This is a genomic window from Pseudomonas sp. (genome assembly GCF_050739655.1).
GTDB lineage: Bacteria > Pseudomonadota > Gammaproteobacteria > Pseudomonadales > Pseudomonadaceae > Aquipseudomonas.
Genome location: NZ_JBOIBY010000586.1, coordinates 1 through 57,671, shown reverse-complemented (window position 1 = coordinate 57,671; position 57,671 = coordinate 1). Strand labels below are relative to the sequence as shown.

The 57,671-nt window shown below is 55.8% G+C and carries 45 protein-coding genes, 2 tRNA genes and 1 pseudogene (1 of these 48 running past the window's edge); 35 read left to right on the top strand and 13 right to left on the bottom strand.

The window, feature by feature from the left end; translation table 11 throughout:
* The 13 genes from ACRESJ_RS28085 to ACRESJ_RS28025 all read left to right on the top strand — a co-directional run.
* A protein-coding gene (locus tag ACRESJ_RS28085; RefSeq protein WP_431760782.1) for an acetyl-CoA C-acyltransferase crosses the window boundary here: on the top strand, nucleotides 1-380 show its final stretch. It extends 829 nt beyond the left edge of the window; the window shows 380 of its 1,209 coding nt (coding positions 830-1,209); its start codon lies off the left edge, out of view; its stop codon occupies nucleotides 378-380.
* Between the two features lie 64 nt (nucleotides 381-444).
* Nucleotides 445-1,671, top strand: coding sequence for a helix-turn-helix transcriptional regulator (locus tag ACRESJ_RS28080; RefSeq protein ID WP_431760781.1), 1,227 nt, complete (start codon nucleotides 445-447; stop codon nucleotides 1,669-1,671).
* Nucleotides 1,672-1,776: 105 nt separating this feature from the next.
* The gene (locus ACRESJ_RS28075; protein WP_431760780.1) at nucleotides 1,777-3,153 is read left to right on the top strand and encodes a DUF1329 domain-containing protein; all 1,377 of its coding nucleotides are present in this window, start codon (nucleotides 1,777-1,779) and stop codon (nucleotides 3,151-3,153) included.
* Nucleotides 3,154-3,345: 192 nt separating this feature from the next.
* Nucleotides 3,346-4,386, top strand: coding sequence for a Rieske 2Fe-2S domain-containing protein (locus ACRESJ_RS28070; RefSeq protein WP_431760779.1), 1,041 nt, complete (start codon nucleotides 3,346-3,348; stop codon nucleotides 4,384-4,386).
* A 456-nt stretch (nucleotides 4,387-4,842) separates the two neighbouring features.
* Entirely contained in the window at nucleotides 4,843-5,382 is a 540-nt protein-coding gene (locus ACRESJ_RS28065; RefSeq protein WP_431760778.1) for a hypothetical protein, read from the top strand.
* A 281-nt stretch (nucleotides 5,383-5,663) separates the two neighbouring features.
* Nucleotides 5,664-6,593: a pca operon transcription factor PcaQ gene (pcaQ, locus tag ACRESJ_RS28060; protein ID WP_431760777.1), complete on the top strand. Its 930-nt coding sequence runs from the start codon at nucleotides 5,664-5,666 to the stop codon at nucleotides 6,591-6,593.
* 128 nt (nucleotides 6,594-6,721) lie between these two features.
* The gene (gene pcaH, locus ACRESJ_RS28055; RefSeq protein WP_431760776.1) at nucleotides 6,722-7,441 is read left to right on the top strand and encodes a protocatechuate 3,4-dioxygenase subunit beta; all 720 of its coding nucleotides are present in this window, start codon (nucleotides 6,722-6,724) and stop codon (nucleotides 7,439-7,441) included.
* Between the two features lie 12 nt (nucleotides 7,442-7,453).
* Nucleotides 7,454-8,056 carry a protocatechuate 3,4-dioxygenase subunit alpha gene (gene pcaG, locus ACRESJ_RS28050; RefSeq protein WP_431760775.1) on the top strand — a complete coding sequence of 201 codons (603 nt, stop codon included), beginning with the start codon at nucleotides 7,454-7,456 and terminating at the stop codon, nucleotides 8,054-8,056.
* 275 nt (nucleotides 8,057-8,331) lie between these two features.
* Nucleotides 8,332-9,036, top strand: a complete 705-nt coding sequence (locus ACRESJ_RS28045; protein ID WP_431760774.1) for a hypothetical protein — start codon at nucleotides 8,332-8,334, stop codon at nucleotides 9,034-9,036.
* Between the two features lie 194 nt (nucleotides 9,037-9,230).
* Nucleotides 9,231-10,070 (top strand): DUF6502 family protein, encoded by an 840-nt coding sequence (locus ACRESJ_RS28040; protein ID WP_431760773.1) that lies wholly within the window; start codon nucleotides 9,231-9,233, stop codon nucleotides 10,068-10,070.
* Entirely contained in the window at nucleotides 10,067-11,821 is a 1,755-nt protein-coding gene (locus tag ACRESJ_RS28035; RefSeq protein ID WP_431760772.1) for a DUF5666 domain-containing protein, read from the top strand. Before ACRESJ_RS28040 ends, ACRESJ_RS28035 begins: the two co-directional genes overlap by 4 nt.
* Before the next feature lie 90 nt (nucleotides 11,822-11,911).
* Nucleotides 11,912-12,661, top strand: coding sequence for a hypothetical protein (locus tag ACRESJ_RS28030; protein ID WP_431760771.1), 750 nt, complete (start codon nucleotides 11,912-11,914; stop codon nucleotides 12,659-12,661).
* A gap of 102 nt (nucleotides 12,662-12,763) precedes the next feature.
* Nucleotides 12,764-12,839 (top strand) — tRNA-Phe (locus tag ACRESJ_RS28025).
* A 662-nt stretch (nucleotides 12,840-13,501) separates the two neighbouring features.
* Here ACRESJ_RS28025 and ACRESJ_RS28020 read toward each other — a convergent pair.
* Complete coding sequence (locus ACRESJ_RS28020) at nucleotides 13,502-14,932, bottom strand: IS1182 family transposase (RefSeq protein WP_431760770.1); 1,431 nt, start codon at nucleotides 14,930-14,932, stop codon at nucleotides 13,502-13,504.
* A gap of 267 nt (nucleotides 14,933-15,199) precedes the next feature.
* A complete protein-coding gene (locus ACRESJ_RS28015) occupies nucleotides 15,200-16,816 on the bottom strand; it encodes an arylsulfatase (protein ID WP_431760769.1) in 1,617 nt (538 codons plus the stop codon).
* Nucleotides 16,817-17,132: 316 nt separating this feature from the next.
* On the opposite strand from ACRESJ_RS28015, the gene ACRESJ_RS28010 reads away from it, so the two are divergent.
* Complete coding sequence (locus ACRESJ_RS28010; protein WP_431760768.1) at nucleotides 17,133-17,753, top strand: tyrosine-type recombinase/integrase; 621 nt, start codon at nucleotides 17,133-17,135, stop codon at nucleotides 17,751-17,753.
* 232 nt (nucleotides 17,754-17,985) lie between these two features.
* Here the strand turns inward: ACRESJ_RS28010 and ACRESJ_RS28005 are convergent, their stop codons facing one another.
* Together ACRESJ_RS28005 and ACRESJ_RS28000 are read right to left on the bottom strand one after the other, a co-directional pair.
* Nucleotides 17,986-19,158 (bottom strand): DUF2252 domain-containing protein, encoded by a 1,173-nt coding sequence (locus tag ACRESJ_RS28005; protein WP_431760767.1) that lies wholly within the window; start codon nucleotides 19,156-19,158, stop codon nucleotides 17,986-17,988.
* Nucleotides 19,159-19,986: 828 nt separating this feature from the next.
* Entirely contained in the window at nucleotides 19,987-21,051 is a 1,065-nt protein-coding gene (locus ACRESJ_RS28000; RefSeq protein WP_431760766.1) for a DNA translocase FtsK, read from the bottom strand.
* 372 nt (nucleotides 21,052-21,423) lie between these two features.
* Between ACRESJ_RS28000 and ACRESJ_RS27995 the strand changes: the two genes are divergently transcribed.
* The 5 genes from ACRESJ_RS27995 to ACRESJ_RS27975 all read left to right on the top strand — a co-directional run bounded on the left by ACRESJ_RS27995 (nucleotide 21,424) and on the right by ACRESJ_RS27975 (nucleotide 26,105).
* Nucleotides 21,424-22,413, top strand: coding sequence for a phospholipase D family protein (locus tag ACRESJ_RS27995; protein ID WP_431760765.1), 990 nt, complete (start codon nucleotides 21,424-21,426; stop codon nucleotides 22,411-22,413).
* A gap of 1,035 nt (nucleotides 22,414-23,448) precedes the next feature.
* Complete coding sequence (locus tag ACRESJ_RS27990; RefSeq protein WP_431760764.1) at nucleotides 23,449-24,003, top strand: hypothetical protein; 555 nt, start codon at nucleotides 23,449-23,451, stop codon at nucleotides 24,001-24,003.
* Nucleotides 23,981-24,349 carry a hypothetical protein gene (locus ACRESJ_RS27985; RefSeq protein WP_431760763.1) on the top strand — a complete coding sequence of 123 codons (369 nt, stop codon included), beginning with the start codon at nucleotides 23,981-23,983 and terminating at the stop codon, nucleotides 24,347-24,349. The genes ACRESJ_RS27990 and ACRESJ_RS27985 overlap by 23 nt, the downstream gene beginning before the upstream one ends.
* A 170-nt stretch (nucleotides 24,350-24,519) precedes the next feature.
* Nucleotides 24,520-25,674 carry a tyrosine-type recombinase/integrase gene (locus ACRESJ_RS27980; RefSeq protein ID WP_431760762.1) on the top strand — a complete coding sequence of 385 codons (1,155 nt, stop codon included), beginning with the start codon at nucleotides 24,520-24,522 and terminating at the stop codon, nucleotides 25,672-25,674.
* Nucleotides 25,675-25,754: 80 nt separating this feature from the next.
* Nucleotides 25,755-26,105 carry a hypothetical protein gene (locus tag ACRESJ_RS27975; RefSeq protein ID WP_431760761.1) on the top strand — a complete coding sequence of 117 codons (351 nt, stop codon included), beginning with the start codon at nucleotides 25,755-25,757 and terminating at the stop codon, nucleotides 26,103-26,105.
* A 298-nt stretch (nucleotides 26,106-26,403) separates the two neighbouring features.
* On the opposite strand, the gene ACRESJ_RS27970 is transcribed toward ACRESJ_RS27975, so the two are convergent.
* Together ACRESJ_RS27970 and ACRESJ_RS27965 are read right to left on the bottom strand one after the other, a co-directional pair.
* On the bottom strand, nucleotides 26,404-28,593 hold the full coding sequence (locus ACRESJ_RS27970; RefSeq protein WP_431760760.1) for a DUF927 domain-containing protein: 2,190 nt from the start codon (nucleotides 28,591-28,593) through the stop codon (nucleotides 26,404-26,406).
* The gene (locus ACRESJ_RS27965) at nucleotides 28,590-29,696 is read right to left on the bottom strand and encodes a tyrosine-type recombinase/integrase (protein WP_431760759.1); all 1,107 of its coding nucleotides are present in this window, start codon (nucleotides 29,694-29,696) and stop codon (nucleotides 28,590-28,592) included. Before ACRESJ_RS27965 ends, ACRESJ_RS27970 begins: the two co-directional genes overlap by 4 nt.
* Before the next feature lie 646 nt (nucleotides 29,697-30,342).
* Here ACRESJ_RS27965 and ACRESJ_RS27960 point away from each other — a divergent pair.
* The 5 genes from ACRESJ_RS27960 (at nucleotide 30,343) to ACRESJ_RS27940 (ending at nucleotide 35,248) form a co-directional block, all read left to right on the top strand.
* A complete protein-coding gene (locus ACRESJ_RS27960; protein WP_431760758.1) occupies nucleotides 30,343-30,903 on the top strand; it encodes a lecithin retinol acyltransferase family protein in 561 nt (186 codons plus the stop codon).
* 133 nt (nucleotides 30,904-31,036) lie between these two features.
* Nucleotides 31,037-32,035, top strand: a complete 999-nt coding sequence (locus ACRESJ_RS27955; RefSeq protein WP_431760757.1) for a hypothetical protein — start codon at nucleotides 31,037-31,039, stop codon at nucleotides 32,033-32,035.
* 103 nt (nucleotides 32,036-32,138) lie between these two features.
* A complete protein-coding gene (locus ACRESJ_RS27950; RefSeq protein WP_431760756.1) occupies nucleotides 32,139-32,870 on the top strand; it encodes a hypothetical protein in 732 nt (243 codons plus the stop codon).
* Nucleotides 32,871-33,255: 385 nt separating this feature from the next.
* A tRNA-OTHER gene (locus ACRESJ_RS27945) sits at nucleotides 33,256-33,349 on the top strand.
* Between the two features lie 351 nt (nucleotides 33,350-33,700).
* On the top strand, nucleotides 33,701-35,248 hold the full coding sequence (locus ACRESJ_RS27940) for a transglycosylase SLT domain-containing protein (protein WP_431760755.1): 1,548 nt from the start codon (nucleotides 33,701-33,703) through the stop codon (nucleotides 35,246-35,248).
* A 19-nt stretch (nucleotides 35,249-35,267) separates the two neighbouring features.
* Here ACRESJ_RS27940 and ACRESJ_RS27935 read toward each other — a convergent pair whose 3' ends face one another.
* Entirely contained in the window at nucleotides 35,268-36,146 is an 879-nt protein-coding gene (locus ACRESJ_RS27935) for a LysR substrate-binding domain-containing protein (protein WP_431760754.1), read from the bottom strand.
* A 155-nt stretch (nucleotides 36,147-36,301) separates the two neighbouring features.
* On the opposite strand from ACRESJ_RS27935, the gene ACRESJ_RS27930 reads away from it, so the two are divergent.
* Together ACRESJ_RS27930 and ACRESJ_RS27925 are read left to right on the top strand one after the other, a co-directional pair.
* A complete protein-coding gene (locus tag ACRESJ_RS27930; RefSeq protein WP_402812499.1) occupies nucleotides 36,302-36,727 on the top strand; it encodes a VOC family protein in 426 nt (141 codons plus the stop codon).
* Between the two features lie 113 nt (nucleotides 36,728-36,840).
* Nucleotides 36,841-38,097 (top strand): cation:dicarboxylate symporter family transporter, encoded by a 1,257-nt coding sequence (locus ACRESJ_RS27925; RefSeq protein ID WP_431760753.1) that lies wholly within the window; start codon nucleotides 36,841-36,843, stop codon nucleotides 38,095-38,097.
* Between the two features lie 328 nt (nucleotides 38,098-38,425).
* Here the strand turns inward: ACRESJ_RS27925 and ACRESJ_RS27920 are convergent, their stop codons facing one another.
* A complete protein-coding gene (locus ACRESJ_RS27920; protein WP_431760752.1) occupies nucleotides 38,426-39,355 on the bottom strand; it encodes a LysR family transcriptional regulator in 930 nt (309 codons plus the stop codon).
* A gap of 129 nt (nucleotides 39,356-39,484) precedes the next feature.
* Here ACRESJ_RS27920 and ACRESJ_RS27915 point away from each other — a divergent pair, with 129 nt between their 5' ends.
* The 7 genes and pseudogenes from ACRESJ_RS27915 to ACRESJ_RS27885 all read left to right on the top strand — a co-directional run bounded on the left by ACRESJ_RS27915 (nucleotide 39,485) and on the right by ACRESJ_RS27885 (nucleotide 47,764).
* Nucleotides 39,485-40,810 (top strand): MFS transporter, encoded by a 1,326-nt coding sequence (locus tag ACRESJ_RS27915; RefSeq protein ID WP_431760751.1) that lies wholly within the window; start codon nucleotides 39,485-39,487, stop codon nucleotides 40,808-40,810.
* Between the two features lie 51 nt (nucleotides 40,811-40,861).
* Nucleotides 40,862-41,611, top strand: coding sequence for a creatininase family protein (locus ACRESJ_RS27910; protein ID WP_431760750.1), 750 nt, complete (start codon nucleotides 40,862-40,864; stop codon nucleotides 41,609-41,611).
* 796 nt (nucleotides 41,612-42,407) lie between these two features.
* Nucleotides 42,408-42,818, top strand: a pseudogene (locus ACRESJ_RS27905) (OprD family outer membrane porin); the annotation flags it as partial.
* A gap of 168 nt (nucleotides 42,819-42,986) precedes the next feature.
* Nucleotides 42,987-44,342 (top strand): spinster family MFS transporter, encoded by a 1,356-nt coding sequence (locus ACRESJ_RS27900; RefSeq protein WP_431760749.1) that lies wholly within the window; start codon nucleotides 42,987-42,989, stop codon nucleotides 44,340-44,342.
* A gap of 247 nt (nucleotides 44,343-44,589) precedes the next feature.
* Nucleotides 44,590-45,564 (top strand): AraC family transcriptional regulator, encoded by a 975-nt coding sequence (locus tag ACRESJ_RS27895; protein ID WP_431760748.1) that lies wholly within the window; start codon nucleotides 44,590-44,592, stop codon nucleotides 45,562-45,564.
* A 95-nt stretch (nucleotides 45,565-45,659) separates the two neighbouring features.
* Entirely contained in the window at nucleotides 45,660-46,766 is a 1,107-nt protein-coding gene (locus ACRESJ_RS27890; protein ID WP_431760747.1) for an NAD/NADP octopine/nopaline dehydrogenase family protein, read from the top strand.
* Nucleotides 46,766-47,764, top strand: coding sequence for a 3-hydroxybutyryl-CoA dehydrogenase (locus tag ACRESJ_RS27885; RefSeq protein ID WP_431760746.1), 999 nt, complete (start codon nucleotides 46,766-46,768; stop codon nucleotides 47,762-47,764). Before ACRESJ_RS27890 ends, ACRESJ_RS27885 begins: the two co-directional genes overlap by 1 nt.
* 97 nt (nucleotides 47,765-47,861) lie before the next feature.
* On the opposite strand, the gene ACRESJ_RS27880 is transcribed toward ACRESJ_RS27885, so the two are convergent.
* From ACRESJ_RS27880 to ACRESJ_RS27870, 3 genes are all read right to left on the bottom strand, one after another.
* Entirely contained in the window at nucleotides 47,862-49,433 is a 1,572-nt protein-coding gene (locus ACRESJ_RS27880) for a M48 family metalloprotease (protein ID WP_431760784.1), read from the bottom strand.
* Nucleotides 49,434-49,444: 11 nt separating this feature from the next.
* Nucleotides 49,445-49,714, bottom strand: a complete 270-nt coding sequence (locus ACRESJ_RS27875) for a hypothetical protein (RefSeq protein WP_431760745.1) — start codon at nucleotides 49,712-49,714, stop codon at nucleotides 49,445-49,447.
* A gap of 125 nt (nucleotides 49,715-49,839) precedes the next feature.
* On the bottom strand, nucleotides 49,840-51,210 hold the full coding sequence (locus ACRESJ_RS27870; RefSeq protein WP_431760744.1) for a CHASE2 domain-containing protein: 1,371 nt from the start codon (nucleotides 51,208-51,210) through the stop codon (nucleotides 49,840-49,842).
* A 65-nt stretch (nucleotides 51,211-51,275) separates the two neighbouring features.
* Between ACRESJ_RS27870 and ACRESJ_RS27865 the strand changes: the two genes are divergently transcribed.
* Together ACRESJ_RS27865 and ACRESJ_RS27860 are read left to right on the top strand one after the other, a co-directional pair.
* Entirely contained in the window at nucleotides 51,276-51,428 is a 153-nt protein-coding gene (locus ACRESJ_RS27865) for a hypothetical protein (RefSeq protein WP_431760743.1), read from the top strand.
* Nucleotides 51,429-51,599: 171 nt separating this feature from the next.
* Complete coding sequence (locus tag ACRESJ_RS27860) at nucleotides 51,600-55,490, top strand: dermonecrotic toxin domain-containing protein (RefSeq protein WP_431760742.1); 3,891 nt, start codon at nucleotides 51,600-51,602, stop codon at nucleotides 55,488-55,490.
* 54 nt (nucleotides 55,491-55,544) lie between these two features.
* Here ACRESJ_RS27860 and ACRESJ_RS27855 read toward each other — a convergent pair whose 3' ends face one another.
* Both ACRESJ_RS27855 and ACRESJ_RS27850 read right to left on the bottom strand, forming a co-directional pair.
* The gene (locus tag ACRESJ_RS27855) at nucleotides 55,545-56,039 is read right to left on the bottom strand and encodes a DUF934 domain-containing protein (RefSeq protein WP_431760741.1); all 495 of its coding nucleotides are present in this window, start codon (nucleotides 56,037-56,039) and stop codon (nucleotides 55,545-55,547) included.
* A partial coding sequence (locus ACRESJ_RS27850) for a nitrite/sulfite reductase (RefSeq protein WP_431760740.1) occupies nucleotides 56,023-57,671 on the bottom strand: 1,649 nt, incomplete at its 5' end. The genes ACRESJ_RS27855 and ACRESJ_RS27850, both read right to left, overlap by 17 nt.

Here is a 57,671-nt window from a genome sequence, read left to right as displayed (position 1 = left end):
GTGGCCTGACGCCACTGGGCATTTACCGTGGTATTGCGGTGGGTGGTTGTGCGCCGGAAGAAATGGGCATCGGGCCGGTGATTGCCATTCCCAAACTGCTCAAGCGCTTCGGCCTGAGTGTGGCGGACATCGGTTTGTGGGAGATCAACGAAGCCTTCGCCAGCCAGGTGTTGCATTGCCGCGATGCGCTCCACATCCCCGCCGAGCGCCTGAACGTCAATGGCGGCGCGATTTCCATCGGTCATCCGTTCGGGATGTCCGGCGCGCGGATGGTCGGCCACGCCTTGCTGGAAGGACGGCGGCGCGGTGTGCGCTATGTGGTGATCGCCATGTGCATCGGCGGTGGCATGGGTGCCGCCGGTCTGTTCGAGCTGCCGTGAGGCATCGCTGTTTCAACTGAAACCATGAGGGCCTGACGGTCAGGCCCTCTGCCGGGGAATGGTTATGCAAAGTGGTCTGCCCAATGCAGAAGTCCTGGCGCAAATGGGCCTGGAACTGGCCGAATACGAACGAATCATCGGCAACATCTACGACTCGGCGATGGACACCCGTTGCCTGAACGATTCATTGCGTGAGGTGCGGGCCTTGTTCAAGGCCAATTTCGTGACCTTGATCCTGCGCGTCCAGGATGAACCGCTGCTCTCGCCGATGATCGTCGCCGGGGACGTCGAACTGGGGGAGGGCGGGATCAATCATTACGCCTATTACGCCAAATCCTCCCTGTTCGAGCGACTGAGTACCGACACGGTGTTCACCATCGACGAACTGATGAGCGATGCCGAATGGGCCAGCTCAGCGTTTTACCTGCTGTATTGCGAACCCTACGGTTGCTATCACATGCTCGGTGCCGATATCCGCATGCCGGATGGCGGTACGGTGCGCTTTCGGATCAATCGACCCAAGGAACAGCCGCGTTTCAGCGATGCCGAGCGGGCCATGTGTGCGATGTTGTTGCCGCACTTGCGCCGGGCCTTGCACATGCATTCGTTGCTCGATCGTAGCGAGTCGCTGGGCAGTCTGTATTCGCAGACGATCAACCGCCTGGCGGTGGCGACCATCGTGCTCGATGAGAACGGCACGGTGGTGCAACTTAATCCCGTGGCCCGGGAGATTCTCGATAGCCAGGACGGCCTCAAGGTTGTCGGTGGTCGATTGGAGGCGACTTATCCGAGCGACAATCGCGAGTTGTCGCGCCTGGTGCGCAACGCCTTTCAACGTGCCAGAGAGGGTGCCAGACAGGGTGCCAGACAGGGTGCCGGCAAAGGCGTGCAAATGGCCGAGGCGACTTCGATTTCCCGGCCTTCAGGGCAGGTCAGCCTTGGGGTGGTGGTGGAGTTGATTCCATCCCGGGAACTGCTCGAAGGCACTGGCAAGCCCACGGTGGTGGTGTATGTGCGCGATGCGGTGGGCAAGTCACTGGTGAGTGCGGTGCTGACCTCGCAACTGTACAACCTGACCCCGGCGGAAACCGCACTGGCGCTGGAACTGGCGAACGGCCTGTCGCTGGAGGAAGCCTCGGAGACGCTGAACATCCGCCGCAATACTGCACGGGCACACCTGCGTTCGATTTTTTCCAAAACCGGCGTGCGACGCCAGACCGAGCTGGTGCGCATCATGCTCAACAGTGTGGTGGCCCTGGGCGCGCCGCAACCTTCAGCGTCCCGGCTGTGACCCACCCTTGCACGAAAATGCGTTAGTCCGTGCGGACGATGCTGGCGGTCTCCTGGCCTGTCGATACTGGGCAACCCATGTCGAACCTCGAAAAGGAGAATAAAAATGATCGGCAGTTTTCAGAACCGTGGCCGGGTCTTGGCGATATTGCTGGGAGGCAGTCTCATCGGCACGACCCACGCTGCACCGGAGGACGTCGAGCGCCTGGGCAAGGACCTGACGTGTGTGGGAGCGCAAAAGGCTGGTAATGCCGACGGCAGCATCCCGGCGTTCAGCGGTAAATGGCTGGGCGTACCGCCCCACGTTGATTTCAAGGGCACTGGCAACCATCCCGTGGATCCGTATCCCGACGAAAAGCCGCTGTTCGTGATTACCGCGCAGAACATGGCGCAATACGGCGACTACCTGTCCGACGGGCAAAAGGCGCTGTTCAAGTTGTACCCAGGCACCTACAAGATGCCGATCTATCCCACTCATCGTGATTTCCGCTTCAACGATGCGGTGTGCCAAGCCACTCGCGAGAACGCCAGCATCGCGCGTCTGGTGGATGACGGCGAAGGCGTCGTGGGCAAAACCGGTGGCACAGCCTTCCCGGTTCCCCGTAGCGGTCTGGAGCTGCTGAAAAATGCCTCGACCTTCACCTTGCGCGCCTGGACCGAGGAGTACGTCTCCGACAACGCCTATGTGCTCAAGGACGGCAACATCAACTGGGGGCGCGTGCATTCACGCAACCTGGCGCCGGGGCTGGAGCCGGGCAAGATTGGCGAGACCACCGGCAACTCGTCGTTCTACCTCAACGAGACCTTGTTGCCGCAACGGGACAAAGGCGAGATCAACACCGGCACGGAGTTCTGGAACGACAAGACCGAACCGCGCCAGTCCTGGCGTTACGATCCCGGCACCCGGCGCGTGCGGCAGTCGCCGGGGTATGGCTTCGACATGTCATTCCCTGGCAGTGGCGGCTCGATCACCGTAGACGAGGTGCGTTTGTTCAACGGTTCGGGGCAACGCTATGACTGGAAGATCGTCGGCAAGCGCGAGATGTACATCCCCTACGACACCTATCGCCTGCACGCGGCCAATCTCAAGTACGCCGACCTGTTGACCCCGGGTCACATCAACCCCGATGCCTTGCGCTTTGAGCGCCATCGGGTCTGGGAACTGGAAGGCACCCTCAAGCCGGGCTACCGCCACCTCTATGGCAAGCGCAAGTTGTACATCGACGAGGACACCTGGTTCCCCATGCTCGCCGACAACTACGACAACCGGGGCGAGCTGTGGCGCACCTCGATGCTCAACTTTTTCTACGCCTATGAAACCCAGCGACCGCAGGCCGGTGTAGGCCTGTACTACGACCTCAATGCCGGCAGCTACCTGGCGTTCAACCTGATCAACGAGCAGCGCAACGGCTACCAGTTGAACAAGCCCGGTTTCAGCCCCCGCGACTTTGGCCCGGAGGCCGCTCGCCGCTTCGGCCAGTGACCGTAGTGCTGTGACCGTAGTGCAGGGCGCCCGTTTTCAAGCGGGCGCCCGCTGAGAGTTGATCGCATTTGACCTAGTCCAATTGAAGGATGTCGGCCTTGCGCGGCTGCTCAATCATGTTTGCCATGGGATCACCCTTTATTTTCTGGGGGCATTGCTTACCCCGACGTCTGCAACCGAGGAACAATAACAATGACGAAACTCGCTGAAATCAGCATCGAGAACGCCCAGCGTACCCACCGTTACGCGCGCGGCTGGCATTGCCTGGGCAACGCCAGTGATTACCGTGACGGCAAGCCACACACCCTGGAAGTGTTCGGCACCCGTCTGGTGGCCTTTGCCGACAGCCAGGGCACCATCAGCGTTCTGGATGCCTATTGCCCGCACATGGGTGCAGACCTGTCCCAAGGCACCATCGAGAACGACAAACTGGTGTGCCCGTTTCACCACTGGAAATACGACACCGGTGGCAAATGTGTGGAGATCCCATACTGCAAACGCATTCCGCCCAAAGCCAAGACCCGCAGCTGGTTGACCTGCGTGGAAAACAACCTGCTGTTCGTCTGGAACAACCCCGAAGGCCGTCCGCCGAAAGAGGGCGTGATCATTCCGCACCTGCCGGAGATGGATGATCCGGAGTGGATTCATGACTGGAACATCGACACCATGCATATCGAAACCAACCCACGGGAGTTGGTCGATAACCTGGTGGACGCCCAGCACTTCGGGCCGGTGCACGGCACGCCGACCAAGTATTTCGCCAACGTCTTCGAAGGCCACATCGGTCATCAGATTTTCCATGGCGACTCCGAGCGCCTGGGCGGCGACCTGATCGCGCCATCGGCCTACTACGGTCCCGCCACGCACTTCACTCACATCAGCTCGATGTTCGGCGATGTGCGCATCCACGCGATTTTGCTCAACAGTCACGTCCCGGTGACACCGAACAGCTTCGACCTGCGCTTTGGTTGCATGGTCAAGCGGATACCGGGTTGGACAGAAGAGCAGAACCAGGAAGTGGCGAAGGCCTATGTCATGGGTAACCGCGACTCGTTCTACCAGGACGTGGTGATCTGGAAGCACAAAATCCGCATCGACAAGCCGGTGCTGGCCGAAACAGACGGCCCGGTCTATCAGTTGCGCGAGTGGTACGAGCAGTTCTTCACCGACGAGGATCAGGTGCCGGCGAGCATGGCCGAGCGTCGCGAATTCATCACGGTCGACGAGCGCTGATTGGCGGTAAACCTCTTCAAGCGGCCTGACGCTTGAAGAGGGCTCGATGGGAAGCAGACGCTTGCCTGCGACTGCGCAGGGGCGTTCCAAAGATCATGAGAGCACTCATAATGAAAATAAAAAATCATGTTGCCTATTATGTTCCGCTGTCGATTCTGGTCCTGATAGTTGCCTCGTTGCTGGCAGCACCGCCCGAACCTCGAAACGACAGGCTGTGCAAGCAATATACGAACTGCATCACCGCCATTCCCAGTTTCAGTGGCTGGCCGGTATTACGATAAGGGCAGTTGCTCGCTGCCCAAAAATATAAATCCCGCCGAGCAAAGTGGACGCCGGGATTTTTTACATTGCAGTGCTTTGGCCGATAACCGCACATCAACGACTTCGTGCGACTAATACCGGCCATTCTGATGAGAGGGGGGGGAAAGCAACGCACCTCAAATCAGGAGATCTGTGATGAACAGAACGTCTTGGCTGGCGATAGTCGTAGCCGTAGGGGCTATTTCAGGTTGTGTGAGCCGATCCGAGATTGTCGATGTCCCCCTTCAAGCGACCCCGCAAAACGCAGAGCATATCGCTCGAGCCACCTTAAGCCCGGTGGGCAACCAAACCAGTATCTGGCTCACCCTCGGTGGTGTCCCGCACGACCTGGCCCTCTCCAGCCGCATTGACACGGCTATTTATGCCGGCACCTGCCAGAAGCTGGCGGCGCAACCGGCCTACAAGACCCATCAGGCCAATAGCGTCGACTACCCATCCCTGGCCCCGCGTACCCAGTACTGGGCCCAGGCACCGGTGGCGCTGAGCGACTTGACCAAGGGCGGCTATGCCTTGCTCATCAGCACCAGCCCGGCAGACGGCAGCCGGCCGCTGTTTTGCGGCAATATCGCCGCTGGCTCGGGAGGCACCACCTGTAGGAGCGAGCTTGCTCGCGAGAAACGTCAGGGCTACGCGGGTATTCAGACATCCCGCGTCATCGTTGGCGACCATCGCTAGCAGGCTAGCTCCCACAGATTTGTGGCGTACACAGTTTTCATGTTCGCCACCAACCCCTGTGGGAGCGGGCTTGCCCGCGAAGACGTCGGCCCATTCACTATCAATACGTCAGACCCAACGTTTGATTTTCGTGATTCCTGCTGCTCGCGACCCGTTACAATCGGGCAATTAGCAATCACTCACTGTGTGAATAGCGCCGTTGAAGTGAAAAATGAACAGCGCAACAATGTCGCCCCTCATCCAACACCCGGCACACCATTCCACGAAGTCAGAGCACCCAATTGAACATCGACACCCGCATCAAATTCCGTCATCTGGTGTGTTTTCTCGAGGTGGCGCGCCAGGGCAGCCTGGCACGTGCGGCCGACAAGTTGGCGATCAGCCAACCTGCGCTTTCCAAGACCCTGAAGGAGCTGGAGACCCTGCTGGAAGCCACCCTGTTCGAGCGTAGTAAAAAAGGGTCGACACTGACCGAGGCCGGCACCGCCTTTATGCGCTATGCCGGGCCGTGCGTGCAGTCGCTGCGCGAAGGGGTTAACAGTTTGCGCTCCGGTGGACATGAGCCGATCACCGTGCAGCTCGGTGTGCTGTCCACCGTCGAAAGTCTGCTGGTGCCTGAAGTCGTGCGTCGCTTGCACGAGCGCCACCCCGCTTTGGTGGTCAGTGTCATGACCGGCCCCAGTGCCTATTTACTCTCGCAACTGCGGGTCGGCGAATTGGACCTGGTGGTGGGTCGAATGACCGATAGCGCCTTGATTTCCGGGCTGACGTTCGAACATCTCTACAGCGAGTCCATGACTCTGGTGGTACGTGCAGGCCATCCGGTTCTCAGCGATCCACTGGGGCATAAAAATCTCGAAGACTATCCGCTGGTATTGCCGTCGGCGGGAACGACGATCCGCAAGTTCGCCGACAGCTTGTTCGTGCAACACGGGATAACGCCTTCACGCCAACGCCTGGAAACGCTGTCGGTGGCCATGAGCCGGCGTTACGTGCAATGCAGTGAGGCTATCTGGGTTGCGCCCCTCGACGCTGTCCGGCAGGACTTGAGGCAAGGTGAATTGCTGGAGTTGAATCTGGGAATGCGTGAACCAGGCGGTTCGGTGGGGCTATGCAGCAACCCTGCGTTGCCGCTGACACCCGCGGTGCAGTGGTGTGTGAAGGCCTTGCGCGAGATCGGGCAGGAATATCGCGAAGGACAATATCCATAACCATTTGGATATGGATTGGGTGTTTTTTTTCAATTTTGGATGGACCCGCATCAGTGGAAACTGGGGGCCAAGAGTCGCTGTCCGTGCAGCGGCTGCCCCCGTCCAACCATAAGAACAGGAAAAACGACATGTCTGATGCGCACGATAGCCGCTTCGTCATTCGTGACCGTAACTGGCATCCCAAAGCCCTGACCCCTGACTACAAGACGTCGATTTTGCGTTCACCGCGTCAGGCGCTGGTGAGCATCCCGCAATCGGTGTCCGAAAGCAGCGGTCCGGACTTTTCTCATCTGAAGATGGGGCGGTACGACAACGACCTGTTGTTGAATTTCAACAATGGCGGCCTGCCCATCGGCGAGCGCATCATCGTCGCCGGCCGCGTTTGCGATCAATACGGCAAGCCGATTCCCCACACCCTGGTGGAAATGTGGCAAGCCAATGCCGGTGGCCGTTATCGCCATAAAAAGGACAGCTACCTGGCGCCGCTTGACCCGAACTTCGGCGGTGTTGGCCGTGCGCTGACCGACCGCGATGGCAACTACAGTTTCCGCACCGTCAAACCCGGTCCTTACCCATGGCGCAACGGCCCCAACGACTGGCGACCGGCTCATATCCACGTCTCCATCAGCGGCCCGTCCATTGCGACGCGGTTGATTACCCAGCTGTATTTCGAAGGTGATCCGCTTATCCCGATGTGCCCGATCGTCAAGTCGATTGCCAATCCGGACGCGGTGCAGAGCCTGATCGCCAGGCTTGATATGAGCATGGCCAATCCTATGGATTGCCTGGCTTATCGCTTTGATATCGTCCTGCGCGGCCAGCGCAAGACTCACTTCGAAAACTGCTGAGGAGGCCTGCGCATGCCCGTTCAACTTCTGCCTGAAACCCCATCGCAAACGGCCGGCCCTTATGTGCACATCGGCCTGGCGCTGGAAGCTGCCGGCAACCCGAAACGTGAGCAGGAAATCTGGAGCGAGATGGCCAAACCTGGCGCGCCAGGCGAGCATATTCTGTTGCTGGGCCACGTTTATGACGGTAATGGACACTTGATCCGCGACGCGTTTCTGGAGCTCTGGCAGGCTAATCACGATGGCGTCTATGACACCGGTTACGACCTGGAAAAACCGTTCAACAGTTTTGGCCGTACCGCCACCACCGATACCGGTGAATGGACGATCAACACCGTAAAGCCCGGCATCGTGAACAACGCCGCGGGCGTTCCGATGGCGGCCCACGTCAACGTGGCGCTGTTTGCCCGGGGCATCAACATCCACTTGCACACCCGTCTGTACTTTGACGACGAACCGCAAGCCAATGCCGTGGACCCCGTCCTGAATCTCATCGAGCAACCCCACCGGCGTGAATCCCTGATTGCCCGGCGCTGCACGGTTGAAGGGAAGTTGGCCTATCGGTTCGATATTCATCTTCAAGGTGAATCGGAAACGGTGTTCTTCGACTTCTGACAGCGTTGCCTTGTAAGCCCTACCTAACCGGGGTCAGACCACCATTTATTCCAAATGTGGTCTGACCCCGGTTTTTTTTGACCCCGATCTTTCCCTTCTTGCGATTTCTTCACGACCAACCATTGGTCGACTTTTCCGTACGCCGCTTGAACCTCTGTGAAAAGAGGTCTATTAATTTCGTGTGGGAAAAAATCCCACGCACAGAATTCCAGAAAAAGTTCTAACGATTAACACTCGATTTGGCGTTTCTCGCGGTAATGACCAGGAGACGGAAAATGCAAATTCATAAGTTGTTCAAAAGGGCTCTATTGGCGATGGCCATTGGTGGCGTGCTGTCGGCGTCCATCGTTTTGATTCCCGATTCGATTTCTCATGGCTCCAGTGCTTACGCCAAAGAAGGTGGCGGCCATGGCGGTGGAGGCGGCGGTGGCGGTGGCGGTGGCCACGGTGGAAACGGAGGCGGCAGCGGCGGCGGTGGCCATGGTGGTAATGGAGGCGGTGGCGGCGGAAACGGTGGTGGCGGTAGCGGCGGCGGTGGACACGGTGGAAACGGCGGCGGAAGCGGAGGTGGAGGCGGTCATGGTGGAAACGGCGGCGGCAGTGGAGGTGGCAGCGGCGGCAGTGGCGGCGGCGGGCATTCTGGCGACGGTGGTGGTCATAGTGGCAGCAGCCATGGCGATGCGGGCTCGAGCCACAGCGGGAATTCGAATTCCGGGCGCAGCAGCAACCATGCTGAGGCTGGGGATGATCATGGCAATCACGTGGGTGGCGAGCCTGGCGATGATCATGGCAATCATGTCGGTGGCGAGCCCGGAGACGATCATGGCAATCATGTTGGCGGCGAGCCTGGCGACGACCATGGCAATCACGTTGGTGGTGAGCCTGGCGATGATCGTGGCAACCATGTGGGTGGCGAACCGGGCGATGACCGCGGCGTTCACGTCGGCGGCGAACCAGGGGATGACAACAGCAGGAGCTGAATCACGCTGACGGGATCTCATACAAAACCATGGGGGGCGGGTTTTGTATGAGGCGTGGGCCCAGCCCATCACAGCCCCACTCCACGCGATTGCAGTGAGCGCTTAGAGCTATCCCTGAATAAAGTGGTTACCAACTCGTATGGGATTTTTTCCCGCGCCGTTATACTGGGGTTATCTGTTCAGGAATGCGCTCAATGCAATCGCCCACCTTACCTCCTTCCCTGTTAAGAGCCCTGCGGCGGGTCATGCGCCCTCTGGTGCGCCTGATGCTGCGCAAAGGGATCACCTATACGGTGTTCGCTGATTTGCTCAAGGAGGTGTTCGTCGATGTGGCTGACCGGGAGTTTCGCCTGGACGACAAGGTCCCGAGCGACAGTCGCATCAGCCTGCTTACGGGGGTTCATCGCAAGGATGTTCGGCGACTGCGCAACGAGAGCGACACCTCGTTCTCGGCGCTGCCGGAAAACATTACCTTAGGCGCACAGTTGGTCAACGCCTGGACCCGCTGTGGGCCTTTTTGTACCGATGCCGGTCAGGCATTACCTTTGCCGCGTCTGGCCAGTGCGGGAGGGGACTGCTCTTTCGACGCCCTGGTGGCGAAGGTCAGTACAGACATCCGCGCGCGGGTGGTGCTCGACGAATGGTTGCGCCTGGGCGTCGTGCGGCTCGACGACCAGGACTGCGTGCACCTTGAAACCCAGGCGTTCGTGCCACAGAAGGGCTTCGACGAAAAAGCCGCGTACCTGGGCCACAACCTGCACGATCATGCCAGTGCAGCGGTGCATAACCTGAGCGGGGAAGGTCAGCCTTTCTTCGAACGCAGCGTGCACTACGATGCCCTGACCGTTGCCAGCGTCGATACTTTGCGCGAGGCCGTGACGAAGGAGGGGATGCAAACCCTGCTCAGTTTCAACCGGCTGGCAGCAGACCTCGACACCCCTGATTTGCCTGCCGAGCAACAACAGCGCATCACGATCGGACTTTATTTCTACACTGAGCCCACCGATCCCGATTCGCCGAAGACGTCCCCATGATTTCTCTCAAGCGTTGCTTCAGTGTCTTCACTCTTGTCCTGGGTCTTGGACTGAACCTGGTGCCTGCGGCATGGGTGCAGGCAGCACCGGCCTGTGTCAGTCGCGATGAAATGGGCATGGCGGGCGCTTCGGACTTGCAGTTTCCGGGCGGCATGGGCGGAACCGGGGCAAAGGCTGGCGGTGTGGGCGGTACAGGCATCCAAAGTGAAAACGGGGGCGTGGGTGGCACCGGTGCGCCGCTGCAACAGCGTCCGGGCGGTACCGGCGGTACGGGCGCGGTGGCTGACGGCGTGGATGGCACCCACATCGATCGCAGCCGCGGTGGCGTGGGCGGCACGGGCGCACCGATCCTGCGTCCGGGAGGTACTGGCGGCACAGGTATCGTCGGCACCATCACAGGCTTCGCCTCGATCTGCGTCAATGGCATGGAAGTGCACTTCGGCAAAGACGTGCCGGTAAGTGAAAACGGCGCATCCTCCAGCAGCGCTAACCTGGCGATAGGGCAGGTTGTCGCGGTGCAAGCGTTCGCCACCAAGCGAGGCCTGCAAGCCGGGCGTATCTCGATCCTGAACGTCTATGAAGGGCCGCTGACGGCATTGCCTAATGCGTCGGCACCACTGCGGGTCATGGGGCAACCCGTGCGCCTTGCCGCGGGGGCGCGGGTCGCTGAAGGGCTACGTCCGGGGGATCCGGTCAAAGTCAGTGGTCTGCGCGATGCCAACGGTGAAGTCGTGGCCAGCCGCATCGAACGGGCGCCGGGCCTCAAGGAAGCCAGCGCCATTGGCTCGGTCGATCGTACCGGCACCCTCCAGGGGTTGAAACTGGGGACTCGTGTGGCACCGGCGCAAGAAGTGCTGGTGCGTGGCCAGTGGTCCGGTCGTCAGTTGGAAGTCGCCCAAAGCCGTCCAGACCCGAGCCTGCCTTTTGCCGGTGGCGTGCATGAGGCCGTGATCGAAGGCCTGGTGCAGAGGCGACAGGATCGACACCTGGTGGTCGCAGGTTTCAATGTGACACTGGGGCGCGACACCGTATTTGTAGGCGAACAGTCCTCCAGGGTGGGATTGGATCAGCGCGTTCGGGTGAACGGGGTGTTCATGGGTACCCGTGACGTTCGGGCGACCCGTGTCGAGTTCCAGAACGAACGCCCCGATACCTCGGGCAGGGGCCATTCCGGGCGAGACAACCGCACGGATGCCGATACTGATCGCAGTGCCGATGATTCAGGCAGCTCCAACAGCAGCGGTCACGGAGGGCACGATGCAAGCCTGCGCAGTGACGGCAGTGACGGCAGTGAAGGCATCAGCGATGGGAGCCACGGGGGCGATCGTAGCGACAGCGGAAAATCCGAGACGGTGGACAGGTCTGGAAAATCCGAGTCAGTGGATAAATCCGGAAAGTCAGAACGCGTCGAGAAAGTGGAGCAACCCGAGAATGAGGACCATAGCGGACGGTCCGAGAAGGTCGAGAGGGTCGAAAAAGTAGAGAAGGTTGAAAAAGTAGAAAAGGTCGAGAAGGTGGAGCGACCCGAGAAGGTCGAGAAAGTCGAGAAGGTGGAACGACCCGAGAAGGTCGAGAAAGTCGAGAAGGTGGAGCGACCCGAGAAGGTCGAGAAAGTCGAAAAGGTGGAGCGACCTGAAAAGGTAGAAAAAGTCGAATTGCCCGAAAAAGTGGAAAAGGTCGAAAAGCCTGAGAAGGTGGAAAAGGTAGAGAAAGTCGAAAAAGTAGACCTCCCGGATCGATCTGGCCGCTAAATCACCCGATGCGGCCATTCTACAACCGGTAAATAAGCAACTAGGCTGGGTAAGTTCGATCACACTTCTCAACGGGACCTTGAGGTGCAGATGAGACCCATGCTTTCCCTTCTTGCCAGCCTGTTGGCAAGCTTCACCGTGCCGGCCCTGGCCGATACTTTCAGCACAGCCATCGGTATGGATTATTCAAGCGGTGACTATGGTACGGGCACCACGTCGGAGATCTGGTATGTCCCCGTGGTCGCAAAGTATGAAACCGGTCCCATGACGTACAAGGTCACCGTACCCTGGTTGCGCATCACCAATCCCGAAGTCGGCCCGAACGGTGACCCGTTGCCCGGCGGTTGCAGGGACGTCGAAAGCGGCCTGGGCGATACGGTCACCAGCGTCGATTATGCGTTGCTCGATGGCAGTGAGGGCGGTCTGTTGCTGGACTTGATCGGCAAGGTCAAGTTCCCCACTGCAGATGAAGATCAATGCCTGGGCACCGGCGAAGTCGACTATAGCGCTCAAGTCGATATCGCCAAGGCCTTCGGCTCGGTGACCGGTTTCGCGACCCTGGGCTGGAAAAAGTTCGGCGACCCACCCGACAGTAATTTCGACGACCCGGTGTTTGCCAGCCTCGGCTTCGCCATTCCCGTGGCCCCACGTACTTCAGCAGGTGCTTCCTACGACTGGAGGCAGAAAGTTGTCTCCACCGGTTCACAAATTCAGGAGTTCACCCTGTTCCTCACCCATAGGCTCAATCATGAGTGGAAGGTCCAACTGTACGCAGTCAAAGGCTTCACTGACGCAAGCCCCGATGCAGAGGGCGGGCTGATGCTTTTTCACACGTTCTAACGGTGATGGCGCCAAACGTACTCGTAAGTATAGATATCCATTGATTTTTTTTGATTTCGAGCTTGACGCCTCAGCAGCAAAGAACGTTTAATGCGCCCCGTTGCCCAGATAGCTCAGTCGGTAGAGCAGGGGATTGAAAATCCCCGTGTCGGCGGTTCGATTCCGTCTCTGGGCACCAAAATACCGAGAAACCCCAAGAAACAATGTGTCCTTGGGGTTTTTTATTGCCTGCGATTTTATGATCGCTGGACCATTTCTGGACCAAGGCGCTTCGGCAGTGTGATTGAAAGGCGTCCAACGGACTTTCGGCACCGGACCCAAAACTGAATAGTTTTAATCTAATTTAAATTGTCAGCTTGAGAGCCTCCCTCAGACAATCTGAGACGTCGGCAATACAGTCCGCCCCAGCGCAGCCCTTTCGTTCCCCCTGGCACGCCACAGAGCCCCTGAGCACTCTCGACCGCCTTTCACTCCAGACGCTTACAAGTCACGCGGTATGCGCGGCACGCATAAACCAGCCTCTTGAGTCGAACAGTAGGACTAAATACTGGACCTCCGATGCAACTGGGTAATTGCACGGACTTGCCCACCCATTTGCATTCAACTAATCAGTCATTTGCATCGGCTTTGACCAGTACCCTTCGTGGCCCTGACCGGCAGAGATCGGCCCAGAGCGTGTAAAAACACTTTGGATGCAGAGGATTGGGTAATCGGTGGTTTTTCGCTGCGCTGGAAGTCTCCAGGGGCCTCATCCAAGCCAAATCAATGTTGCTGTATTGATATCGGGACTTGTGCCAGCGGGTACCTGCTAAATGCGGTTGTCGCACCGCTCAAAAGGCTTCAGGCCTTCATTGCCGCCATCAAGGCATCACTGCCCAACAGCCGTAGCACGCGTTTGAAGTTGTAGGCGAGCACATGCAGGCTCATCTCCGTGCTCACCCGGGTAAGGGTTCTGGTGAGGAAATGCGTGGCCCCCGTCCAGGACTTCAGTGTGCCGAAGGGATGCTCCACTGTTTGGCGGCGGATCCGCATCATTTCTGGTGCTTGATCAAGACGACTCTGCATCGCCTCGACGACCGACTCATGTTCCCAACGGCTAACTCGCCGCTCAGAGCTGGGTGTGCAACGTTCCTTCAAGGCGCAATTGCGGCAGTTCGAACTCCAGTAGCGATGTAGTTTTAACCCCTTCTCGACGCTTGCGTAACGCCAGATCAAGCTTTGCCCGGCTGGGCATCGGTATTCATTCGTTGAGGTGTCATAGATGAAATCACCTTTGCCGAATCGACCAGCCGCTGTCGCTCCCGACGTCAGTATCTTGGGCACGAAAACGGTAATTCCAGCTTCATGGCACGCCAGTATTTCTTCGCCTTTGAAATACCCTCTGTCTGCGACTACCGACAGTTCTTCGACACCCATGGCCTCTCGTGCGTGCTTTGCCATCGAACTCAGTTGGTCTCGATCAACGCCATCATTCGTCACCTCGTGCGCCACGATCAGGTGGTGCTTCGCATCAACTGCAGTCTGGACGTTGTAGCCGACCATTCCTGTTCCGCGCGTCTTCATCGAGCGAGCATCAGGATCGGTTAGGGAGATCTGTTTATCCGGCGTTTCGTTTAGCTGTACCTCGATTTGCTTGAGCTCCTGCATCTTGGCTTTCAAGGCCGAGATCTTGTCATGGAGGCGTTCGGCTTTGGCCTGAGCTACGGAAGGTTCCTGACGGTCTGCGGTATCAAGTGCTGTCAGATAGCGATTGATACTGGACTCAATGTCCTCCATTCGCCGTCGAAGTTTGGCGCTGGTGAAGTTCCGGTCTCGATTGTTCACCGCCTTGAACTTGCTGCCGTCGATGGCAACGAGCGCTTCGGAAAACAACCCCAGTTGTTGGCACAGCACCACAAATTGGCGGCACACACCGCGGATGGCCTTGCCGTTGTCTTTGCGGAAATTGGCGATGGTTTTGAAGTCCGGCATCAAGCAACCAGTCAGCCACATCAACTCGATGTTGCGCTGGGCTTCTCGCTCCAGGCGTCGGCTTGATTGAATGCGGTTGAGATAGCCGTAGATGTAGATCTTCAACAGGATCGCGGGGTGGTAAGCAGGCCGCCCAGTATCGGCGGGAATGACGCCTTCAAAACCCAGCTTGACCAGGTCGAGTTCGTCGACAAAGACGTCGACTACGCGCACCGGATTGGTATCGCTGACGTAGTCGTCAAGGCTTTCGGGAAGCAACGTGCCTTGACCTCGGTGTTCACCTTGAATAAAGCGCTTCATGGGCAATCCCAGCGATGTAATCCTTAGAAATCATAGCAAGGGTTCGCGGAGGCGTTTTTACACACTCTGGGCCAATTTCAGCCATTGCTGACCCGCAACTTCACGCCCTGCGGAATTCAGTCAACCTCAATCGAGACTCCTCTGGAGCGGTGAACCACGCTTCCTCAAGGCATTCAACTAGGCGGTTTCAACGCTCAACCCTGCGCCATTGGACAATGGCGATATGAATACGGGTGGCGAACACCGACCACCCGTTTACCCGACTGCTTACTTGGCCATCTCCGCCCGGGCCGCAGCGATCTTGGCTTTTACCGAATCGAGGTTGAAGCTCGCGCCTTTTTGCATCGGCGGGAACTCGATAGCGGTTTCCGCCAGCTTGGCGACTTGCTGCTGGACGAACACGAAGCGCCAGAACTGGTACTTGAACCAGTCGAAATACTGCTGCGAACCTTGCGCGGCCTGATTCTCCGGCCAACCCATACGTTCGAAGGGGTCGAGGCGCAGGTTGGTCAGGATCGGTACGTCGACCGCCACCTTGGCGCCCATCCAGCCGCCTGGCTGGTCAACAAAGCGATATTTGTAGTCGCCTATTCGCACCGCACCCAGCGCACTCTCGCCAAAATAGAAAATTTCATTACGGGTCGACGGCCCCTTGCCCGTGATCATCGGTGTCTGGTCGTAGCCGTCAAGATGCACCTTGTAGGTTCGGTCGCCCAGTTGTTTGCCTTTGAGCAGTTCCTGAGTGATGTTCGGGTTACCGGCCGCCGCGACCAGGGTCGGGAACCAGTCCATACCGGACATGATGCCGTTGGCAATCTGATTGGCCGGTACCTTGCCAGGCCAACGAATGATCGCCGGAACCCGGAATCCACCTTCCATGATGGTGCCTTTGCCCATGGCGAACGGCGTGGTGCCGCCATCCGGCCAAGTGAAGTTTTCCGCGCCATTGTCAGTGGTGAAAATGACAATGGTGTTGTCATCCATGCCGTCTTTTTTCAGCTTGGCCATGACGTCACCGACGATATCATCGAGCTGTGCCATGCCGGCTTCCTGTTCCGACCAGCCATTTTGCGAGTTGCGCATGGCTTCGTACTTGTCAGACAGGTGCGTGACGATGTGCATGCGGGTCGGGTTCAGCCAGAGGAAGAACGGTTTGTTGTCCTGCTTGGCCTTGTCGACGAAGGCAAAGGCTTTGTCGCGAATCTCGTCGTCGACTGTTTTCATCCGTTCCGGATAGAGCGTGCCGGCGTCTTCGATTTTCTGTTTGCCGACCTTACCCCAGCGCGGCATGACCGTGGTGTCATCGGTGGTGGTCGCCCAACTGTGGACCATATTGCGCGGGCCAACGGTGGCAAGAAGCTCCTGCGGATAGTTGGGGTGCGCCGGGTCTTCCATGGCGTCGAGGTGATAGAGGTAGCCGAAGAATTCGTCGAACCCGTGCACGGTGGGCAAGAATTCGTTGAGATCTCCCAGGTGATTCTTGCCGAACTGGCCCGTGGAATAGCCCATGGATTTCAGCGCTGTAGCGATGGTCACGGCTTCGGCGGGAATACCTATGGGAGAACCGGCCTGCCCAACAGTGGTCATCCCGGTACGGATCGGCAGTTCGCCGGTGATGAAGTTGGCCCGCCCGGCGGTACAACTGGCCTCGGCGTAGTAGTCGGTAAAACGCATGCCTTCAGCCGCGAGCTGGTCGAGGTTGGGTGTTCGACCGGCCATCATGCCCTGGTTGTAGACACCGATGTTGGACCAGCCAATATCGTCACCCATGATGACTACAATGTTAGGGGCTGTTTTGTCGGCGGCTTGAGAGAGGCCGGGGAAAACCACTGCAGACAACAGTATTGATACAGCGAACGCCGTTGATAACTTTGTCCGGTTCATGTTGAGCTCCTGCGTACTTGCGTGAGTACCCTGAGACGAGCCCCCGACCGTCCTTAAAAATTGGATCCCCCGCGAAGAGCGTAGGTACGAATTGCTAATTATCCAGTATTTAGTTTCTCGACTGTAAGCTGTTGTTTCATGGGCTTTACAGCTGGACTGTCAGATCGATGGTGGCACCTCATCCACCCAAGGTCCGCGTATCTAGGTAAAGATAAATCGTCTTCTCGCATCATCGAGCGTCTTCAATGGGTCGAATAGCGACTCTACGCATTGCGATTGATCCACCCTTGTCCTCCCTCAACCTGGAGGACAAGCCATGAACACTATTGCTTTACGTCGCCATCAGCCTTGGAACAAGGGAAAGCTTGTAGGGCAGAAAGCCCCGCTCCGAGTCAGAGACATCTGGGCCATTCGAATCAGGCTTCAGCTTGCGGAGAAGACACGGGATCTGGCTCTCTTCAACTTGGCCATCGATAGCAAACTGCGTGCCTGTGACTTAACCAAGCTACGAGTGCGAGACATTGCGCATGGGGAGCATGTTTCGTCACGGGCCATCGTGATGCAGCAGAAAACTCAGCATCCAGTGCAGTTTGAAATCACTGAGCAAACTCGAACGGTTCTGGAGGCTTGGATGCATCAAGCTCACCTCCGCAGCGAGGATTTCTTGTTCCCTAGCCGTTTGCACGACTCAGACCATCTCTACACAAGACAGTACGCTCGAATAGTTAAAGCGTGGGTGACCGCCATCGGCCTTGACCCAACCATGTACGGTACTCACACGCTACGGCGAACCAAGGCATCGTTGATCTATCGCAGGACCAAAAATTTGAGAGCAGTACAACTCTTGCTTGGTCATACGAAGCTCGAAAGCACTGTCAGGTACTTGGGCATCGAGGTGGACGATGCTCTAGAAATGGCCGAGCAGACAGAAGTCTAATCATCCACTGCGACGGTCTGGGCCAGATCGTCGCTTTCCGACCCATAACTGCCGGACATTTCGGTCTAAAAAGTCAGGTGGATTCACAATCCATTGCGGGCAGTCTGGCTTTTCTATACACCAGGGCCGATTCAATGCGAACGAAATTGATCATTGCTGCACTTAGCCTCCTTGCCGCTACTGGGGCGTGGCAGAGTCTAGTAAGGCAAAGCAATGCGATGGATCGGCCTCATCACTCTTCTTCTCTGAGTGCATTGATCCGCCCTGATTTTTCTGCAGTTATCAGCGCGGCATGATCTTTCGCATTTTGATTGGCATAGGCGATGGAAAATTTGCCAATGGCCTGGTCGAAGGAGTCCAGCTTACCTAGGTAGCCACTGATGATCGCCGCATCCCCGGATTTGGCATGGGCGCGGGCGAGGGTATGACCACACCACTCTGCGTACATCTTCATCCGTGCGGCGGAAATGCCTTCGATAGGCGCTGACATTTTCATGTCTCGCAACTGGCGCACAAAGAAATGACGGCCATTTTGCCCACGTGTCCAGCCCAGAAAGATGTCGCTGGAGGACTGCATCAGTCGCTGCCCAGTGACAACACGCTGCCCCTGGTTCTCATAGTCGCTCTTGCCTGCATAGGGCGCCAATACCGAAGGACAGGCTTCTTTGAATTGCAGGAGCAAGGGGTGGTTTTCCGCGGAAAAGAACAGACCAACGAAACAATAGGTTCCCACGCTCCCGATCCCGACAGCTTTGACGGCAATGTCTTCGAGACGGTAACGATCGAAGAGAACGCGCCGTTCATGGGGCAGCGACAAGCGATAATCGTGCAATGCGATACGGACTCGCTGATTGAAGCCCTTTTCATACACATGAAAAAGCAAGGGTGGTTGATCGATCAGTCGCCGCCGCCCGCCAACTTCGCTGCTGATCTTGGGATAGAGGTAGTCACCGAGACGCATCCTGGCCTTTGCGATCACTTGCTCGCGAATTTTCTTGATTTCAGCATTGGGCGCCATGTCGATGATCGATTGGCCATCCAAGCGGTCATACCAGACATCCAGTGGGCCCATTTTCGAGAATTTGCGCAGGCTCTGGCGGTAAGCACAGACGCATTTGACTGCAATGCTCCGTGCCTCTTTATCGTTGAGTCGGTTATCGCGTGCGGCCACGGCAAAACTGATCGCTAGGCGTTTGACATCCCATTCCCAGGGGGCCGGGAGCGTTTCGTCGAAATCGTTGATGTCAAAAATCAGATTGCGCTCAGGTGTCGCGAACAACCCGAAGTTCATCAGGTGGCAATCCCCGCAGGCTTGCACGTGAATGCCAGTGGTTGGGGTCGTGGCCAGGTCATGCGCCATCAAACCCGCAGAACCACGTAAAAAAGTGAATGGACTGCGCAGCATGCGCCCGTAGCGCAACGGCACCAGGTTGGGCAGTCGGTAGCGATTGGACTCTTCAAGGAGTTTGATAGGGTCGCGGTGTTTGCTTGGTGGTCTCCATTCGGCGTGAACCGAATGTGGCAGACGTTCGCGTAATTGCTCACCTGCGAACAGACGCTCCTTGCGCGAGAGAAAAATCGACTCGTCACCGGTGTCGTCCGATGGCTTTGCCAAGCTGCCGACAGGCTTGCTTTTGCGGGGGGCCATGTCCACTCCTTTGCTCAACGAAGTCTGACTCCCTCAGGCACAGGATCTGGTAATGCGACTGTTCCATCAGCCCCCGGGGCGCGCGTGCACTAGCATCCAGGAAAGAGTCGAAGTTGTTTTTGAAGCGTAGCAGCTCCGATCCTGGATGCTGTATTGCCAGTATTGAATGGGCGCTGGATTCGGAGAACTATCCGAATGACTGTGTTCGACTTGAGCTTACCCGCGAAAGCTTCACCGCGGTCAGCCCGATTTATTGCGCAACCGGGATTGCGTCAAAACCGCTTATAAAGACATGGGGTGTTACTCCATCGACTGTTTCTCGCCGATTACGGTGTGCGAAGGACTGCAATTGGCCGATTCTGTTGAAAAAGTCGGATTTTCCAGACTGGCCCATGCTGACCGCTGAAAACGCCTTTTTTGCACGTCGCTACGCGAAATCTGAGCCCCGACTCCTCTGCTCAAAGTAAAAATTTCAATCTCACGCGCGTACTTTTCTGCCGAAAAAACCATGGCCGACTTTTTCAACAGAATCGGCCGATTGTCGCCTGTCGCGACTGGCTGCAATGGGTCGACTGCTGCCCTTTCTTACGGGCAGAAATCGCCAAGGATCGGCCTTTGAGCGTCTACGAAACCAGGAGCATTCACACAGGTGCATGGCTTGAGTTCCAACGGCGGATCGAAGGCAATCCCGCCCATGTGGAGACGCTTATATGGACAGTCAACACCTAGGCGCCACCCCTTCGGCATCCCATCTTTTAATTTCAAGCCTCCGAGGCTTGGGCCATAATCAAGATATTTCCTTTCAGCATCTGAGATATATACGACAGCCAAATGTTGTCTCATTTCGCGTGCCACATCTTTAATCGACCAGCCCTCCTTGAAGAGTGCAACACCACAATGCAATAAGTACTTACGAGGAACTATATGCTCCCCCCAACCTGGGCCGTTCTTTCCGTACCCTTTAGGGATGAAATCCACAGGGATAAAATTAATAAAACAATCGGTGTTCTCAGGAGCCTCTCCGATAGAGACCCGTTGAATGAATCTAGCAAGTCGAATATAGCTTCTTTCAATTTTCGCCTCTAATTCCTTAACCTTTTTGTATCTCAGATTTTGCTCAGCACACAACGCCTCAAGTTCATCTTTGATTTCCCCATATTCTACAGCAGGGGAATAGTTTTCTAGTAGCCAACTTGCGAGGGCGTAAGCGGCACTGAACAGTGAAACATTTGGAGCGTCTTCAAGCACCTTAAATACTGCTTTGCGCTGCTTAACAGGCTCTCCTCTCGTGGGTCCGGCAGGCGAGAGAAGTGAAATCGCTTTTGTATTGCCACCATTGCCTTCCTCGTGGCTCTCCCACAGAAAAAGCGTGGTCTCAAAAACAGATCGAATATATTTCTCACGATTGGACATCGCAGGGGAAGGCTCATCTTTCATTTTGTACTCTTGGGTCAGGGTGCGAAATTCGTTGTCATTAAGAGCACCGACCACTCCATTTTTTTCAAGGATGGCCATTAAAGATCGGGCAGTACTGTAGCCTAGCTTGAGTCTGCGCTGTAGCAACGAAATGGAAACCGATTGCTCGGCGACGAGAACTTCTACCGCCGCAGCCACGATGTCAGGGGAGTGATCTGTCAGGAGTTGATTCATGTATGACGTTCCTAGCGCGCAAATTCATAATGGGGATACCTTGCGTTTCTGCTTGGCCCCCCAGCAACAGCCTCCACGTTCTTCTAACCTTTCACTTTTTGAGAATATTTTTCCCAGGTGCTCAGCAACTGGATGGAATCAACTTGTAGGTGTATTGAATGACTGCTTCTGGCCGCTCACTGCCGGCGAAGGTTACGAAGCGTGCTGGTCAAGTACGATGCAAACGGGTGGCCAAGTCAGTGCAATTACCCGACCTGGCCTCAAAGCTCCAAATCTGCTCAAATCATGGCTCAGGTAGGCACGGAAGCCCCTGCACACTCCAATCGAGCGTCATTCAACTTATAGTTTTTAGAAATCAACAGTGAGGACGTCATGTTTCTATCCAATGGACAGTATCTGGACCAAGTCCGCCGGTTGGTGGAGAACAGCCAGCATTTAGCGATAGCTGTAGCGTTTTGGGGGGAGGGGTCGGAAGCCTTGTTTGACCATTGGCAAGGTAAAGACCTTCGCATTATTTGTAACCTTGCTAGCGGAGGCACAAATCCATCCGTAATTCGCCGCTTGCAACGGCTTGAAAACGTCGAACTACGTAGCCTGGAGAATCTGCATGCCAAGGTCATTCGCGGAAACAGTGGTGCAGTTGTAGGATCGGCCAATTTTTCAAGTAATGGTCTTGGGTTAGAGGGTAGTGAATCACACCATTGGCTAGAGGCTGGCATATTTACAGATGTGGTCACACAGATCCAAAGCATTGATGCCTGGTATGAAGAGGTTTGGAGTAAGGCATTTGAAATCGATGAACAAGCCTTGTGTGCTGCAGAAAAAGACTGGCAAGCCCGTCGCAACGAGCGGCCAGCACATAAAGGTGATATCCGCTTTATCAATGCCCCAAGCGAAGCACTGAAAGATCGGCACATTTACCTTGCCGTGTACTGGGAAAACTCAACAGAAGTGGCCGATGCGGCTTTGGCTGAGGTCCAAGAGACATTTAAGCTCACGGAGCAACAACGTCGCCAGGCGTTCGATTGTTTTGAAGACTGGCCTGACGGGCAAGAAAACAGTTTGCCTATTGACAGGACGATCATCGTTGTTTACTACGGAAGTAGTGGTGCAATCAAAGTACAAAATGCATGGAGGCGCATCCCTAGACTAGATAAACCCAGAGTAAAAATGCTCCAAAGGGAAAATACAGTCGCTGACTGGTCGTTCTCTTCAACCGACCAAAAAGAGTTCGCCAAGCGTCTTCGGCCTTGGCTTGAAGCTTTAGACAAAGAGGACGCCTACTCAGAGGGAGCATTGTGCCGTCCTTTGAATGATTTCTTGGCCTGGCAAAGACACAATGATCTACGCTCGCAATCATAGGAACGGCATTGGCCCCGCATAGCCTTCTCGCTTGAGTATGGTATCCACTCAATTTGATTTGCCACCAAAGTTAGGACACCATCGCCCTAAATGCTGGAATCAGGAAGGTACGTTTGGCAGACGCTTACCTTCCTTAGCCAAATAGTTAATTTGAGCAAATAAGTAGCCCTAGACAGTCCTCCAAGCGTTTCTTTCCTTTAACCACCTTGAACAATTGGTTACTTGTTGCGTGCTTTTGTGATTCATAGGTACGAATAGCCAACCGGGTTAGTTCTGGCATCTTTCTAGCTAACATTCGCCCCAAACTTCTGGCGCGTCGATTCTTTTCTTTGTCCGAAAATTCCGGAGAAATAAAACAGTAAAAGCTCGCGAACACGCTAACATTAGTGGCCTCGGGGTACGTAAAAGCAATCGATTCCCGAATTATGTCCTCCACAGTAGTAAGGTCGAACGCATCACGAACCTTTGCGTTCACCAACTCATAAAGCATTGTCTTTTTCACTTCAAGGTTCCTTTTTCAAAATTCAGCTTTTTTGTAAGCTCTCTATTGTTTTGTTCAAAAAAACCGACCGCTCAGGTTTCCCCTTGGATATCCAAGGGGAAACGCCTAACACCTGCTCGACCCTGGAAATCCTGGGCATAGCCGTAATTGCGTCAAAAATCCGTAGATATATTTATATGACCCCAACACTTCGTAGGGTGAATATTCAGGAGATACCTATGTGCACATGCAAAAACCCTTGGATTTCCAACGCAGTCGACACTGCCCGAAAAATCCCTGATCCAAGAGTCCAGGTCGCAATTAGCGTCTACGACCTATTCTGCACGTTATGCCGCGAAAAATAGGTGGTTAAACAAGCTTAAGTCGAAAGCTTAAGTTATGCATGCGCGACAGCTTAACTACCGTTAACACCCCCAAATCTAAGCGATTAGAGTTCAATCGAACGATGTTTGTTAGTGCGATTACGGCGCAACTCTGCCCGACAGAAAGCGTTGACCTCTACACCCTTTGTGCCAACACACTACGGAAATAATATGAGCAGAACCAAAACTATCCAGCCCAGCTTTATGGATCTACTGGCGGTGAAGGAAGGGCAAGCCTCGAAACTGAGCTCGGGCGCTGAGGGAAAGATCACCTATCAACTAGCCCTTTCAGCTGACAAGAAACAGGTATTCATCGCACTGATCGACAGCGGTAGCCAGGGCTACTTCAGCCGTGAGTGGATCAACGCCGATACCATCCTTGAAATACTGGAAGGCCTAGGTCAAAGGGCAGAGGCGTTTCCCAGCAAAGTACTTCTCCCCGTGTTTGTCGGACGCTCCAGCAATAATGCTCCGTTCCTTGCTGCCGCCCTGCTGGCTGAAAAGCTACTGGGAAGAGATGGAAAGCTTGAATCCAAACTGCGCGTAATTGGCGACGCTAGCAGCTGGAAAAAAGCTGTGCTGGCACTCAAAGGAAAGCCCATGCGGATTCGGCTCGATGGTAAACCGATCCTATCGACATCGCAGGCGAGCAACTCATCGTCTGAGCCAAACACAGAGCAAGGTAAAACCCAGGAGACAGAGCATGCTGCTGATTCGTCAGAGTGAAGCTGCTGCCCAAATCCTCGACACTGATATGCGCCAATGGGTGGAGAACCAGTTCCGGGTTCTACACGGTTACGGCACACAGTGGCAACCCGATGAGCTCGGCTGGTTTGCCGTCTGGGGCGAAGGCGATGATCCCTACGACAAAGGGCTATTCCTTGGCGTTAGAAGCTTCCTGCACAGCCCCTATGATCCGGCAGCCTCATTTGAAATCGTCGAGGACCACGGTCACTTCTATACCGCCGTCATCCTCCTGTCTGACCTGCTCTCGGTGGAGGTACTGATTCCGAAAGGACTCAATCTTCAATCAGAGATGAGCACGCAACTCGCGCAATGGAGTTCGCATTGACCGGCAGCACCACCGAAAGCACCGGAAATGAACCGGAGCGGCGGGCGCGATCAGCACCACCAAAGTAACCACCCTATTCACCCAACCATACCGACCACTGATGACTGCCCTGGCTCAGCTTTCTGAGCTGACTCAGGGATAGTCCAAACGCGTGTCAAAAAAGGTGCCCTATGAGCAAGCTCATTCGCTTTTCCAAGCGTTTGATCGACGCACTACCACCACAACCAAACGATGCCAAAGCCAGGGAAAGCGAGTATTCCGACACCGAGGTTTCAGGACTAAAACTGCTGATCAACAAACAAGGACGGAAATTCTTCTATCTGCGTTACCGACATGCCGGGCGACAGCGAAGCATGAAGCTGGGGAATTATGGAGAGCTCGAAATTGGCGATGCCCGGTTACTGGCGCTCAAACACAGGGCTCAACTTTCAAATGGCATTGATCCACAAGAAACGCTCGTCGAATCAGGGATGACCTTTCGCCGCTTCATCGATGACCACTACCTACCCCACGCCTACGCCAGCAAGCGCAGTGCAAACAGTGATGATTCAAAGTTCAAAACCCACCTATTCGAGATGTTCGGTGCTCGACCACTGGCCTCCATCAGCCGACAGGAGATCCAACGCTACCACGACGAACTCATCAGCTGCAGAGCCCCCGCAACCGCCAATCGGCACCTCGCCCTGCTCAAACGTAGCTTCAACCTCGCCATCTTATGGGGTTACCTCGACACCAACCCGGCGACGGGTATTCGTATGCACACCGAGAACAACCAATCCCAACGCTTCCTCAGCATCGATGAGGCCAAGCGATTGTGGGCAGTCCTAAGCACGGAACAAAACCAGATCGCCGCCAAAGCCATCAAGCTGATGCTGCTCACCGGTGTAAGGCGCGAAGAAGCGTTGCAGGCCCGATGGGAGGACATCGATCAAGAGCGATTGCTTTGGAACCTGCCGATCACCAAGAGCGGACGCCAGCGCTTTGTGATGCTCAGCGAACCGGCATTGGCCGTCATCAACGAATTGCCGGGCAAGGCTAACGGTCAATATCTCTTCCCCGGCGCCAAACCCGGCAAGCCACTCAACAACGCTCGTAAATGCTTTCAGCGCGCTTTAAAAGTCGCCGGACTCGTTCACCTACGAATTCACGACCTACGCCACACCTTCGCCTCATTGGCCATCAACAACGGCGCCAGTCTGTATGAGGTCCAGCACCTGCTGGGGCACGCCAGTAACAAAACCACCCAGCGCTATGCACACCTTGCTTCCGAGAACCTGCGGGTGGCCTCCAATCGCGTCAGTGATCTTGTAACAGCAACCACCTAGCCAATGCCCGACACCACCTGTCAGGCAGCCTTGGCTTTCTTTCAACACCGCGACACTCAATATCCCATCAGGAGTTCACCATGCGAAAAATCGTTCTTGCTGCCACCGTCGCCACATCGCTACTGTCGATCAGTGTTCAGTCCCACGCCAGTAGTCTGATGTCACTTTCGGGCATGCAGTACTTCGCCAAAAACTGTGAAAAGCGAGGTGGCACAAGCTACGTCAGCAACGACCAAGGCCGATCAATGCAGCCTTACAGCTATCGAGATATAGCCTCCACCCTGAAACATTCAAAAACCACCGCATTGCTGGAAGCGAGCATGAATGGGCAACGAGCCTCAGAAGCGGACCTCGATAAGTACCTGGCGCAAACCGAGAAAGCTGAAGCAAACAAGATGGAAAGCACCGGTACATTGCGATGCCAACGCTAAAGCCATCAGATACATGCCGCCGTACACGTTGATGGAAAAGGCTCAGCGATTGGCTGAGCTTTTTTTATTCAAAAGTTACGCAGTGCACGCGGTGTACCGGGCGGACACTTCAGCTAGTGACAAGCCTTTCGAAAAAACAAAAGCCCCACGTCTTTCCAGAAGAACGCAGGGCATAGTGCTGAGAAAATTAAAAGTCGCAGGAAGGTGGAACGATTGGGTCAAGATTGATCAGGCCAAAGCCCAGACCCTGTAGAGCAGCGACCTGAAAATAAGCACCTAAACTACAATACTCACTGGGTTAATCGTCACTCTTTAAAAAGCACTCGTCATCCTCAGACCAATAAACACCATGCTCCAACAACCAACTCACACGCATATGATAATAAGGGTCTTTACCTACCGTATTACGACCGGCTTCAGCACGTACAAGAAGCCCATCCTCTTTGAAGCGCTTACTGATAATCTCAACTCGACCGTTCCCTGGAAAAATCTCTTCCAAGCAAGCCTTGGAGATCATAAGAGTTGGCATGCCATCAGTTTGGTCCTTGTGGCGATATATAGCCAGCTTTGACTTTGGAGAGCCGATAAAAATACGTGACTTAGAAAGCAGAAATTCTTCCAATACCTGTAGATGATTCCATCGAGTTGTAAACCAAAGCCAAGTACAGACTAAAACACTGTGCATAATACTTTCTTTATTTACATACTTGCTGCTAAACACATTATTTCTCAGCGCAACCTGACCGGCTAACGCAGCCAGTGCAAATCGAACTACAACACGCTTAGCCCCATCATTAGCGACATAGCTTGGTAAAATTTCATGAATATCTGCGACCAATGCTTTTAGCTCACCGTCCCAAGCTTGGTTAGCCATTTCCGCTAGCAGCGCTTTGATGAAAGCGGGTGCAACCGTGCCGTATTGCTTCTGAATACCTACAGAAACCGCACTCTTAATATCGCTTGGAAGAAAAGCAAAATCCTCATCGTCTTGTCCTTCAAAACTGACATCACCACCAATATTGATATCCACACCCCTATCTAATACACCTTGAGGGGCATTTCGACTGATCATGGAAATAATGGGTTTCTCACCGGAGGTCATGCCAAATAATGTTTTTGGCGTTGACTCCTGAACGTCTCCCGAACTGTTGAGTCGGGTACGATTGCTCCCGTTCCCAATTTCGTACACGAACGTGTCCAGCTCTCCAAACCCGTTACTACCGATCTCATCCACCAATAAAGGGCCGAGAGAGAGCTGCTGGCCCTTGGCCTGAAGAGCTCGCTGTGTTGAACCAAACGTCTCGATAATGGATTTTCCGGCACGGCCCACGGTGCTTTGGCCCGGCGCGGCGGTGTTCCCATACAGACTGGCAACTGTTGAAAGCAACAATGTTTTGCCTCGACCTGCGCCACCAAAGAAGTTAAAAATACAAGAGGAAATCCCAGGTAGAAAATCAACCATAGAGGCAGCCAACCCAAGCTGCAAAGCGCCCATAAGAATAGGATTTTTACTTACAGGAGCGAGCACCAGATCGTTCCAACCATCAAGTGTTCCTACCTGCGAAAGTCGAGGGGACTTGATATCTATAAAATATTTATCCGAATTGACATTCGGAGCATAAAACAGATCGCAACCAACCGCGCAGGCTTCAATATTTGATTTATCATCTCGCTGCCAGCCCTCAGAACGAACCCAGATCCGTGCCTCCAGTTCATTGAACGCATAGCGCAGCAAATGAGGAATAAACTGCCCTAAAGACTTCCTATCAACAACACTAGTAGCAACCGAAAGCACCTTTTCAGTAAGGACTTTTATTTCTTGAAGGTCACCATTTGAAATAACTTCAGAGACGACCCTATATTTCTTGCCCGAACGACTTAGAATGTTAACTCGACCAAAGACCTCACCGGTTTCTGAATCACGCAAAATCTGATCTATCCAGAGACTAGGAGCGACATCTTTAACATCATCCTTTTTTCGAAATCGAATCGTATCCAACGATAGCTCGAACCCTGGGTAGGCTCGGTCCCCATACATAGATTCCAGCAAACCGATATTACTGGCCTCAACGACGCGCAGAAAATCAAACGGATCAACCTTGGGCTCTGAACCGTCGACAGGTACAGCCCAAGAACCATACTCTGTTGATGCCGGAATATTGCCGACGTACATGCTCACCTTTATACGACCTAGCGCCTTTTGAAAAAATCGTAAAATCTGCTCGCCTTCAAAATTAGAATGATCGAATGGAAAAAACACTTCCTTACTGGTCTTGAAAATCAGAAATTTCTTTTCTAGCACCCTCACTAGAGACGAATAACTACTATGGATAGTGGGAACAGAAAAAATCACGGTTGACTCACCAAACTCTACAGATGTCACACCCGTTAACTGTTTTGTGTCACCATCCAATGCTTTACCCCCTGCCAAGTGCGCAGCGTCAACAATATCGGCACTTAGCTGGCTGTTCGATAGAAAGCGCATCATTCCGAATCCTCCTGACCAGAAATCAGGAAGGACGAAACAAATTTGCTTGCCTTCAGCAGGTCCGAGGAGGCCAAAGCACTGTATCGTTCGGTCATCCGTATAGATGAGTGACCTAGTAGACCTTGCACGGTATACAACGGGATTCCCGCCTTCACGCAAGCGGAAGCGAACACATGACGAAGATCATGGAAGCGAAACGACTTCGGGAGCTCGGCAGCTTTGCAGGCTTCTTTCCATGGACGCACAGGGCGCGTCATATGGAAATTGTTGTACGACGATGGAAAAACCCAGCCATCATCTGGGAAATCCGACGTAGCCAATGCTAGACGCTCAAGTACGTCAAAGCACTTCTCGTTGATTGGCACATGGCGTATACGACCCGTCTTGGTGATTCTTAAAGTAATACGGCATAGAGTCTGATCCAAGTCAGTCCACTTTAGACTCAATGCTTCACCTACCCTCATGCCAGTAAGTAACAGAAATTCGACCAGACACGAGGTGCGCGGATAACGTGTCTCAAGCCATTTCACCGCATACGAAAGGCGACTAATGAGGTCAGCATTAACCTCATAGAGCTTAACTGGCATTTCACGCTTGAGCTTTAGGCTACGCGTCGGATCGTTGTCGCAATAACCAAGGTCAACCGCGAACCTGAAGATAGAGCGCAGCATCGCCAAATAACGATTTTTGGTAGCATCTTTCAGCGTTGGACGCAGTGATTCCATCACCTCTTGTATGTCGGCTAACGTGATAGCCTTAATGTCTTTTTCACCGAGGATAGGTGCCACCACCAAGTCATAGCGCTTACGCTCACGTGCCATTGAGCGCTTACCGCTGTAATTGCCAGTTTTCTCATACGCCTCAAAAGCCTTGTCGATGGTGACAATAGCGCTGTAGCCAGAATTGATGACCTCAATAGCTTTTATGCGGGCTTTTCCCAAAGTCAACTCTTTAGAAGTACCCAGTTTTATCCGACGACGCCCATTAGATCGAGAGCGAACGTAATAAGTGCAATTACCAGACTTTGGATAGGTGACAATGATTAGGCTTTTCAAACCCGAATCACGGACTTCGGTTTGCTTCACTGGCTTTATTGCAGACATGACTATTTGCCTCACGAATACGTGCTAAATTTAGATTCATAATTTTTCAACCTAGTAGCTAGTAGCGGGACTAATCCCAGAGAATAGTAGTGATGCGGCTGAGCTATAGACTTAACGAGTTAACCTTTTTGCTTTATATCTTAAATGCTGGCCAGTGGACTCAACCAACTGACGAAAACGTACCTGAGGAGCCAGCAAAAGGGAATTCGAATATTATTCAGAGAGGCGCCGATAAGACAGCACATTGCGTGTTGGCTAGGGTGACTGAAAACTGTTTTCCCAAGGACATCCTTCCCATAATGGTTTAAGCAAATTTCGCTCCACGCCATTGAGGACCATTTTCTTGACCTACCTCAAATCCGACGAACGGTAGCTAAGGATCCATATGAACCTCAGCACTCCGGTGAGATTGAACTAAAAATGCGTACAGAGCATTGGTAGCTGTGGCCAGCTTACCTTTCTCCGATGGCAAGATAGCAATCAATGAGCCAGAAGAGACTCGGCGCCGAAGGAAAATCGAAATGCCCCCTCAAACCGCCCAAAAGAACGATAGACCTTGCGATATCATAATGATATCAGCATGATTATCGGCGCCGTAGGCATCGCCATAGAGCACATATCCTTTACAGCTTTTTAGGGACAAAAAATGCTGGGAAAAATTTTGAAAACTTTGTTAGCTCCAAGCATCCCCACCACTATCAATCCAACATTCAAGCTTACTTCAACTAAGCGAACTGAGCGAAGCCTAGTAAAAGCAATCATCTGTGCAGGCTTGGGTAAAGAAGCAGATCTTGTACCAGGCTGCATAGTTGTCTGTGACCTTGCGGGAAGCTTTGCTGATCACACGGGGATATATATTGGACAAAATAATCGCATTGTAGAACGAAACGGTGACGGAGAAATTAAAAAAGTTACTCCGCACGCCTTTATGAACTCGCATGGCCTTCGAACGGGCATAACCCTTTATGCCGCCTATTCCAATGGAAAAATCATCAGCAATCCAGAAATCTCCAACAGAGCTAGTGCAGCAGTGGGTGATAAAAGTAAATACAATCTGATTTTCAACAACTGCCACCGCTTCACGGCTTATTGTGCAACAGGTGTCGAACACTCAGTGACCACTTTCGATTCGCTTACAACAATTCTGGAGGAAAAATTTCCTAATCTCCGTTGGGTCCCCGTAAAAGAACAGTATACAAAGAAATAGTGCATTAAGTTCCCACGGATCATGATGTACAAACCTCATGATCCGATCGCTGATTACACATTCCTGAGGCCTGGTTCCAGTGGTCAGACCCTAGCCTTCAACGTTGACGTACCATTGCGCATGGACCCTGACATTGAACAATTTATTCAAGTATGCCAGCAAGGAGCTCAGTACAGACGCCTTCCTAGCTTGGTTTTTCAAAGAACTGGATGAAAATCCGGACCTCAGCCTATATCGCTCACAGGTGTTCAATGCTTTGGGGTTCACCAAAGAGGGCGAAACGCCCGTTAACATTCACTCAAAACTACAGTCCGGCAATGTTGATTTAATGCTGAGCTTTGACGTGAACGACGAACGTCGCAACATTTTATTTGAGAACAAAACTTCGTCGACCATTCACTCAGATCAACTTAATACCTACCAAAAACGCTTCCCCGACTGCTACAAATATATTTACTTCAAGATCGGCTATATCGACGCATTGGAACGACAGAGCTTAGGAGATTATGAGCTCATCTCCGCCGATGACTTCTACAACGCGGTTAGCTTTTTAGCTCACTTCCATCCAATCATTCATCAATACTGCGCGTTTCTAAAGGACAACTGGATTTCCAAGGAGGAAAATGCCTTAAAGAGCTTAGCCAATTCGAGTCCTGACGCGTTCAAAAGCGCCATAGGCCAACGACACTTCATCGGTGAGCTCTATGACCAATTGCAGGGCAGTGATCCTTGTTTGAAATTCAAGAAAGGGGTAAATAAAAATGGTTCACCTTGGACTCAGCTAGATTTTTGCAAACGAGAGAACTACTACGAGGGAAAAAACGAAACGTTGTTTTGGAGAGTTGACTCCCGCTCCGGGAGAACCTACCTACGCATCAACCAGTACGCTGCCATCCCAATGGACTGTCGTGACATTGCTGTCCTCAAAAAACGGCGCCTACAAGCACTGCGCAAGCTAGCAGCAGGCATCAGCAAGCCTTACGACTTAAAGCCCGGAAAGCTTTCAAACAAGGGTGTGAGAGAAAGCGAGGTCATCATTTTTTTCTTTGACGAGAACCCATATGGACTGATCAAAGAAGTCCTTCCGGAATTTACCAACAAGCTCCAAGCGCAGTACTACCAACTGGAATAGAACCTCTGAATAGTTCACTTATGCACGCAAACAGGCATGGCTACAAAATGGCACTATGCTATCTTTGGTCGTTTTTTGGATTCTCCATCATTAAGGACTTGCAGTGAAAATCTTGAAACATTTTACCCTAACAGCCGTCGCTCTGGGCTTCCAAACAATCGCTAACGCCAATGACCTAATAACACTTGAGGCCATTAAATATTACGCTAACATGTGCTACCAAGCTGGCGGAGTAAGCTATATAAGCAACAATAACGGCATTAGTTGGTCAACACTAGACGCTCAAGAAGCAACACTGGCAGCTAAACACGCTAAAAGCATGGCACTTATTAATGCATCAATGAGCGGTCAAAAATTATCCGACGCACAACTGAGCGAGTTTTTAAATACTAAAGCACAGCCAATGGCGCAGGCTTTGGAGAACTCTAAAACACTTCATTGTGAAGGAGGTCGCATCTCCAGAGAGCCGCAGATTGACAAGCGCGCCTCTAGCTCCAAGCCCTCATTAGCTAACGGCGCAGAATTCGTCGCGGACGGCGACTGGAATGAAGCTAATGTTTCAGGTGCTGAATATACAACTTCACACTCCGAGCAATATGACGTCAAAGGTTACGGCCGAATAACTGACAGCAATGGAGCAAGTCTTTTCTCCATTTCTGCGGAGTGCGAAAACGACAAAGAAACCTTCAAGGTAAGCGACTTCATAACAAAACAAGGTTCTAGTTACGTCAAAGCGGAAAAAGGATATGGCAATGGAAACGAGAAAAGTATTCAATCGATTAAGGATTGGATATGCATAGAAACATTCGGGCGGGGATATGCACAGACCAACTAGTCTTGTGTGCCCCCAAAAAACGGGGGCATACTGGCTGGGAGAAGTTTTTAGCAGTTAAGTATTATTGGGCTTGTGAGCCAAACGCTTTTTCAACCCAGGCCTCAATACTTGACACAACACGCCAAGAACTCGAGTGAAAATCTGCAAAAGTGAGATAACACCAAATTACCATCTGGTCGCATCTCTCGATTGTTACGCGGTACGAGCAGCGAGGATTAATTGGTTGCTTTCCTAGCCTGCTCAAATGTCACGCGGTACGCGCGGTGCGTCGAAAAGCATCACCAATCAGCACACCACGCTCCGGTGCTCCTCCGGTACGTCCGGAAGCTTTTGAGGCCATCTGGCCCGTTTCTGGCCGGAGTTTACCCCCCCGCCTTTGAGATAGGCCCAGGAAAACCAGCCGTTTTCCAAACGGGCAAGGACTTTCACAGGTTTTGAAAATCCCCGTGTCGGCGGTTCGATTCCGTCTCTGGGCACCACTAATTAATGTCAGGTGGTGCCTAAACCACCCGAAAGCCTCAAAAAACCCGCCTAGTGCGGGTTTTTTTACGTCGTAAGATACTGTTTTTTGTTTGCGTGAAGGGATGCTGACTTGCCATGCAGGAACAGTACAACCTAGCTGCGCCAGTGCTAAGCAAGTGCCCTGCAAGCGCCCCTCATTGCAGCGCAGGTGGTAGGAGGCCCTAACCCTTGCAGGTGACGGACCTCAACATCCGGCACCCAAGCCTGGAACGGCAGTCATCACTGAACTAGGCTTTGATGTGTTCTTCTGAAGGCATGGTCTTGGCCATATCCCGGCAAACTGCAAAACAACGTGTGGAGCCCTGACCATGTTGGGAGCGAGCGATCTGGTAACCCACCGTACGCCTGCACGCTCAGCGCTGATCATCCACGCCGTCGCGGCGCTCGTGTTCGCTCTTTTCACCGCACCGATCCATGCCGCAGCCGAGGCAAACGCGCCCCCCCAGGAACTGCCGCGTGAGCAACTCACTATCTCGACCGAGGGCGCACCGTGGACCGGCGATCTCGACGGGATGATCGATCGACAGGTCATTCGAGTCCTGACGGTCTATAGCAAGACTTTTTATTTTGTCGACAGGGGCGTCCAACGCGGTACGACTTACGATTTTTTTCGCGTATTCGAGGAGGATCTGAACAAGCAACTGGCCAAGGATAACAAGCTAAAACACAAGGCTCTAAAAGTGCGGCTGGTGTTCATTCCTGTCGCTCGGGATGAGCTGCTGCCAGCGCTGGCTGCCGGCAAAGGCGATATTGCGGCGTCTAACCTCACCGTGACGGAGGAACGCAGGAAGCTGGTTGATTTTTCCTCACCGATCTATCGCAACGTCAGCGAAGTGGTGATATCCGGTCCCGACTCACCCGCAGTGTCCACTGTGGACGATTTAGCGGGAAAGGTGGTCTTCGTTCGCAAGTCCTCCAGTTATTACGAGAGCCTGATGGCCCTCAACCAGCGCTTCGCCGACGAGAAAAAACCAGCGGTCATCCTCAAGGAGGCACCGGAGGCTTTGGAGGACGAGGATCTGATCGAGATGCTGAACGCCGGCATGATTCCTCTCATCGTCGTGGACAAGCACAAAGCGGATTTCTGGAAGAAGGTCTTCCCGAATATCACGGTGCATGACGCCGTCGCGTTGCGCACCGGCGGCGAGATTGCCTGGGCTTTTCGCAAGGGCAGCCCGCAGTTGCAGGCCGCCGCCAACGATTTCATTGCCGGTCATGGTCAAGGGACCACCCTCGGAAACATGATTCTGACGCGTTACTTTAAGGGCGAGAAATATGTAAAGGCCTCTGTCTCCGAGTCCGAACGCAAAAAATTTATCGCATTGGTTCAGTACTTCCAGCAGTACGGGGACAAATACGATGTGGACTGGTTATTGATGGCCGCCCAGGGATATCAGGAATCTCAACTGAATCAGGCAGCCAGGAGCAAGGTAGGCGCCATTGGTGTCATGCAGGTCATGCCCGCCACTGGCAAGGAACTCGGCGTCGGCAACATTGCGCAAGTCGAGCCAAACATCAACGCCGGGATCAAGTATATGCGTTGGATGATCGACCACTATTACGGCCAAGAGCCCATGACCAACCTGGACAAGGCCTTGTTTGCCTTCGCTTCTTACAATGCAGGGGCGGGCAGAATTTCAAAACTTCGCAAAGAAGCCGCCAGCCGCGGGCTGGATCCGAACGTCTGGTTCCACAACGTCGAGTACGTTGCCGCCGAGAAAATCGGTGCGGAGACGGTTACCTACGTCAGCAATATCTACAAGTACTACATTGCCTACCAATTGATCCTGGAAGCCCAGGCGGCGAAAAAAGAGGCGGCGCAGAAGCTGGAAAACCAGAGCAAAGAGGCACCTTGATTGATCAATAGGTCGTGCCTCAAAAATGGCCGCCCTTGACTTGCTCAACGATCAGGTCAGCCAGAATCCCCACAGGTTCGGTAAAGCTTCGACGAGAACGATGTATCAACCCGATATCACGGTGAAAGGTGTGCGCTCCAAGGTCGAGTGCCCGGACACCTGCCGGCCATTGGGGATCGGGCGTTGTTTGCGGTACCAGCGCAACGCCAACGCCGTTTTCGACCAGTTTGATGATGGCCTCAAGCTCATCCAGTTCGCAGACCTCATGCAGGGTGAAATGCATCTGACGCAGAAACCGGTCGACTTGCCTGCCGCCGAAGGATGATCGGTCGTATCGAATGAATGGCTGACTGGAAAGCAATTGCGACCAGTCGTCTCCCGGCACTTCACGCGGCACGATCAGTCGGTAGGGCTCAAGCGCCAGATTCGTCCAGCGTAGATCACTCTGGAGTGAGAAGGGTGGGCGAATGATGGCGGCCATATCTATCTCGCCTGCATCGACCAGGTTCACCAACTCCATTGATAGCCCCGGTATGACACGCGTGCGGCACTGGGGACATTGTTGGTGAAACCTGGCCAGTGCGTCCGGCAAATAGGAGCGCTGCACGGACGCGATCGCGCCGATGTTCACCAGCACACTTGCTGGTTGTCCCAATGTCGTGGAGCCCAGATTGTCGTAGAGCCTGAGCAGCTCCTGCGCTTGCAGGAGTATCTGGTGGCCCATTTTATTGAGATGTGCCGAGCGTCCTTTTCTGTCGAAAATTTCGAAGCCCAGCTCAGCCTCCAGGCGCTGAATCTGCGCGCTCACGGCGGCCTGCGTGAGACCGATCTTGTTGCCGGCAGCGGCAAACGTGCCTTCGCGCGCCACAGCGATGAGTGTCTTGAGTTCTTTGATCATTCACAAATATTAATTGTGTTTCTAAGAAATATATATTGATTTTTCTGTTTGGTTTTCCGTCCTACGATGTTTCCCATCCCCGGCAACGGCTGAACCTAGAGAGCCAATGACGGGGAAGTGTTCGCCAACCAACAAAAAACATTACTGGAGTTCTGATGAGCCTCTCGCCATTCCACCTCGCAATCCCTGTGTACAACCTGGCTTCCGCGCGCACCTTTTACGGCGAAGTCTTTGGTCTTGAAGAAGGGCGCTCCAGCACCCAGTGGGTCGATTTCGACTTTTATGGTCACCAACTGGTCATTCACGAGCACCCGAAAACAGCCTCTCAAGAGAGCGTTCACAGCAATCCGGTCGATGGTCACGATGTACCTGTTCCGCACTTCGGCATCATCCTGGGTTGGGAGCAATGGGAGGCACTGGCCGAGCGACTGAAGTCGTTTGGGACCGAGTTTGTGATCGAACCGTACATTCGCTTCAAAGGTCAGGTTGGCGAGCAAGCCACCATGTTTCTGTTTGATCCATGCGGCAATGCTCTTGAATTCAAGGCTTTCAAGGATATGAGCCAGCTCTTCGCGAAATAAAAACACTCATGGCACAACACCGTTGTGCCATTTGATCTCAAGTGAGCTGCAAGCTCATGACTCTAGCAACTGCCAACAAACGCAGACCTCTCATTCCAACAAGAAGGCTAGACATGAAACGTATTCCCTTGGTGTGGCAAATAGTTGCCGGGCTGTTGCTCGGCGTGCTTGTCGGTTGGTACTTCAATACACATCCGCAATATCAAACATGGGTGAGCGCGGAGATCCTCAAGCCGCTCGGTGACATCTTCATCAAGATGATGAAGATGGTGGTCGTGCCGATCGTGTTCTGTTGCATGATTCTGGGCATTGCAGGCGGCGGAGACAGCAAATCCTTTGGTCGAATGGGAATAAAGTCGCTCGGTTACTTCTTTGCGATTACCGCGTTGGCCATCGTCATGGGGCTGTGTTTCGCGAACCTCTTCGAACCAGGCACGGGTACCGATATTTCAGGCGTCTCGCATAGCGCTGCATCAATTACCATGGAGCCGTCCAAAGGGGCATTGGTCATCTTGCAGAACATCGTTCCAGACAATGTGTTGGTCGCGATGTCGGAAGCAAAGTTGCTGTCAGTGCTGTTTTTCGCCGTTCTGTTTGGCCAGGCATTGAATGCTTTACCCAAAGAGAGAAGCGCACCCGTCATCGCACTGGTCCAGGGCATTTCGGATGCAATGTTCAAGGTTGTGTCCATTGTCATGGCCTACGCGCCGATCGGTGTGTTTGGCATGATCGGTGCGACGGTGGCGACTTTTGGTTTCGCCTCACTGTTGCCCTTGCTGAAGTTGATCGGTGTTGTGTACCTGGCGTTAATTGTTTTCGCTCTTGTGGTGCTGGGTGGCATTTGCTACTTGATTGGCGAAAACATCTTCAAGTTGATTCGCTACTTCCGTAATGAGTTGATCCTGGCGTTCTCGAGTGCCGCATCAGCAGCCGTCATGCCGCAATTGATGACCAAGCTGGAGAGCTACGGTGTACCGCGTCGGATCGTCAGTTTCGTGGTGCCGGTGGGTTATGCGTTCAATCTCGATGGTGCGTCGATTTTTCTCGGCGTCGCGACGATCTTTGTGGCGCAACTTTATGGAATCGACTTGTCGTTGTCTCAGCAAATCCTGTTGGTGGTGACGATGGTGCTGACCTCGAAGGGAGCAGCAGGGGTGCCGGGTTTTGCCATCATCATCCTGTCAGCCACCCTGGCGTCTGCCGGTCTTCCACTAGAGGGCGTGGCGTTGATCGCCGGCATTTTCAGGATTATCGACAGTGGCACCACCACGCTGAACGTATTGGGTAATGCCATTGCACCGCTGGTTATCGCCAAGTGGGAGAAGGTCAAACTGGAACCCTCACGGGCACATTCAGCGGCACGGGCCTAGTCGTTCGCCAAGGCCACAATAGAACGTCTAAATCAAAGTGCTCCAACCCCAATCCTGATGTTTCTGCACTTTGCCCGAAACCGGGGCCAGACGACCATGGTTCTAAGTGTGATCTGACGCTTTTTTCGGAGGTCCATAAAGATCGCAGCCTGCGGCAGCTCCTACAGGGACGCGCATTCCAACGCAGGAGCTGCCGCAGGCTGCGATCTTTTTGTATCAACACGGCTATCGGTTCAGAGGATCAATACCGAATCGCCGCATGAACAATGCGTACAACCCGAAACTCACCATCGTGATAACGATGTGGTCCGGCTGGACCTGCCCTGATTCACTGACGATCAGTTCCGCCCTCGGCAAACATCGGCAGTCGCTGCAGCACCCAATCCAACAGCTCTTGAGCAGGAGCCGCCAGCGGTCGGCCAGTCTTCACCAGCAGCTTGGCCTCGACGCCCAGAAAAAGGGGATGGTCAACGGCTACGGCCGCCAGGCTGCCCTGGGCGATCTCTCGATAAGCAGCCACTTCCCCCAGCAACGAGGCGAATTCGCCGCCAGCCACCAGGCGCTTGAGGGCTGCCAGTGAGTTGCTCACCAGCGCCGGGCGGATTTCGATTTTTTCCGCGTACTCCAGCATCCGCAGCGCATGCCCGATACCGAAGGTGGTCGGGGTGAGCACCAGTTGGCAGTTGAGCAGGTCATCGACGGTGGCCATTCCTCCTCTCAGGGCCAGCGGATGATCGGGCCGAACCAGCAGCATCACCGGTTGCCGCGACGTGGCTCGATAGTCGATATGAGGGTGCGCAGGGGGGTTGTAGGCCAGGCCGATGTGCGCGCGATTTTCAGCGATTTCGTTGAGTACATCGTCAACGGGCAGTATGTCCAAGCGGATATCGAGCTTCGGATACTGCTTGCAGAACGGTGCGAGTACATGGTCGACCAGCGTATCGACGTAGCCCTCGCTGATGACTATTCGCACATGCCCTTGCTGCAGGCCCTTGATCGCCTGGAGCTGGTCTTCGAGTTTTTCCTGGTGTGATCGGTAGCCTCGCCAGAACTCCAGCAGGTGCGCCGCCGCCTCGGTGGGTTGTACGCCCCGGGCCTGACGTTCAAACAGCTTTGCCCCCAATTCCTCTTCCAGCAGCTTGATCTGGCGTGTGATGACGGAAGGGGAGGTGTTGATGCTGTCCGCTGCGCCACGAATCGATCCATGGGTCAGCACCTCATGAAAGTACCTCAAGCGTTGCTGATTGATTTCGCGCATCGGAGTCTCCTGTTTAACCGTTGCTCATAGAGCAACGGTACACGAACTTAGTTGCTCTTGCTGGGTATGCACGGTCGGCGCACTATTTTTCCCACCAGCCCAGACCAACAAGAAAAATCGGAGATCCGCATGTCAACCATTGTCACGCCGGCAAACAGCGCTGCCATTTCCAACCTGTATCGCAAGCTCAACTGGCGGCTGCTGCCACTGCTGTTCGTTTGTTATGTGTTCGCCTACCTGGACCGGATCAACGTCGGCTTTGCCAAATTGCAGATGCAAAATGACCTGGGTCTGTCCGATGCTGCTTATGGTGTCGGTGCCGGTGTGTTCTTTTTGGGGTATGTGCTTTTTGAGCTGCCGAGCAACCTGATGTTGCCGCGTGTTGGCGCGCGAAAAACCTTCAGCCGCATCCTGGTGTTATGGGGCATAACCTCTGCCTGCATGCTGTTCGTCCGCAATGTGCCGATGTTCTACGCCATGCGTTTTCTGCTCGGGGTTTTCGAGGCCGGTTTCGCCCCGGGAATGATCTATTACCTGTCCTGCTGGTACGGCCCCAAACGCATGGCCCGGGCCATTGCGATCGTGTTCATCGCCGGTCCCGTCGGCGGCATCATTGGCGGCCCGTTGTCGGCGTGGCTGATCACTACATTCGAAGGCATGGGTGGGCTTGCCGGGTGGCAATGGATGTTTTTGATCGAAGGTTTGCCCTGTGTCCTGCTCGGCGTGTTCACCTTTTTCTATCTGGCCAACCGTCCCGCTGAGGCCCGGTGGCTGAGCGTTGAGGAAAAGCAGTTGTTGGAGCGTGAACTGGGTACTTCCGCGCTCCGATCTCACTCGTTCAGGAGCGTGTTGCGCGATCCGAAAATCTACATCCTGGCGTCAGCGTACTTTTGCATTATCTTTTCGATCTACGCCATGAGCTTCTGGCTGCCGGCAATCCTCAAGGCCCAGGGCGTCAATGACATGATGAAGCTGGGCTGGTGCGCCGCGATTCCTTATGTGGCAGCGGCAGCGGGCATGTACTGGATCGGGCGGCGATCCGACCGCTTCGGTGAGCGACGCTACCACTGCGCCGTCCCGGCGGGCATCGGGGCAATACTGATGCTTTTGTATCCGCTTGCCGATGGGCATCTGCTGTTATCGATGGTTGTGCTGACACTGGCGATCGCCATGATGTTCATGGCCTATACCGTCTTGTGGGCGATGCCTTCTGAGCTCATAAAAGGCGAAGCGGCGGCGGGGGGAATTGCCTTGATCAACACCATCGGGCTGTGTGGCGGATTCTGGGGGGCGGCGGTGATCGGTTGGGCCAAGACATCAACGGCAAGCATGAACCCTGGCATTGTCGCTGTTGGTTGTGTGTTTCTATGTGCGGCGTTGGTGATCATCGCGAATACTCCGCTGACGCGTTCCCGCCCGGTCGTTGATACAACGCAGGTTGACCAGGCGCTTTGAATTTCAAACCCATTTTGTTCCGCAAGGGACCTTTCAAAAGAGAGAACTCAGATGCTTTTACATCTATCGACCTGGGCCGAAATCGCACAGTTTCTGGAGCGCAGCCGCACCATCGTCATCCCGATCGGTTCCAACGAACAACACGGCCCCACAGGCCTGCTTGGGACCGACTGGATGTGCCCGGAAATCATCGCCAATGAAGCGCAGAAATCTGCCGACATCCTGATTGCCCCGACTTTCAACATCGGCATGGCGCAGCATCACCTGGGCTTCCCGGGCACCATCTCGCTGCGGCCTTCGACCTTTATCGCCGCCATCGGTGACTGGACGCGTTCACTGGCTGCCCACGGCTTTGAAAAAATCTTCTTTCTCAATGGCCACGGTGGCAACGTCGCCTCGATTGAAGCGGCATTTTCCGAGCTTTATGCCGAGGCGAGCTTTGCTCGTCGTAAAGCGGGCTTCGCCCTGAAGTTGTGCAACTGGTGGGATCTGGAAGGGATCAATGACCTGGCGCGGGAACAGTTCCCTACGGGTCATGGCGTGCACGCAACGCCGTCGGAGATTGCCGTGACCCAGTGGGCCTATCCGGACTCCATCAAGTCGGCGGATTACTCGCCGCAGATCGCTAACTGGGGACCGATCCGCGAGGCCCTCGATTTCCGCGCACGCCACCCGGATGGCCGCATGGGCTCGGACCCGGCGCAAGCTTCGCCGGAAAAAGGCCGGCAACTGGTGATGATGGCAGCACAAGGCTTGGTGAAAGAGGTGCAAGCCTTCAGCAACGAAGCCCTGCCGAGCTAATTCACGATAATGCGTTAATCCTGACGCGCCGGGGGGCTTGAGGATTTTCGCTGGCAAGCCAGCTCCTACAGGATTTTGTGTAGGCCGCATCTCTGTACGACATGCCCTGGGTAGGAGCTGCCGCAGGCTGCGATCTTTTGATCTAGCTTTAAAACAGAATCAAAAGATCGCAGCCTCGTTTCACTCGTGAGCTCCTACAAGGGATTGCCGGATGCCTTCAATTTGATCTCCATTGCTTAACTGACTGCCATTTACCCCGCTATCGCCCCCGTTTTTTATTGCGAGACGATTGAGTACTGCGCCAGCACACATGCACGGGTCGATGACCCAGCGTGCAGCCTCGATGCTGGGGCCTGTGTTCCGCTCAACCTTCCAGACCTTTCGAACAGTTGCCCGCATCTGACTGCGCAATAAGAGAAACGCCTGCGCAATCGGGGAGGTTGGCGGGCAGGGCTATGGCTAGTTTAGGGCGCGTCCAGGTTCCACTTCTGGACTGACTAAAGATTTCCCTTAGCCGGCTTAAAGATTTCCCCGCAACAGATGCTGTTCGTCTCAATACCGGCGCGGCGACGCCTGACTTACCTTGCGTAGAAGTGGCACGCGTCGTTTTAGCGGACGGTTTCATTGCGTCTGCCTGGCGTTTACCCAATAAAAATAAGAGGCCTGACAATGCTCCAACCCATCGTCCGTTCAATCCCTCATGCTCTGCGCCGCGCAACATCCCGGCCGCCCAGGCCAATACAGATTCGGGGGCTCGGTATTGCCAGTATGTTGGGGATGATCTGTTCGCCATTTCAAGGGCGCTCACATGTTCGGCCTCAGTTACCAGCGCATTCTCGGTGACAGTGTGTTCCCGACCATGAACGGCTATATCCCGCAACCTTACCTGGTGCACTGGTCGTCCCTGGGGTTTGTCCGCCCGGATGAAAAGTCCTGGGGCGCGCGCTACAGCTATGACTTTGCCGGGATGGGCATGCCGGGGCTGAAGTTCTACACCCGTTACATCAAGGGGACCAATTGGGACCGGGGTGGAAGCTTGAGCGACAACCAGGAAAGCGAACGCTACCTGGGGCTCAACTACGTGGTGCAGAGCGGGGCGTTGCAAGGCCTTGGGCTGGACCTGCGCAACATCGATATCAAGCAGAAGTACGGTTACGACTACAACGAATTCCGTGTCGCCACCACTTACACCTGGAAGTTCTGGTAAGCGCCGCCGCCTGGCGTTTTACCCCATAACAATAAGAGGCCTGACCATGTTCAAACCGATCGTGCTTTACACCTTTCATGCAATCCGCCTGCCTGTGGCAGGTATCTGCCACGCAACTTTCGAGTCGCCAAGCGACGCACTCAGCGGATTCCAAGAGGAGTAAAACCAGTGAATATTCAGGTCGATAACGCGGTCCTGCAAAAGAAGAAAACCTACGTCTACGAGTGGTACGTGGTTGCCCTGTGCATGGTCGCGTACATCTTTTCGTTTGTGGACCGGCAGATTCTCGCGTTGATGATCGAGCCGATCAAAGCCGATTTGCAGATCAGCGATACCCAGTTCAGCTTGCTGCACGGGCTGGCGTTTTCGTTGTTTTACGCGTTCATGGGCATGCCCATCGCCTATCTGGCCGACCGTTTCTCCCGGCCGAAGATCATTGCCGTCGGTGTTGTGTTCTGGAGCCTGGCGACTGCCGCCTGCGGCCTGAGCAAAAACTTCCTGCAAATGTTCCTCGCCCGCATTGGCGTCGGCGTCGGCGAAGCGGCTCTGTCGCCTTCGGCCTACTCGATGTTCAGCGACATGTTCCCCAAGGAAAAACTCGGTCGCGCGGTGGGCATCTATTCCATCGGCTCGTTCGTGGGCGGTGGGTTGGCCTTCCTGGTGGGCGGCTATGTGATCGCGATGCTCAAGGACATGACCACCATCGAAGTCGCCGTTCTTGGCGCGATGAAGGCCTGGCAGCTGGCGTTTTTCATTGTCGGCTTGCCCGGTATCGTGGTCGGGCTGCTGATCTGGCTCACCGTGCGCAACCCGGCTCGCAAAGGCTTGCAGGTGGATGAGCAGGGTCGGGCCAAGAAGGTCGCCATGACCGATGGCTTGCGCTTCCTCGGGCGCCACCGCGCCACCTTCACCTGCCACTACCTGGGCTTTTCGTTCTACGCCATGGTCCTGTTCTGCATGATGAGCTGGAGCCCGGCGCTGTACATCCGCAAGTTCGGCCTGACGCCGGTCGAGGCGGGCTACATGCTCGGCACGGTGCTGTTGCTCGCCAACACTGCCGGGGTATTGTTCGGGGGATGGCTCACCGATTACCTGGCCAAGCGCGGTCATCAGGACGCCGCGATGCGCACCGGGGTGATCGGCGCTCTGGGCATGGCTGTGCCGGCCGTACTGTTTCCGCAAGTCGATCAACTGTGGCTGTCTGTGACCCTGTTGGTGCCGGCGATGTTTTTCGCTTCGTTCCCGATGCCGGCGTCTACGGCAGCGATGCAGATCCTCTCCCCGAATCAGGTTCGTGCGCAGGTCTCGGCCGTGTTCCTGCTGATCAGCAATCTGCTGGGATTGGGTTTGGGCACCACGCTGGTGGCGCTGTTGACTGACCGTTACTTCGGCTCGCCCGCTGCGGTGGGTTCATCGATGTCACTGGTGATCGTCGGCGCCTCGGCCTTGACGGTGCTGCTGCTGTGGCGCGGCTGCCGCTGCTTCCGCGAAAGCTATACCCGGGAGTATCCGGCCCAGGGTTGATTGACGGGTCGGTCACAGAATTATGGATCAACCGAAAACCCTTGTGGGAGCTAGCCTGCTAGCGATGACGGCGGCACATTCGACATCTTCTTTGAATGTGAAGGCTCTATCGCTAGCAGGCTAGCTCCCACAGTAGTCATGGGTCGCTCACAGAATTATTGATCAACCGAAAACCCTTGTGGGAGCTAGCCTGCTCCCACAGTAGAACGCAGCGGGGCCGAGGCGCTCCAGGTCAGGAGAACGCTTGATGTTGAACGATGTACACCTGCTGGAACGGCACAGCCTGCTCAGCTCCGCCGATTACCGCGAGATCAAGGACAAGGTCAGCCATTACCTGTGCCCGCACAGCTTCAACGTCCTGCGCGACTCGCCCATTCACACCCGACTCAATGGCGTGTTCTTCGGCGATTCGGCACTGCTCGATTTGCGTTATGGTGCGCCGGTGGAAATCACCATCGGCGACATCGCCGATCAGTACCTGTTTCGCATCACCTTGCAGGGCAACTGCGAGGTGGCCCACGGACGACGCAGCGCGGCGATGCAGTCGGGCTACCTGAGCGTTTCCTCGCCATTCGCACAAAGCCGCATCGTCACCGACGGCGAATGCCGCAACCTGATCCTGCGCGTCGACCGTGATGCCCTGGAGACCCAACTGCAACGCCTGCTCGGCCGCAGCCTGCGCCAGTCGGTAATCTTTGATGTCAGCGTCGATCATTTGGGCGCGGGCGTCGTCAGCCTCTATCACACCCTGGACTACATCTGCCGGCTATACGGCAGCGGCGTCGACGGCTCGCGCATCGCCGGCGGCCTGTCCGAATACCTGATGCAACTGTTGCTCACTCAGTTGCCGCACAACTACTCCGCGGATCTGTTGATCGACGCGCGCGCGCCGCTGCCGCACCACGTGAAGAAGGCCCGTGACTATATCGAGGAGCACCTCGACGAACCGATCAGTGTGACGATCCTGAGCGAACTGTGCGGCGTCTCGGTGCGCACCTTGCAAAACGGCTTCAACCAGTTCCTCCAGCAGACGCCGGTGGACTACATCCGCGACCGCCGCCTGGCGGTGATCCACGAATCATTGAAGCAGGGCAAGGACGGTGAAACCGTGACCCATATCCTGTTGCGTCACGGCATCAACAGCTTCGGGCATTTCTCCAGTGCTTATCGGCAACGTTATGGATGCCTGCCATCGGACACCCTGCGGCGCAGGAAGCATTGAGAGCTCTGCGTAATTCGTCAGTCGGCTGCGTAATCGGATGAGTTTGCGGCGGTAGGGCTCGATAGCATCGAGTCTCTAACAAGAGGAGCATCTGCATGAAAATTACAGTTCTGGGTGGTGGTCACGGCTGTTACGCCGCCGCTGCCGAAATGGCTGAAAAGGGACATCAGACCCGCCTGTGGCGTCGTGACGGCGCAGCGCTCAAGGAGCTGCTGGACATTGGCAGCCTGACCATCAAGGACTACCGGGGCACTCGCCAGCTTTCCGTTGGCAAAGCTGGCGACATGCTTTCCCTGACCGACAACCTGGCCGAAGCCTTGGCCGATGCGCAACTGGTGATCATTCCGCTGCCGTCGACCTCCCATGAAGACCTGGCCAAACAGGTCGCGCCGCACCTGCACGACGGTCAGGTGGTGTTCCTGCCGCCAGGCACCTTCGGCAGCTACGTGTTCGCCAAGGCCATGGCTGATGCGGGCAACCAGAGCCGGGTCGCATTCGCTGAGACCGGTACGTTGCCGTACCTGGTGCGCAAGCACGGCGACAGCGATCTGGTGATCAGCTGCTACGCGACCCGCCTGCCGACCGGCGTGTTCCCGAGCAACCTGTCCGAGCACGCTTTCGCGGTGCTGCGTGAGGCTTACCCAAGTGTCGAACCGGTTGAAGACGCCCTGAGCGGTGCACTGATGAACGCAGGCCCGATCATCCACCCGCCGCTGATCATGATGAACGCCGGTCCCCTGGAGCATTTCGAGGCCTGGGACATTCACAACGAGGGCACGCAGCCTTCGATCCGCCGTGTGACCAATCAGCTGGACGCCGAGCGCATGGCCGTGCGCGAAGCACTGACCTATGGCGCGCCGCACTTTCCCCTGGCCGATCACTACAACACCAGCGAAGGCGAGGAGTGGATGTATGGTCGCGGCGCCCATGGCAAGTTGACCGACAGCGGCGACTGGCGTGAAGACATCGACCTGCAAAAACATCGCTACATGCTGGAAGACACTCGCCTGGGCCTGTCCTTCCTGGTGTCCGTCGGTCGCTGGGCCGGTGTGCCAACCCCGGTCGCACAGGGCCTGCTGAGCATTGCTTCGGCTGTGGCTGCCCGTGATCTCTACGCTGAAGGTCGCACCCTGGAAAACCTCGGGCTGGCCGGGCTTGATCGGGCGCAGATGACCGAGCTGCTGACGAAGGGCTACAACTGATGAACGCTGCGCTGCCTCACGTCAGCGTGGTCGGGGCCGGGCGGATGGGCGAGGGCATCGCCCTGGCGTTCATCCATGCGGGCCTGCCAGTCACCCTGATCGATATCAAGGATCGCGCCGAGGATGAGCGGTGCGGCTATTTCGAACGCGTGCGCAACAACGTGCGCAGCGAACTGCAGATGCTGGTACGCCTCGGCATGCTTGAGCCGGAACAGGCAGACATCGCGCTGTCCAGGCTGACACTGCAATCCAAATCCCAGGCCGCGCAGACATTGCGTCTGTGCGACCTGGTGTTCGAAGCGGTGCCGGAAGTCATAGCGGTCAAGCAGGAGACGTTCGCCTGGGTCAGCGAACACGCCCCGGCGTCGACCATCATCGCGTCAACCACCTCGACCTTTCTGGTTACCGAGTTGGCAGAAATGGTCAGTGAACCGCAACGCTTCGTGAACGCGCATTGGCTGAATCCTGCGTACCTGATGCCACTGGTGGAAATCAGCCGCAGCGCAGCGACCTGCCCAGACGTGGTCGAGCGTCTGCTGCAACTGCTCAAGCGCATCGGCAAGGTGCCCGTGGTGTGCAATCCGGTGGCCGGCTACATCGTCCCGCGCATCCAGGCACTCGCAATGAACGAAGCGGCGCGGATGGTCGAGGAGGGCGTGGCCAGTGCGGAAGATATCGACACCGCAGTACGCGTTGGTTTCGGCCTGCGTTTCTCGGTGCTGGGCTTGCTCGAGTTTATCGACTGGGGCGGTGGCGACATCCTCTACTACGCCTCGCGCTACCTCAGTGGCGCGCTGGCACCGCGTTTCGAATCGCCGCAGGTGATTGCCGACAATATGCAAAGTGGCCGTAATGGCTTGCGCGATGGACAGGGTTTCTACGATTACCGCGAACAAGACGTGGAGGCTTACAAGCAGCAGCGTTTGGGCGATTTTGTGCGCAAGCTGCAGTTGTCGGGGTTGACGCCGGCGTTTGAGGGGGCGTTGAGGGAGGGCTGAAGGCCATGGCCCGGGTGTCGGGCCATGGTCTCAAATAGGCTTTCGTACATCGCTGATGAATCGATAACGCTTTGATCCACCGAGCGGGTCGCCGGGTTTAGGTCGATTTAGGTACCAATTTCTGACAGCTCTGCTTGCGGCTGGGGTACTGCTCGCACTTGCGCAGCACGGTACGCACCTGGTCATCGGCCTCCAGTTGGCGGTTGGCCAACAGCTTCTCGGTGATGAACAGCTCTTCAGAGCCGAGGTTGCGCTCGGCCTTGTCGATGATGCTCAGGGCCGCCTTCGGGTCGTTGCTTTTGAGGTGGTAGCTGATCATCAAGTCATAGATTGACGGCCCGGCCAGCGACCAGTCGCTGATCGACTTAAGGTCGGCCAGCGCCGCGCGGCTATCCCCACGGTCCATGTGAACGGTGAAGGCAGCGCGGCGCACCCCGGGCTGGTTGCCCACTGGCGAGGCAAGGGCTCGGGCGATGAAGGCCTGGGCCTGGGCCGGCTGCTTCTGCTCCAGTGCCGCGCTCGCGGCGTAGGCGTCCTTGTAACCTTGCAGCGAGGCGCGGACATTGGCCGAGTCGCGTACCTTCGGCCAGCTACGCCGGTCCATCCGCGCGCGGGTCTGCTCGCGGTACTCGCGTTGCAGGTATTTGCGCAATTCCTCGTCGCGGTCGATGGGCGACATGTGCGAGCGGGTGAAGTACTGCCCCGTAGCCGAGATTGTGGTGCTCAGGCCATCGTTGATAAAAATGTTGAGCTCGCGGCTGAATTGGTTCAAGTCGAACTGCTGAAGGGATTCCTTCAGGGCGCTCTGGCGGGCCGTCAGGAAGCCACCGAGCAGAGGATCCTGCTTGCCCTGGAAGTCGCTCAGCCGTTGCAGGCTGATGCAGGCAGCCCGCGGCGCGTAGCCGGCGCGGATCATCAGGTCGGTACCCAGAAGGTCGGCCTGGTCTTCCTGGCTACGGCCCCAAGCGGTGCTCCAGACGTTGTCCGAGAAACTATTGACCAAGCCGGTATAGAGCACGGTGTTGCCAATGGTTTTCTGAGTGCCAATCGGGTCCTTGCTCACCAGCTTGAGCTTGCCGCTGTTGCGGTCCACCCCAGTGTCGGCTACCGCGGCGGCAACCACCACGGCGGTGGCCAGGTTGGTCATGATCTCCTTCTGTTTCTGGAGCGCCGACCGGCGATCATGGTGGCGCAGCAGCACGTGGCTCATCTCGTGGCCGAGCATGGCGGCGATCTCGTCCTCGCTCTTGACGTTGTCGAGCATGCCCAACGGCACGAAGATCGTGCCGAAGGGGTCGGCCGAGGGGCCGAAGGAATAGCTGTCGGTGATGCGCACCTGCAGCTTCGGCGCTTCGCCCGGCCAATTCTTGGACAGGCGCTCGACGATGCCCTGCAGGTAGACCTGCAGCTCTGGGATCTGTACCAGGTTCTGCTGCCGGATCTCGCTGGCCGGCACGTTGCGGCCGTCGAAACTGAGCCGCTGTTGGCTGGCTTGCTGCGGGTCGAGCCTGTAGTACTCGCGGACCTCGGCCTGGTCCAGGTAGTGACCCTGCACACGCGACTGGGTGGAAGGGCCGACCAGGTTAAGCGCCGCCTTGTTGGCGCCATCGAGCATTTGGCAGCCGCCCAGCATGGCCAACAATGGAAGGGCCAGCAGCGGGGTTTTCATGTTCACCGCACTCATTTCTTGCACCCAGCGCCGAAGCCAATGGTGGCGTTGTTCTGCTGGTCCTCGGCCTGGTTTTGGATGAGCTTCTCGCAGGGTAGGTCGACCACGTGCAGAGGTGGTTCGACGCGCACCGTCATGCTGTCCAGCCATACCTTCTGCCCACTCACCTCGACTTGTACAAGATCCAGCTCCTGATCGTAGCTCAGCACTGGCGCCTGACGCGGCAGGCTGACGCTGGGCACGGCGCGCTGCACTTTGCCCTGATTGTCGAGCAGCTCCACGCTATCGCGGAGGTAGCCCACCACCTGGCTGGCGGCGAACAGGCTCTGGCTGAACAGGGCGCATAGTAGAAGTAGGGTGGTCTTGCTGATCTCTGGACTCCTTAAGTCGAGCGGTTTCCGATGCCTCAGGCGGGGCGCTGGAGGCGTTCCTGGATTTTTTCGGTGAACAGTGAAAGCGATAGCAGCAGGAAGCCGAGCACGTTCACTGGCGTGATGTTCAGCCGGTAAAGCGCATAGCTCAGCAACACCAACAACAGGGTCATCAGCGCTAGCCCAAATATCGGCGAGCGCAGCCAGCGGGAGTACGGCCAACTGGTGGCAGGGCGCGATTGGAAAGACTTTAATGCGGCGATCAGGATGATCAGGAAACACTGCACTAGATCCAGCAGGTTCAAGGAACCGAGGCGCAGATCGGCCAGAGCCGGCGGATCGCGGTAGTAGTGCGCACCCCAGGTGATCAAGTTGTCCAGAGCCATGGCGTGCAGATACACGCCGGGGATCTTGCCGTGTAGTGGTGACAGAGTGAGGTCGCCGGTGCCAGCGATGCTGGCGCCGACCAGCACCAGCTTCCCGCGCAACAGCTTACTCAGCAGCTCGCGATCCTCGGTGGCGCTGGCCTCCAGGTCACTGGCGGTCAGGGTCAGGCTATACGGGCAAGTGGCCTGAGCCGAGATCGAGAGCTTCCAGAACATCGCCTGGACCAACTGGTCGAACACTCCTGGGGCACTGCAGTGTTCGATGTCGGAGATGTGTTCCTGCAGCGGCGAGAGCTTTAGGCCCCACTGTAAGGCTATCGCCGGCAGTCGCGCAGCAGCTTCAGCGTCCGCTGGCAACGCCAGGCAGTCGTGTTGTTTGCAGTATTCGCGGTAAAGGCCCAGGGCCGGCGTCTCCAAGGTGCCCAAATCGGTCGGCATGGCCAACGGGTACTGGTTGCCTAAGCCGCTCCAGGACACTAGAGCCGGGCGGCTGGTTGCAGCGAAGCGCGGTAGCACATTGATCCCGCCGTCCACATCGCGCGGAACACCGGTGTTGGCTAGTAGCAGAGCAATCCCTTGACGCTGATAGCGCTCGAATACGTTGGCCAGTAACTGGCTCTCCATAAACGGCTGCTGGCCAGGCACCGTGCGGGAGTGGTCATGGGTATACAGTAGGTCGACGAATACTGCGCCGGGCTGGTAGGCGAGCAGGCGCTTGAACAGCTTGCTCTGCTCGTTATAGGGCAGCGGCCAGTAGGTCTGATGACGTTGTACGTAGTTGTCGTCGACCAGAAGCACCACCACCTGGTGCTGCCCGTTGTCCGGATACTGGTCGGCGAACAGACGGTTCAGCCAGTTTGCCGAGGCGGTGCTGGAGGAGCTCGCCAGGCCAAAAGGATCGAATAGGGCAATGAAAGCAACGGCCAAAACGAAGAAGATCGGGCGTAAAAAACGCGAGACGATGGATTTAACCGACTGCTGCAACTTGGCTTCCTGCCTATGGGTATTAGTCTCGGGCATTTTGCCATCATTATTTCGTGATTTGAAAGTGCTATCTTTTTTCGTTAGCGGCAGGGGAACGCGTGATGCAGTTCAACGAGAAATGCCAGCCTGTCGAATACGCTAAATCACAAGGACCATGGAACATCGGCGGTTCGGCGGGCGTGCTGGTGATCGGCGCACTGGTGCTGCTGAGGGCCATTCCGGCGGGGCAGTTGAAGGAACGAACTCGGGTTTGAGACTGTGGGTGGCCTGGAACACAAAAGCCACTCACCTTTACCTTAAGGGTGCCGCGCGCAGCGTCTTCCACCTCACGACGAAAAATCTGAAGCAATCCATCGAGCATTCCTGCTTCAAAAGGGCGGATGGCTGGTTATGTTGGCGTTCCTCAATTTTGCAAAGGAATGCCCATGAACGAACATCCGAATGTTGCCCCCGCAAGCCCACCGTCCCATCCACGAATGGGCGAGCAATTGCAATCGGCGCTGGCCAATGCACTCCCTCAAACCCCCGAGCAGTTCGCTGAACAGCAGATCAAGGAAAAGTGGGGGCAGGACATCGATCCGCAAAATACCCTGTTGGTCACGCTGGATTACAACTACAGAGGGCACCCGCCAGAGGCCGGTGTCCAGCAGGGCCAGATCGCCTCTTCGCAGACGTTGCTGCACGCGCTGTTGAGCAATGAACAAACCGTCGGCGATGGACGTTTTGCAGAAACGGCATTCGGTCTGTATTCGCCTCCCGATGTCGGCCCTGCCGTGCGTATCGTGGCAAATGTCGATGAGTTCGCCGACCACGGTAACGGTAACCATGACAGCTATGAAGGCATTTACCGCCGCACGCAGCCGCAGACTTATGGCCCGATGACGCAAATCGCCTTGCGTCCCGCGGACTTTAAGAAATGGGTTTGGGAGCTGGACCTGAAAACACGTTTTCAGGCTTACCTAGATCGCACCTGGCCCTCGGATGACCGAATCCTGGCTCGCGAACCTTACCCGTTGCGGACATCGGCGAAAGCGGCACTGGTCATGGCCGCTTGCCTGCAACGTCAGGAGGGCAGTTTGAGCCACAAAGGCCTGGCGCTGGCAATGCAGGCGGCCGGATTGCCTGCGGATACAACCTGGGACACTTTGTCCGTGGCGCAACTGCAAGCGCCGACCCGCGTGGTTTCGACGATTGAAGTCAGCCGGCTGAAACTCTATCGCTACACCTCGACGGACATCTGGTGTTTTCGCGAGCGCTCCACCGGCGCTTTTTTAATGTACGTCCCCGGTAATTCTTCACCCTTGCATGAGTTCAGCGACATCCGGCAATTGCGCGCATGGATTGTCAAACAGGGGTCAGCGTCCGACACCAAACACGCACTGGTCGCGCACTTTGCTGAAGACGATCGTGAAGACGGTACTTTTCATGCGGGTGTATTGACGGCTCTGGAAGGCATGGCGGTCTACCCCAGACAACATCGGTTGGGAAAAAACGCCGGGTTGTTCAATGACGATGGCTTTTGGGATCCGCGTCAGTACATCGACTTTGCGCCGTCACCTGCAACTGTCGACCCTTATGCCCGGTTGGTATTGACCATGAAGCAGGCAGCCATGGCCAGCGTCACGAGCATTCGCGACGATGCACAGGTCAATCGCGATGATCTGAGCGCGTTCGTCGAGCCGCTCGTCAAGTGGATCAACCAGTTCGGCCCATTGGCATTGTTTGTACCGGGAGGCGAAGGCCTGTTGGTGTTGGCCGGGATCATCGACGCCGGGTATGGCGTGGCCCAAGCGGTTAATGCCAAATCCAGGGACGAGCGCGCCGAGGGAATATCGCGCACGGTGTTCGGCTTGCTCAATGCGCTGCCGCTGGCCGAGGCGGTGGCCGAACTCAAAGTAGCAGGTGCCAGTGCTGAGCGTCCGCATGAAACCACATCCGTCGAGCGATTGCCGGAACGCAAGCCAGCACCTGCACCGAGCGTACAGCTGACAGCCAAACCTCAGTCAAAATTCACCCGCCTGGAACTCCTGCGTGGAGTCAGCGCCCCGCAAGCCTCCTTCAGCGACGATGTGCTGGCCCACCTCGGTCGGGTCATTACTGTCGATGACGACCTGTTGCGGCTGATGCACGCGGGGCGTCCACCGACGCCGTTGCTCGCCGACAGCATCAGTCGCTTCAAACTGGATCAGGAGCTCGATAGCGCTACTGATCCAGGCACAAGGGCCGATCTGTTCAATCGCCGCTATCAAGCGCTCCAACATTCGGAGCATGAGTGGGTTCGCGTGTTCCAGCGTGAGTACCCCGGCTTGCCGAAAAACGTCGTGGAGCAGTTTCTGGATCGCTCTGGTGTCGACATCCACCAGTCACCCGAGGCCGCAGAGGTCATCGAGGTACTCAAACGCCTGGACAGCAAGGCGCGCCAATACCAGCAGCATCTGCGGCTCAACCGGGCATATGAAGGGCTTTACCTGCGATCCATCGCCCATGCCGATTCCGACGTCCTGGCTTTGCACTCGCTTGACCGTCTGCCCGGATGGCCCAAAGGTGTGCGAGTCGAAGTGCTCGATGGCTCGATCAGCGGCCGGGTGCTGGATCGTAGCGGTCCATTGGATGCGCCGGATAGCCGTCGCTTGATCAAGACAGGTGAGTGCTACGGTGTGGCCAGCACGGTCGAATTGGCCTCCGGCGGCACGGACCTGTTTGCTGCCATCCTGAGTGTGTTGTCCACGCAAGAGCGTTCAGCGCTGGCATTGCACGGGCTGGACCAGAGCGGTGATTTGCGGCGGCTTGTCAGTGAAGCAGCCTTCCCGCGTTCCGAGTTGATGCTTGGCCTGGGCAGGATGGACGCCGGATTACCCTTCGACAGGCAAGGCCTGCGCGGTGGTGGTTTCCCGACAACACCCCAGGGTGGCGCGCTGACCCATCAGATGATGCGGCTGCAGCTCAAACAGCTCTATCCGCAATTTACCGACAGCGAGGCTGATGCACTGTTGCTGGCGGCAGGGGTAGACGTTCAGGCCTATCTTGATCGGTTGGCGAAGCAGTTCGAACAGCTTCGCCTGGACCTTACCGGCTGGATCGACCAAACCGTGCATGATCTCGATGATATGGACATCGATTTTTTGGCAGTGGGTGACGAAGAGGCGGCCGGATTGAATGCAGCGCAGTTGGCAGCGCACAACCTCGCGCTGGCGCAGCATGTGCTGGAGTACGAGCGCGAAATCCGCAGCAGGCTGGCGGACGAGCTGCTCGCCATCTGGCAAAAGCGTGCGCCAGCGGCCAATAGACTGTATTCGGGTGAAACATTTATCGGATACAAAGTGAATCTGGATTTTGAGGAATACCACCAGTTGCCCAACATGAGCATCCGGTTCAACGAGGTGATCGAGTTGTCCATGCGCGACTTGCACCTGATGGAACGTGAAAGTCTGGATGCGTTCCTGGAGAGTTTTCCCAACCTCAGAACCTTGAATCTTGAGCGTTATGACCTGCGTCGGGGCGACCTCGACGGCGACCTGGTTGTGGTGTTGCCTCCCGTCATTCCCCAGCTCAAGCAACTCACGACGCTCAACCTTAAGGACACTTTCCTGACGTTTCAGGAGAACACCGCTGCGCAGTTGGGTGAACTGGTCAATCTGCAAAGTCTTAACTTGAGTGACAACCCACTGAATGTCGCGCCGGTTCTGCTGGGGATGAAAAAATTGCGTCAAATAGACCTGCGAAACACCGGGATCACCACTTGCCCGATCGGCATCAAGGATGAACCGTACCTGACGTCGCTGGACCTGCGCGATAACCGCATAAGCCGTGTCCCGCAAGCCATCTTGAACCAGGCCATCGCTCGGGATCGCGTCAGGTTATGGGGCAATCCATTGACTGACGAGGACACCTTGTTACGCATCGTCAAGCATCGGGAACAGACAGGGATCAACCTGTGGCTGGCAGAGCCTGGGGCGAACTATGGCAGTGTGACCGATTGGTTGCGTGAGGGTGATGAGGGGTTGCGGCAGGCCAGGGCACTGATCTGGCAGCGACTGGAAGCTCGGCCTTCAGGGGCAGGTTTTTTGCGGGTGGTGGATGGGTTGAGCCTGACCGCGGATTTTCGCGTCAATTATCCCGACTTGCAGGCGCGGGTATGGCGATTGCTGCACGAAGCGGATGCATCAGACGAGCTGTGGGGGTGGTTGAAACCGGTGCTGGAAAACACCGCTGGCGATGCCGAAAATCCATTCGTCGTGTTCACCGCACTGGAAACCAAAGCTCGACTGTACGCCGATTGGGTAGCGCTGGGGCGGGGCGTTCCGATAGGGGATTAGCTTGTTGAGGAAGTGGACAGCCTTGAACCCCGCAAGGGGTTCAAGGCATCACGATCAACGGCGACGGAACAGCGGCAGCGGTTCGTCAGTGGCGGCCTGATAGGTCACCGAGAAGTCCTTGAGACCTTCCAATGCTTCATACGGATCTTTGTCGGGACGAATCGCGAACGCATCGAAACCGCAGCGGTGCATGTAGAACAACTGATCGCGCAACACATCTCCAATTGCCCGCAGTTCACCTTTGAAACCGTAACGGTCACGCAGCAGGCGGGCGTTGGAGTAGTTGCGGCCATCGGTGAAGGCCGGGAAGTTCAGGGCGATGACCTGGAACTTGTTGGCGTCTTCGCCGATCTCTTCGGCTTCTTCACCGGCGTCCAGCCATACGCCCAGGCCGCCGTCGCGGGCCAGGAGCATGCGGCTGTGTTCGCGCCACAACTGCAGCGGGACGATGTAGTCGTCGCAGTTGGTGATCTCGTCGATGTTGAAATCCTTGGGCAGCAGGTGCCAGGTTTCGTCGACGACTTCGCTGTTCTTAATTATTCGCTGCATAGACGCGCTCCTTGAAGAGGTCGATACCGATGCGCTGATAGGTGTCGATGAAACGCTCATCTTCGGTACGTTGTTCGATGTACACGTCGATCAGCTTCGAGATCACGTCAGGCATGACTTCCTGGGCAAAGGACGGGCCGAGGATCTTGCCCAGGCTGGCATCGCGGCTGGCGCTGCCACCCAGGGATACCTGGTAGAACTCTTCGCCTTTCTTGTCCACCCCGAGAATGCCGATGTGGCCGACGTGGTGGTGACCGCAGGCGTTCATGCAACCGGAGATGTTCAGGTCCAGTTCACCGATGTCGAACAGGTAGTCCAGGTCGTCGAAACGGCGCTGGATCGATTCGGCGATCGGGATCGACTTGGCGTTGGCCAGGGAGCAGAAATCACCGCCAGGGCAGCAGATGATGTCGGTCAGCAGACCGATGTTCGGCGTGGCGAAACCTTTCTCGCGCAGCTCGCCCCACAGGGTGAACAGCTTCTCCTGCTCGACGTCGGCCAGGATGATGTTCTGTTCGTGGGAGGTGCGCAGTTGACCATAGCTGTAACGGTCGGCCAGGTCGGCAACGGCGTCGAGTTGCTTGTCGGTGATGTCGCCCGGCGCAACGCCGGTCGGCTTCAGGGACAGGGTAACTGCCACATAACCCGGCTTCTTGTGGGCCAGGGTGTTGCGCACGCGCCAGCGGGCGAAACCCGGGTGTTCCTTGTCGAGATCGGCCAGTTGGGCGCTCTGGTTGTCCAGGGCCTTGTAGTCCGGATCGACGAAGTGTTTGGCCACGCGATGCAATTCGGCTTCGGTCAGTGTGGTCTGGCCACCGCGAAGGTGCTCCATTTCCGCATCGACTTTCTGGGCGAAGACTTCAGGCGTCAGCGCTTTCACCAGAATCTTGATCCGCGCCTTGTACTTGTTGTCACGACGGCCATAGCGGTTGTAAACCCGCAGGATGGCGTCGAGATAGCTCAACAGGTCTTTCCACGGCAGGAATTCATTAATGAAAGCGCCCACCACCGGCGTACGGCCCAAACCACCACCCACCAGAACACGGAAGCCCAGTTCGCCAGCGGCGTTGTGTACCGGCTCAAGGCCGATGTCATGGACTTCGATGGCGGCGCGGTCGGAGGTCGATCCGTTGACGGCGATCTTGAATTTACGCGGCAGGTAGGCGAATTCCGGGTGGAACGTGGTCCACTGGCGGACGATCTCGCACCATGGGCGCGGGTCGATCAGTTCGTCTGCAGCGACACCGGCGAACTGGTCGGTGGTGACGTTGCGCAGGCAGTTACCGCTGGTCTGGATCGCATGCATCTGCACGGTCGCCAGTTCAGCCAGGATGTCTGGAATGTCTTCAACGGCCGGCCAGTTGAACTGCACGTTCTGCCGGGTACTGATGTGGGCGTAGCCCTTGTCGTAGTCACGGGCAATCTTGGCCATCATTCGCATCTGGCGCGAAGTCAGTTGGCCGTAAGGCACCGCCACTCGCAACATCGGCGCGAAACGCTGGATGTAAAGGCCATTTTGCAGGCGCAGGGGGCGGAATTCTTCTTCGCTCAGCTCGCCTGCCAGATAGCGTCGGGTCTGATCACGGAACTGCTTGACGCGGTCCTCGATGATCCGCTGATCGTATTCGTCGT

What these genes read in the sequence shown, in the direction of transcription:
- ACRESJ_RS28080 (WP_431760781.1), top strand. Translation starts at nt 445, where the DNA reads ATGCAAAGTGGTCTGCCCAATGCAGAAGTCCTGGCGCAAATGGGCCTG.
- ACRESJ_RS28075 (WP_431760780.1), top strand. Translation starts at nt 1,777, where the DNA reads ATGATCGGCAGTTTTCAGAACCGTGGCCGGGTCTTGGCGATATTGCTG.
- ACRESJ_RS28070 (WP_431760779.1), top strand. Translation starts at nt 3,346, where the DNA reads ATGACGAAACTCGCTGAAATCAGCATCGAGAACGCCCAGCGTACCCAC.
- ACRESJ_RS28065 (WP_431760778.1), top strand. Translation starts at nt 4,843, where the DNA reads ATGAACAGAACGTCTTGGCTGGCGATAGTCGTAGCCGTAGGGGCTATT.
- pcaH (WP_431760776.1), top strand. Translation starts at nt 6,722, where the DNA reads ATGTCTGATGCGCACGATAGCCGCTTCGTCATTCGTGACCGTAACTGG.
- pcaG (WP_431760775.1), top strand. Translation starts at nt 7,454, where the DNA reads ATGCCCGTTCAACTTCTGCCTGAAACCCCATCGCAAACGGCCGGCCCT.
- ACRESJ_RS28045 (WP_431760774.1), top strand. Translation starts at nt 8,332, where the DNA reads ATGCAAATTCATAAGTTGTTCAAAAGGGCTCTATTGGCGATGGCCATT.
- ACRESJ_RS28040 (WP_431760773.1), top strand. Translation starts at nt 9,231, where the DNA reads ATGCAATCGCCCACCTTACCTCCTTCCCTGTTAAGAGCCCTGCGGCGG.
- ACRESJ_RS28035 (WP_431760772.1), top strand. Translation starts at nt 10,067, where the DNA reads ATGATTTCTCTCAAGCGTTGCTTCAGTGTCTTCACTCTTGTCCTGGGT.
- ACRESJ_RS28030 (WP_431760771.1), top strand. Translation starts at nt 11,912, where the DNA reads ATGAGACCCATGCTTTCCCTTCTTGCCAGCCTGTTGGCAAGCTTCACC.
- ACRESJ_RS28020 (WP_431760770.1), bottom strand. Translation starts at nt 14,932, where the DNA reads ATGAAGCGCTTTATTCAAGGTGAACACCGAGGTCAAGGCACGTTGCTT.
- ACRESJ_RS28015 (WP_431760769.1), bottom strand. Translation starts at nt 16,816, where the DNA reads ATGAACCGGACAAAGTTATCAACGGCGTTCGCTGTATCAATACTGTTG.
- ACRESJ_RS28010 (WP_431760768.1), top strand. Translation starts at nt 17,133, where the DNA reads ATGAACACTATTGCTTTACGTCGCCATCAGCCTTGGAACAAGGGAAAG.
- ACRESJ_RS28005 (WP_431760767.1), bottom strand. Translation starts at nt 19,158, where the DNA reads ATGCTGCGCAGTCCATTCACTTTTTTACGTGGTTCTGCGGGTTTGATG.
- ACRESJ_RS28000 (WP_431760766.1), bottom strand. Translation starts at nt 21,051, where the DNA reads ATGAATCAACTCCTGACAGATCACTCCCCTGACATCGTGGCTGCGGCG.
- ACRESJ_RS27995 (WP_431760765.1), top strand. Translation starts at nt 21,424, where the DNA reads ATGTTTCTATCCAATGGACAGTATCTGGACCAAGTCCGCCGGTTGGTG.
- ACRESJ_RS27990 (WP_431760764.1), top strand. Translation starts at nt 23,449, where the DNA reads ATGAGCAGAACCAAAACTATCCAGCCCAGCTTTATGGATCTACTGGCG.
- ACRESJ_RS27985 (WP_431760763.1), top strand. Translation starts at nt 23,981, where the DNA reads ATGCTGCTGATTCGTCAGAGTGAAGCTGCTGCCCAAATCCTCGACACT.
- ACRESJ_RS27980 (WP_431760762.1), top strand. Translation starts at nt 24,520, where the DNA reads ATGAGCAAGCTCATTCGCTTTTCCAAGCGTTTGATCGACGCACTACCA.
- ACRESJ_RS27975 (WP_431760761.1), top strand. Translation starts at nt 25,755, where the DNA reads ATGCGAAAAATCGTTCTTGCTGCCACCGTCGCCACATCGCTACTGTCG.
- ACRESJ_RS27970 (WP_431760760.1), bottom strand. Translation starts at nt 28,593, where the DNA reads ATGATGCGCTTTCTATCGAACAGCCAGCTAAGTGCCGATATTGTTGAC.
- ACRESJ_RS27965 (WP_431760759.1), bottom strand. Translation starts at nt 29,696, where the DNA reads ATGTCTGCAATAAAGCCAGTGAAGCAAACCGAAGTCCGTGATTCGGGT.
- ACRESJ_RS27960 (WP_431760758.1), top strand. Translation starts at nt 30,343, where the DNA reads ATGCTGGGAAAAATTTTGAAAACTTTGTTAGCTCCAAGCATCCCCACC.
- ACRESJ_RS27940 (WP_431760755.1), top strand. Translation starts at nt 33,701, where the DNA reads ATGTTGGGAGCGAGCGATCTGGTAACCCACCGTACGCCTGCACGCTCA.
- ACRESJ_RS27935 (WP_431760754.1), bottom strand. Translation starts at nt 36,146, where the DNA reads ATGATCAAAGAACTCAAGACACTCATCGCTGTGGCGCGCGAAGGCACG.
- ACRESJ_RS27930 (WP_402812499.1), top strand. Translation starts at nt 36,302, where the DNA reads ATGAGCCTCTCGCCATTCCACCTCGCAATCCCTGTGTACAACCTGGCT.
- ACRESJ_RS27925 (WP_431760753.1), top strand. Translation starts at nt 36,841, where the DNA reads ATGAAACGTATTCCCTTGGTGTGGCAAATAGTTGCCGGGCTGTTGCTC.
- ACRESJ_RS27920 (WP_431760752.1), bottom strand. Translation starts at nt 39,355, where the DNA reads ATGCGCGAAATCAATCAGCAACGCTTGAGGTACTTTCATGAGGTGCTG.
- ACRESJ_RS27915 (WP_431760751.1), top strand. Translation starts at nt 39,485, where the DNA reads ATGTCAACCATTGTCACGCCGGCAAACAGCGCTGCCATTTCCAACCTG.
- ACRESJ_RS27910 (WP_431760750.1), top strand. Translation starts at nt 40,862, where the DNA reads ATGCTTTTACATCTATCGACCTGGGCCGAAATCGCACAGTTTCTGGAG.
- ACRESJ_RS27895 (WP_431760748.1), top strand. Translation starts at nt 44,590, where the DNA reads ATGTTGAACGATGTACACCTGCTGGAACGGCACAGCCTGCTCAGCTCC.
- ACRESJ_RS27890 (WP_431760747.1), top strand. Translation starts at nt 45,660, where the DNA reads ATGAAAATTACAGTTCTGGGTGGTGGTCACGGCTGTTACGCCGCCGCT.
- ACRESJ_RS27885 (WP_431760746.1), top strand. Translation starts at nt 46,766, where the DNA reads ATGAACGCTGCGCTGCCTCACGTCAGCGTGGTCGGGGCCGGGCGGATG.
- ACRESJ_RS27880 (WP_431760784.1), bottom strand. Translation starts at nt 49,433, where the DNA reads ATGAAAACCCCGCTGCTGGCCCTTCCATTGTTGGCCATGCTGGGCGGC.
- ACRESJ_RS27870 (WP_431760744.1), bottom strand. Translation starts at nt 51,210, where the DNA reads ATGCCCGAGACTAATACCCATAGGCAGGAAGCCAAGTTGCAGCAGTCG.
- ACRESJ_RS27865 (WP_431760743.1), top strand. Translation starts at nt 51,276, where the DNA reads ATGCAGTTCAACGAGAAATGCCAGCCTGTCGAATACGCTAAATCACAA.
- ACRESJ_RS27860 (WP_431760742.1), top strand. Translation starts at nt 51,600, where the DNA reads ATGAACGAACATCCGAATGTTGCCCCCGCAAGCCCACCGTCCCATCCA.
- ACRESJ_RS27855 (WP_431760741.1), bottom strand. Translation starts at nt 56,039, where the DNA reads ATGCAGCGAATAATTAAGAACAGCGAAGTCGTCGACGAAACCTGGCAC.